Source organism: Propionibacterium ruminifibrarum, from assembly GCF_900289195.1.
In the GTDB taxonomy this organism is placed as follows: Bacteria; Actinomycetota; Actinomycetes; order Propionibacteriales; family Propionibacteriaceae; genus Propionibacterium; species Propionibacterium ruminifibrarum.
Map to the genome: position 1 here is coordinate 56,304 of NZ_OMOH01000008.1, position 54,580 is coordinate 110,883.

Genomic DNA, 54,580 nt, shown 5'->3' on the forward strand with positions numbered 1-54,580 from the left:
CTCTCGAGTTCCATGGAGTCGGCCTGCGAGACGTTGGTGTAGGTGAACTGCGGAATGGCCACGGCGTCCCCGCTGCTCCCGGTGACGTCCTTGGCGAAGGTGACCGTGCGCACCTGCTCAAGCGAACCGTAGAGGCAGCCGTAGGTGTCGGTGTTCTCCTGGGTGATGAAGGTGTCCTCCAGCCTGGACTCGACCGATGAGGCATCGGTCGAGCACACCGTGTTACGGCCGTTGTTCACGAAACCGCGCAGCACGAGCTTGTACGCGATGCCGGTCGAGGGGTCGGTCCACGTCGTCGTGGAACTGTGCGAGGTCATCGACAGGACGTCGTCCTCACACGAGCGCCCGTCACGGCCGTAGAGGGCGCCCTCGTTCGAGCCATCGGCCGAGGTGTCCCCCGGGGGGAAGGACCTGAGGGTATCGTTGCGGTCGAACGCGTAGTGGTAGTCAGAGCTCCACCCCCACCCGGACCAGGTGGCGCGCAGGCCGATGTCACCGTACCGGTTGAACGCGTACGCCCCACTGCCCGTGGCGTCATAGTTGCCCTGCGCGTCGAATGTGGACCGGCACGTGTTGACGGTCTCGTTGAGTTCGAAGGGGAACGACGCCTGGAGGGTCGAGGCGAGGTCGATGTCCATGGTCCCGTTCATGCGAGTGCCGCCACCACCGGTCCCGGTTCCGATTCCCGTGTAGATGGGGGAGTTGTGGTGTCGCATCGTCCCGACGAGGAAGACCTCACCGACATTGACCGCGCTGGTGTCGCCAGGCATGAACCCGACCGAGCTCTGGGTGGTGTAGCTGAAGCCACTCGGGCAGGAGTACGGGGATTCCGAGCCGTAGGAGAACAGCGCGTAGCTTCCCGAGGCCACCGTTGTCGTCGTCGTCGCGTTCGCCGTGGACCCACCGGGCGAGGGGTTGTAGCGCACGCAGTAATAGGTGTTGGCGTACCACGTGTCACCGGGAGCCCGTTCGGCGGTGACGTCATGGATCCTGGTCGAGGTCGAACCGAATTCAACCCAGATGTCCGAGTCGGCTGTGGCCGAGGGCGCGTTGACCACGCCCGCAAGGCACGACAGAAGCAATGCGAACGCACCGACCAGGGCCGATGCGCCATGGCGTCCATGGTGCGGATGCTTGTCGAAAAATGTCTCACAACGCATGAAAAACCACCCGGGGTGGGCATGAGCCCTTAGGGAACTGACTCATCCTCAGGGGGGGTGAAAGTGCGTGACTACCTGAGCGGACCCCTGTTTACCACACGAACTTGTGCTTCGTTAAAACTTGCACCATTGGTTGACACTGGAGCGGGTTCGACACCGGGTCAGATCATGCCCAGGGCCTGGCCCATGAGCACGGCCGAAGCCCGGTCGTGCACGCCGAGGCGCTTGTACATCTGCTTTGCAGTGGAACGGACAGTCTCCTTGCCAAGGCCGAGATCGACGGCGATCCTGCCCAGTGTCTTGCCCTCGACCAGACCCTGGAGCACGTCGATCTGGCGCGGCGTGAGACGGACCGAACCGGCCGGGACCCCATCGACCGTCTCGCGGATCCGGAGCCCGGCGAGTTCGCTGAAGGGCGAACCCACATGGTCGAGGATTGGTTTGCGTGCCGGGTCGGGCAGGAGGGCCAGCGCACCGGGGGCATCGGCCCAGTCGTACAGGTGGAGCACCATGCCGGCCACGTCCTCGGGATCGGGTCCGCCGGCCACCGCACCGAGTTTGAGGCCGTAGGCGATCATGCGCCAGCGGGTGGTCGTCGTCGGTGTGGCCAGGACCCGGTCGACGAGGGTCTCGACGGTCTCCTGGTGCCCCTCGACCAGTTTCGCCGCGGCCCGGATGACCAGTGCCATCTCGGAGGGGATCGACCCGTCCTCGAGCCGGCGCTGCGATTCGTGCAGACGGCCCTCGCGCACGTCGATCATGGCGAGTGTGGCGTGCAGGGGCCACCACTCGAACGCCATCAGGTTGCTCCAGCGGGAACGCCCGAGAAAGGCCTGCAGCCACTGGTAGGCCGGCAGGGTTCCCCGGTTGACGAGCAGCGCCCACCCCTCGGCCTCGACCTGCAGGGGCGCGAACGGGGTGTTCAGCGAGATGTCGGCGCTCGAGGGCCCGGTCATGGTCAGGTTGCTGTCGTACCGGATGGCGATGCGGATGAGCTGCTCGGGCAGCTCGTCACGGGCCCCGCTGGAGGTGACGAGACGTTCGTACTCCGTGATGTAGGAACGGGCCTGGGCGTACAGGGCCGTCTTGCCCGAGAGCATGGCACTGCGCGCGGTCAGACCGAGCACGAGCGCCGGGTGACTGGCGACGTCGATGCCGGACCTGGTGCAGACGGTGGCGGCCAGGGCCAGGCAGGCCTGGGCGTCGGACAGCAGCGCCGTGGCGATCATGCCGTCGGCCAGCCCGACCAGGCACAGCGCCAGGGTCGCGGCGTCATCAATGAACTGCACGCTTCGTCGCGACCTCGGGGTGTGCCTCTCCAGCTGTTCGGAGGTGAGATCGGTGAGCACCTGTTCGGCTGTCCTGGCGAACTCGCGCATGTCCTCGGCGGAGTCGGGTCGCAGCCGGCTCATGGCGACGAGAAGCCGCTGGTGCAGCTCCTTCAACTGCGGGTAGCTGGGTTCGGGCTCCTCGCCGGTGACGAGGTAGGCGAGCTCGCGCCAGGGCAGGGGCAGGGCCGGCGGGCCGTAACCCCAGGTGCCCTGCAGGAATTTGCGGGCGTAGGCGATGTGTGCCCATTCCGGGGGAACCTGATCGGCCCAGGCCTCGGCCAGGCCCTGCCGCTCGTTGGCGGCAAACGTCGCGAGGATGTGCATCGAGGAGGCCAGGAGGGCATCGAGGGAGGGCCAGTCCCGGATCATCGTGAGCATGCAGATGCGCACGGCGTCGGGGATGGGCAGGGCGCGATCGATCATGGCCGATCTCGTGCGGCGCCGCCAGAGCCGAGCCGGGCTCGCCGGGTCGGTCATCATCCGGTCGACGGTTTGCGCCGCGAGCAGGACCGGGAAGCCCGGTTCGCTGGCGCCGGGTCGGGTGATGACGCCGTTGAGGCGGGCCTGCCGCACCTCGGACACCGAGACCCGGCGGTCCAGGATGTACGAGGCGATGCCTGCCATCATCGGCTCGGGGATGAAATGGGTCCAGGCGTGCAGGAGCACGAGGGGATCGGTGGCCCAGGCCGGGTAGGCACGCTCGACCCAGGCGGCCGTCACGTCCGCCGAGCGTCCCGGGCTGGGTCGGGAGTCAAGACGGACCCACTGCCTGGTGAGATCCTCGCCGCCCGCGGCGTCGAGATCCTCGGCGAAGGCCTCCCAGAGCGCGGGGACGCCGCCGGTCACCCGCAACGTGCGGAAGCACCAGGCGGCATCGGCCGCCTGCTCGGGGCCGAGTTCCCTGAGCACCTGCGCGTCCAGGACGAGGGAACCCGAACCGAGTTCGGTGTCGAACAGGTCGCCGAGGCCGACGTCGGGCCTGCGGTCGATGGCTGCCGCGACGACGACCGAGCGCTGCAGGAGGGGGATGTCCTCACCGCGATCCCGGATGGTCCGGAGCAGCTCCTCAAACTGCTGGTCGAGACCGTGCCAGGCCACGAACAGCGGCCGCGACTGGTGCCGGATCTCCTGCCGGAGGCGGTCGATGTCGTCGCCGTCCCGCACGTCGATCACCGTCCGGGACCCGTGGCCCTCGATCTGCTCAAGGGCGTGGCGCACGGCCTCGATGGGGTAGAACTCCTGGGGTGCGTGGACGATCGCACGATCCACCATGGCGAGGGACATCGTGAGTCGAGGCGCCAGGGCCTTGATGATGTCGCCGTGATCCATGTCTCGCCCAGACCTTCCTGCGGACTGGCGCCGCTGTTGGGAACCTCGATGATGAATACCGCGCCGGGTGGTACGGCAACCGGGGCGCCGAAGGCCCCGGCCCCGAGGTGATGGGGTGCTCGGGTTCTGGCGAACCGATGTCCGCGAACTCTTCTTCTGTCACCCGGTCCTCGCGCGATGTCCCAGGGCAGAACAGCATCGCTTCGAACCACCGGGCGTCGTGTCAACCGATCGCAGGGGGTTGTGCGTTGGCTGTTACTCTAGCCTGACCTGAAGCGGATTGCCTTGCCCGACGCGGAATGCGGGCAATCCATGCGAAATGTTGAATCGTGAAGGGTGCGTGGGAACCGCACCTCGGCGGATGAATCCTCCACCCATGGTTCACCCCTCCGCGGCACGTCCGCCTCCTCGGGGCGCATGGCGCGAAGCGTGCCGAGCCGGGACGCCGTCGCCGATTTGAGCAGGACGCGCGTCGTGCTGTACAGTGCAACCTCGGTGCGACTCATCGCCGCGCCGGAGGGCCTATAGCTCAGTCGGTTAGAGCGCGTCCCTGATAAGGACGAGGTCACTGGTTCAAGTCCAGTTAGGCCCACCTACCGAGCCACATGGTTCCGTTAGTCAGGGCAAGTGCCTGAAGTTGGAATCCGCACCAGTGACCACTGGTACCCACCCCGGTCCGTTGATCAATAGCCACCCGACGCCTCAAAACTGAGTATGACTCAACCATGGGATTGCTCGTCCGTCGCGTGACACCGAGAGCGGCCTGCGATTGGCATTGTCACTCGTGCACGGCACGCTCGTCATTCAGCAGGATCACGGGGATGACACTTCGGGACGGTGATGGCGAACACGGCTAGCCGGAAGCTCTCAAAGTCATTGCCAGGTGCGCTGAGCCGTATTCAGGTACGGCACCGGGTTGGCGCGTCGGCACCCTTGGTCGCACAGAACGGCGTGTCCCGGCATAGTCTCAGTATGTACAAATGCACATACTGAGACTATGCTGTGACCCGTTGAGTTGAACAGGAGATCGGACGTGGACAGGGAACAACTTCAGGAGTATGCGACAGCGAGTGCAGAGGACCTGCCCGGCTCCGAGCTCACGTATCCCTTCGGCGACAACTGTGACGTGTGGAAGGTTCGCGGGAAGATCTTCATGTTGCAGACCCAGATCGCCGGGGAGCCGATCGTCGTCCTCAAGGCGACCCCGTGCGACGCCATGGCCCTTCGGCAGGAACACGCCGACATCAGTGCGGGATACCACATGAACAAGAAGCACTGGATCACCATCCACCCGGACGGCGATGTGGACGCCGACCTGCTCGACGAACTGGTCACCGACTCATATCTGCTCGTCGTCGAGCGCCTTCCCTCTGCACAGCAGGAAACACTGGCGCACGTTCCCAGGCGATCGCTGACGAAACACCAGCCCGTACGGGGACAGGAGGGATGCCGTGCGCAAGGGAATCCCCAATGATCCGGGGCGCCGCGACCGTTTGCGGGCTGTGGCCCTCGAATTCATCGCCGAGCGGGGGCTTCGGCGCTTCACCGTCCGCGGTGTGGCCGAACGGGCCGGCGTCTCGCCGGGGTCAATCACCTACTACTTCACCGACACCGACGAGCTCATCATGTCTGCCTTCGAGCTGCTGACCGAGCATGCAGAACCGAACTTCAACGTACGCCTGCGGGCAGCAGGCACCCGAGACGAGGCGATCGAGGTGCTCATCGACTACGTCATCGACCCCGATGACGCCAGCCAGCAGGAGGTCCGCGCCGTGCGCGAGCTGTACTCCCTCGGCAGCCGTGACCCGAAGGCCGCAGCGCTGGTACGTGACCGGCTCGAGGCCAATGCCCGGACCGCCCTCATGCTGCACTTCACCGAGCCCTGCGCCCATGCCCTCGATGCGCTGATCGAGGGTCTGTGGACCCAGCGCTCGTGGAACGACGAACCCCTCGACCCGGGCATGGTCCGCACTGCCATTCACGGCCTCGTCACCGCCTTCGACTCCCTGGAAGGAACATCCGCATGACCACCATGAAAGCCATTCGCCTGACCGGACCCACTGCTGCCGAAGACCTGCATCCGGTTGACGTCCCAGTTCCCGAACCACGCCCAGGCTGGGTGCGTGTCGCCGTCAAGGCATTCGGGGTCAACGAGTCCGAGGTGACCAGCCGACGCGGTCAGTCCTCGCCCGATTTCAGCTTCCCGCGGATCCTCGGCATCGAGTGCGTGGGTGTCGTGGACGCGGTCGATGTGTCCAGCACCCTGACCGTGGGTCAGCAGGTCGCCACCATGATGGGCGGCATGGGCCGTGGCTGGGATGGCAGCTATGCCGAGTACGTTCTCGTGCCCGAAGACCAGCTCATCACCTTTACCAGCGACCTGCCCTGGGAGGTGCTTGGCGCCCTGCCGGAGATGCTGCAGACGGCCCACGGCTCCCTTCACCGCGCCCTTCGCCTGGATCCCGGCCAGACACTGCTGGTGCACGGCGGCACTTCGACCGTCGGTCTCACCGCCACCTCTCTCGCCCATAACATGGGCGCCACAGTGCTGGCCACTAGCCGAAAATCGGAGAACCGCTTGCTGCTGGAGCACGTGGGGGCCGATCATGTGGTCATCGATGACGACACCCTTGCCGAGCAGGTATCCGTGATCTGTCCCAACGGACTCGACGCCGTCCTTGAGCTCGTTGGAGCCGATGCACTGCCCGCTACCCTGGCTCTGTTGAAGCCCGGCGGCATCGGCTGTTTCACCGGGGCCCTCAACGGCCACTGGACGCTTGGCGACGTCTCCCCCTTCGAGCTCGTTCCGGTCGGCGTCCGACTCACCACCTATGCCGGTGAGGCCAGCGATCTTGACGAAGCCAGCTTCGACGGCTATCTCAAGGCCATCGCCGCGGGCAGCATCACACCGGTCACGTCCGCGGTGTACCGGGGCCTGGCCCGGGTTGGCCAGGCCCACCATGACCTGGAGCATGACCGGCGTCCTGGCAAGTGCGTCGTCGTACTCTGACCAGACATACCCACCTTGCCACCAGCAGGAGAACCACATGATCGAGACCATCCACCCTGTACGCGCCTGGCTGGGGGTTCCTTATGCCACTGCCAAACGTTTCCACAGCCCCCAGCGTGCCGCATTCGATCCCGATCGGCCCTACGACCAGTACGGCCCCGCGCCCCTCCAAGCCGGTGACACCAGCTGGCTGGAGGCCACCAACGGCTTCAGTGAGGACTGCCTCAACCTAAACATCTGGGCTCCCACCGACACCGGCGACAGACCGCTCCCCGTCATCGTCTACCTCTTCGGGGGCGGATGGATGATGGGTTCCAACACCCAGACCACATCCAATGCCTCCGGGCTGGCCGCAACCGGCCGCGTCATCGGAGTCTCGATCAACTACCGACTCGGCGCCTTCGGCGCGCTGAGTCTGTCCCAGTACGGCGGTGCTCTGTCCGAGGCCACCAATCTGACTCTGCAGGACCTCATTTGCGCCCTGCAATGGGTACGCGAAAACATCGGCCGTTTCGGTGGCGACCCCGCCGACGTCACTGTCACCGGCCAGAGCGCCGGAGGCTTCACCGCACTCGGCCTGCTCGGCGTGCCCGCAGCCGACGGGCTCTACCATCACATCGCCGCGTTCTCCGGCATGCCGTCGCGCCTCGTCCCCGCCTGGGGAGCGGAGGAACGCGCTCGCACCCTCCTGGCCGACCTGGGCCTGCAGGACGACCCGCAGCAGCTCATCGACGTCGATGCGATGGACCTCGTCAATGCCATGGCGCGCACCGTTTCGCCCGATCCCGGGAGCGCCCATGGTGTCGATAATGACGTCATCGCCCTTGTTGACGACCGCGAGCAGCCCCACGGTGTCCTCGCCCACCACCCCATGCGCGCCCTGGAGACCGGACGCCGCCCCGAGGTTGACATCCTGTTCAGCAACACCACTCACGAGACCGACTGGTGGGTGCTGCACCGCACCGCCGACTTCGACCCCGGTAGCTTTGAGAATCTTGTCGACGAGTTCGCCACCCGCAACCGCATCGCCCGCAGCCGCGCAGAGAAGATCGTCGCCGTCTACGCCGAGGGTCGTACCCCCGTAGAGGCCCGCGGTGCTCTGCTCACCGACTACTCCTTCACCCTGCCCCAGACCCGCGGTGCCCTCGCCCACGCCGCCGCGGGAGGCACCGCATACCGGCTCGTCATCGGCTCGGCTGAGGGTGCGCATGCCGTCCACGGCACCGAGCTGTACGGCATCGTCGGCCAGGAGGCACCTGGGCGCAGCGAGGAACAGGCCGTCCGTGACACGGCAGTCCGCGACGCCCTACTCGCGTTGGCCACGGGTCAGACCGACCAGCTGTGGGAACCCGTCACCACCGTGCCGACGGCCAAGGGTCTGGGCACAATGCCCTACGACGCCACACAGCACTGCCAAGAGGTGTTGGAAAACTTCCGCGGCATCGCACGCCCCTGATCCCCATACCGGTGGCTCCGGAGCAGCTCCTGACAGCCGGGAGTGTCAATTATCGGTGTTGGGCGACCAGGACTGACCCGTCTTGATCAAGCAATCAGGCGCTCTTCTCGGCGTCCAGCCGGTCGAGGATCCACGAACGTACGAGGGTGGACGCCGGCAGGTGGCGGGCCCGGGCCACGGCCTCCACACGTGCCTGCTCCTCGGCACTCAGGCGGACGGAATACACCTTTGTCCGGCGGTTGGGACGGGTGACCCTGGTGTCGTTAGGGTAGGCGTCGTTCCGGGTGGTCTCGGATTCGGCGCGCAATCGCGCGGCCAGGTCACGATCCATCGTCTTGGCCATCGGTGATCTCCTCTCGATAAATCCTCAGGTCGGCGCCCGTGGCAGGCCATGCATTGATCAAGTGAAGGTCGCCGTCCTCGTCACGAAAGGCGATGACGGTCACCACTCGTCCGGCGCCGGGAGAGTATCCGATGAACCGCGAGGCGCCCATGCGTGACTTGGGATCAGGCTCCAATGCGGCCACGTCACGGTCCTGAAGTGCTTCTTGGGCCCACTCGGGCTCGAGGCTCTGCCCACCCTGGTAACGATCGCCCCTGGATCGGACATAGGCGGCGGCCTCGTCGTCCCAATGAAGCACCTCGCCCATGGTCAAGTGTACTACGAAGTAAGACGAAGATGACCGCCCATCATTCGGCCAGGCCCCGGCCGAGGGCTCAGTCCTCTGCGAGAGTGACCTCAAGGCCCCCGATGACATTGGCCGCCAGGTTGTACAGGAAGCTGAGCAACGTGCAGATCGCGGTGATGAACACGACGTTCAGCACGGCCACGATGGCGGTGAAGCCGAGCACCCGCCACTGGCTGATGTAGTTCGACAGCTCCAGACCCGAGCCCGAGGAGCTGCCGACGAGGGCGGTCAGGGCCTCCTGGGCCTGGTCGAGGGCGCCGGAGAGGGCGAAGATGCCCCAGACGATCCACACCGCGACGAACAGGATGACGCCGGCCGCGATGGAGAAGAGGAACGAGGTCTTCATCACCGACCACGGGTCGAATCGTGCGATGCGCAGCCGGGCCTTGCGGGTGGGGCGGCGGGTGCCCTTGTCGGCCCCGGCCAACGTCATACCGACACCGCCCGCGGATGCCTCCACGGGCTGGCGGCGCTGGGTGACGCGCGTCCTGTCCGGGTCGTTGACGGCTTTCGCCATGAGTCCTCCTGCGTGCCTGTTCATGCCCGGTCACCGGGCACCTGCTGCCAGCCAGCCTCTCACATCCCGGGGGGCTCCTGCGGGTCAGTCCTGGCCGGCGGCCACATCCCCCTGATCGTCCGGAGTCGGGTCCGGGGCCGGTACGGCGGCCGTGCCCCCGCCGGCGGGCTCGTCGGCGTCCTCATCCGCTGGTTCCGCGGCCTGGCCGTGCTCCGGGTTGAGGGCGATCGCGATGACCTCGTCATTGCCGCGCACACCGACGAACCTGACACCCATCGTGTCACGGCCGGTCGGGTGCACCTCGGCCACGGCCGAGCGGGTCACCTGCCCGGAGGCCTTGATGGCGATGACCTCGTCGGTCTCCCGGACGACCAGGCCGCCCACGAGGCGGCCCCGGTCGTCGTCCACGCGCATGGCCTTGATACCCAGCCCGCCCCGGTTCTGGACGCGGTAGTCCCCCACCGGGGTGCGCTTGGCGTAGCCGCCGTCGGTGACGGTGAAGACGAACAGCTCGTCGCCGGGGGTGCCCGAGGCCACGACGCCCATGAGCAGCAGTTCGTCCCCGTCGCGGAACCGCATGCCGGTCACGCCCGAGGTGGTGCGCCCCATCGGACGCAGCTGCTCATCGGTGGCGTGGAAGCGCAGGGCCTGGGCCCGGCGGGAGACGAGCACGATGTCGTCGTCCGCATTGACCAGCTCGGCGCCGATCAGCTCGTCGTCCTCGTCGCGGAAGTTCACGGCGATGAGGCCGGCCTGGCGCGGCGAGTCGTAGGCGCTCAGCGCCGTCTTCTTGATGAGGCCCTTGCGGGTGGCCAGGACGAGGTAGTCGGCATCGGCGTAGCTGCGCAGCGCCAGCACCTGGGCGATCCGCTCACCGGGCAGGAAGCTGAGCAGGCCGGCGATGTGGCCGCCCTTGGCGTCCCGGCCGCCCTCGGGCAGCTGCCAGGTCTTGATGCGGTAGACGCGGCCCATGTTCGTGAAGAACAGGATCCACTGGTGGTTCGTCGTGGCGAACAGGTGCTGCACCTCGTCGTCGCTGCGCAGGCTCGCGCCGCGCACCCCGCGCCCACCACGGCGCTGCGGGCGGTACTGATCGGTGCGGGTGCGTTTGGCGTAGCCGCCGCGGGTGATCGTGACGACCATGTCGTCGTCGGGGACGAAGTCCTCCTCACTGAAGTCGCCCTCGGCGGCGATGATCTGGGTGCGGCGCTCGTCACCGTACTTGTCGACGATCTCGCCCAGCTCGGTGGAGATGATCTCGCGCTGGCGGTCCTTGCTGGCCAGGATGGCCTTCAGGTCGGCGATGAGGGCCTCGAGCTCGGCGAGCTTGTCGAGGATCTTCTGGCGTTCCAGGGCGGCCAGGCGGCGCAGCTGCATGTTGAGGATGGCGGAGGCCTGGACCTCGTCGATCCCGAGCAGTTCCTGCAGGCCCTGGTTCGCGACCTCGGAGTTCGGCGAGCGGCGGATCAGCGCGATGACCTCGTCGAGCATGTCGAGGGCCTTCGCCAGGCCGCGGTAGATGTGCGCCTCCTTCTCGGCCTGGTTGAGCTGGTACTGGGTGCGGCGCTCGATGACCTGCAGCTGGTGGTCGACCCAGTAGCGGATGAACTGGTCGAGTCGCAGGGTGCGCGGCACGTTGTCGACGAGGGCGAGCATGTTGCACCCGAAGGTGTCCTGCAGCTGCGTGTGCTTGTACAGGTTGTTCATCACCACGCGCGGCTGGGCGTCGCGCTTGAGGATGATGACGAGGCGCTGACCGGTGCGGGTGGATGTGTCGTCGCGGATGTCGGCGATGCCGTTGATGCGTCCGGAGTTCACCAGGTCGGCGATCTTCTGGGCGAGGTTGTCCGGATTGCACATGTACGGCAGCTCGGTGATGACCAGCTGCGTGCGGCCCTTGGCGTCCTCCTCGATGGAGATGACGGCGCGCATGATGACCGAACCGCGACCGGTGCGGTAGGCGTCCTCGATGCCCTTGCGCCCCACGATGAGGGCGCCGCCCGGGAAGTCGGGGCCCTTGATGCGGGCCATCGAGGCCTCGAGCAGCTCCTCGTCCGTGGCCCCGGGGTTGGCGAGAAACCACTGCACGGCCTCGTTGACCTCGCGCAGATTGTGCGTCGGGATGTTCGTGGCCATGCCGACGGCGATGCCGGTGGAGCCGTTGACGAGCAGGTTCGGGAAGCGGGACGGCAGGACGGTGGGTTCGGTGTCGCGGTTGTCGTAGTTGGGCTGGAAGTCGACCGTGTCCTGGTCGATGTCGCGCACCATCTCCATGGCCAGCGGGGCCATCCGGCACTCGGTGTAGCGCATGGCGGCGGCGCCGTCGTTGCCGGGTGAACCGAAGTTGCCCTGGCCGTTGACGAGCGTGTACCGCATGGCCCACGGCTGGGCCAGGCGGACGAGGGTGTCGTAGATGGCCGAGTCGCCGTGCGGGTGGTACTTGCCCATGACGTCGCCGACGACGCGGGAGCACTTGTTCCAGCCGCGGTCGGGACGGTAGCCGCCGTCGTACATCGTGTAGATGACGCGGCGGTGCACGGGTTTGAGGCCGTCGCGCACGTCGGGCAGGGCGCGTTCGACGATGACGCTCATGGCGTAGTCGAGGAAGGCGTTCTGGATCTCACCCTTGAGCTCGACGCTCTCGATCGTGCCCTTCCCGGGCCCGACCAGCTCGTCCTTTCCTGCGTCGTTGGCGTTGTTCGGGGTCTCGCTCATCGTTCTTCCTTGCTTGCGGGGGTCGTGCGCGTCCGATGCCTACCGGCGGTCACGCATCGATGAAACGGACGTCCTTGGCGTTGCGCTGGATGAAGCGCCGGCGCTGTTCGACGTCCTCCCCCATGAGGATCTGGAACATCTGGTCGGCCTGGGCGGCGTCCTCGATGCTCACCTGGAGCAGGATGCGGTTGTCCGGGTCCATGGTGGTGGACCACAGGTCCTGGGCGTCCATCTCGCCGAGGCCCTTGTACCGCTGGATCGGGTTGACGTTGGGCAGTTTCTTGCCGGCCGCCAGGCCCGCGTCGCGCAGGGCGTCGCGCTCGGCGTCGGAGTAGGCGAGCTCGTGGGGCGAGTTCGTCCAGCGCAGGCGGAACAGCGGCGGCTGGGCCAGGTAGACGTAGCCGCCCTCGATGAGTGCCGGCATGAACCGGAACAGCAGGGTGAGCAGCAGGGTGCGGATGTGCGCGCCGTCGACGTCGGCGTCGGCCATGAGGATGATCTTGTGGTACCGCAGCTTGTTCAGGTCGAACTCCTCGTGCACGCCGGTGCCGAGGGCGTTGATGATCGCCTCGATGGTGTCCGACTGCAGGGCGCGGTCGATGCGGGCCTTCTCGACGTTGAGGATCTTGCCGCGCAACGGCAGGATCGCCTGGGTGCGCGGGTTGCGTCCGCCCTTGGCGGAGCCGCCGGCCGAGTCGCCCTCGACGATGAAGATCTCGCACTCGCTGGGCTCGTTGCTCGAGCAGTCGGCGAGCTTGCCGGGCAGTGAGCTGGAGCCGAGCAGGCCCTTGCGGTTGCGGGCCAGGTCGCGGGCCTTGCGGGCGGCGATCCGGGCGCTGGCGGCGGCCTGGGCCTTGCGGACGATCTCCTTGCCCTCGGCCGGGTTGCACTCCATCCAGTCGCCGAGGCGCTCGTTGACGGCCCGCTGGACGAAGCCGCGGGCCTCCGTGTTGCCGAGCTTGGTCTTCGTCTGGCCCTCGAACTGCGGTTCGACGAGCTTGATCGAGACGATGGCCGTCAGGCCCTCGCGGATGTCGTCGTTGGAGACGCGGTCCTCGCGTTTCTTGATGAGACCCCAGGCCTCGCCCCACTTGTTGACCGTGGTGGTCAGCGCGGTGCGGAAGCCCTCCTCGTGCGTGCCGCCCTCCTGCGTGTTGATGGCGTTGGCGAAGGTGTGCAGGCTCGTGGTGTACCCGGTGTTCCACTGCATGGCGACCTCGACGCCCATGCCGAGGTCGGCAGAGTGGGCCTCGACGTCGATGACCGGCGAGAGGGCCTCGCGGCTGCCGTTGAGGTAGTTGACGTAGTCGACCAGGCCGCGGTCGAACTGGAAGGCCTCGTGCAGCGGGGAGCCGTCCTCGTCGACGTGGCCGTCGCGCAGGTCGGTGATCTCAATGCGCAGCCCCTTGTTGAGGAAGGCCATCTCGCGGAACCGGGTGGCCAGGGTCTCGAAACTGAAGTTGGTGGTCTCGAAGATCTCGGCGCTCGGGTAGAAGGTGATCGTCGTGCCCGTGATGTCGGAGTCCTCGAGCTGGCGGACGGGGCCGGTGGGCACGCCCAGTTCGTAGCTCTGCGCCCAGTGGGAGCCCTCGCGGTGGACGTCGGCGCGCAGGCGGCCGGACAGGGCGTTGACGACCGAGGAGCCGACGCCGTGCAGGCCGCCGGAGACCTTGTAGCCGCCGCCGCCGAACTTGCCGCCGGCGTGCAGGACGGTGAGGACCAGGGTCAGTGAGCTGATGTGTTCGACCGGGTGCTCGGCCACCGGGATGCCACGGCCGTCGTCGGTGACGCGGCAGCCGCCGCCCTCCAGCAGCTCGACCTTGATGGTCGAGCAGTAGCCGGCCAGGGCCTCGTCCACCGCGTTGTCGACGATCTCGTACACGAGATGGTGCAGACCGCGCTCCCCGGTGGAACCGATGTACATGCCCGGCCGCTTGCGGACGGCCTCGAGCCCCTCGAGGACCTGGATGTCGGAAGCGCCGTACTCGCCGTCGACGAGATCATTGGTGCTCCCGGTCGCGGTGATGTCGATGTTCGCGATGTCGGCGGTATCGGCAGCCTGGAGATCGACTTCTTCGTTCAGCTTCTCGCTCACCGGATGGTGCTCCTGTCATCATGGGGTGAACGGGCGCCACCCAACGTTCGATTCTACCAGTGAGCACGGCTCTCTTCGAGAATTCACCACCGCGCGCCGACCACGGCTTCCCGCTGGAGGCCCTGGAACGGCCTTCTGCGGCGATCGACCCCGCCGCGCGTGGAGGGGTACCGAACCCGGGCGGGCCGCCCGCGATCGGCTGACGGGACGGAGCCGTTCGGCGGCTCGGGCACCAGCCCGGCGGGCGGGTCCTCACCCGTACGTGTCGCGGGGCCCTCGGCCCGGGACGGTGCGGGGGCCGTGGCGCCAGCTGGGGGCGTTCGGGCCCCGCACGTCGACGCGGGTGACGGCGCCGTCCCCGAGCCGGCGGTTGAGCCGTCCGACGAGCTGCGGGGCGATCGTGCGCAGGGCGCTGGCCCAGGTGCTCGACTCGGCGCGCACGACGAGGACGCCGTCGCGGTAGCTCTCGGGGCGCGAGTGCTGTGCGTTGGTCTGGCCCACGAGCTCGTCCCAGCGCTGGATGATCAGACGCAACCCGATCTGCCGGCGCCAGCCGCGCGCCACGATGAGGTCATCGACGGCCGAACCGAGCGGCTGCGGGTCGCGGGCATCGGGGTGGGCGCCGGACCGCTGCTCGCCCACCGTGCGGCGGCGGCGACGGTTCCTGTTCTCCGGACCCAGCCTCGCCGGTGGCAGCAGGCCGGACAGGTTGTGGGCGACCCGGCTGGCCACGTCGAAGCCCTCGGGGTCGTGTTCCTCGACCGGGTCGGCGCCGGGCGGTGGTGTGCCGTCGTCGTGGCCGGGTTCTGGTGCTGCGCTGAACTCGCCGGCGCCGAAACCCTCCGGGCGGGCCGAGCCCTGTTCCGGCTCCGGTCCGTCGTGGCTCTGACCGCGCGGATTCATCGGACGTCCTCCGAGCCCCGGCCGGGTTCCGCGTGCTCGTGGGGCGAGTCGCCGGCCCCGTCATCGCCGGTTCCGTCATCGAGGTCGACGACGCCCTCGCCAGTGATCCGCGAGACACGGCCGGTGTCGCCGTCCGGGTTCGGTTCATCGTGCATGTGCACCCTGAGGCGGCGGCCGGTGAGCTGGTCGGGCACGTCCTGGTCGACCGCTGCGGTGACGAGCACCTGTTCGGCGTCCCGGACCGCCTCGGCGAGCCGGTCCCTGCGCGTGGTGTCGAGTTCGGCGAAGACGTCGTCGAGCACCAGGACCGGCTCGATGCCCTCGGCGCGCAGCATCGTCAGGCTGCCCAGTCGCAGGGCCAGTGCCAGCGACCAGCTCTCGCCGTGACTCGCGTAACCCTTGGCGGGCAGGGCGCCGATGTGCAGGTCGATGTCGTCGCGGTGGGGGCCCACCAGCGAGACACCCCGGATGCACTCGTCATGGCGACGGACGGCCATGTGCTGGCGCAGCAGCCCGCTCAGAACGCTCGGGTCGGGCGTGCCGGGGTATTCGTCGCCCTCGGGCGCGAGCAGTTCGGCCAGGTGGGGCAGGGCCGACTTGTACCGGGCGCTCGCCACGTTGTTGACGGGGGCTATCGCGGCATAGGCGGCGCGGGTGGGGGCCGCCACGTCGGCGAGTGTGGTGATCCGCGCGGCGAGCAGTTCGGCCCCCAGGTCGGCAAGCCGCTCGTCCCAGACGTCGAGGGTGACCGCGGTCGCGTCGTCCAGGTGCCCACCGCGCTTGGCGACCTGCTTGAGCAGCGCGTTGCGCTGGCGCAGGGCACGGTCGTAGTCGGCCTTGACGGCAGCCATGCGCGGCCAGCGGGTGACCAGGAGTGCGTCGAGGAAGCCGCGGCGGTCCGCCGGGTCGCCCTTGACGATCGCCAGGTCCTCGGGGCTGAAGACGACGGCGCGCAGTGCACCGACGAGGTCACGGACGCGCCGCTGCGGGACGCGGTTGATCCGTGCCCGGTTGGCACGGCCGGCATTCAGCTCGATCTCGAGCAGCAGCTTGCGCGGATCGTCCCGGCCCGCGACGACGGCGGCGCGGATGATCGCCTGGCTGGTCCCCGCACGCAGCAGCGGGGCGTCCGAGGCGACCCGGTGCGAACTCAGCGTCGCGAGGTACTCGATGGCCTCGACGAGGTTGGTCTTGCCGTGCCCGTTGGGCCCCATGAGGACATTGACGCCCGGGCCGAGCGCCAACGAGGCGGCTCGGTAGCTTCGGAAATCAACCAGTTCCAGATGGTCGACGAACACGTTCTTCGATCAGTTGGGCAGCCTCATGAGCATGATGACGTGCCGGTAGTCGACATCGGGCTCGCCGTCGAGCTCGGCCAGTCCCTGCACCAGGCAGGGCTTGCCGGGGGCCGTGAAGGAGAATTGGACATAGGGCGTGTCGAGCGCCCCGAGGGCGTCGGACAGGTAGTGCGGGTTGAACCCGACGGCGCTGATCTCGACGTCACCGCCGTCCCGGGTGACGACGGCCTCCACCGCCTCGGTGGCCTGGGCCTGGTCGCCGGTGGCCGCGTCGAGGGCGATGCGGTCGTCGTCGATGGCCATCCGCAGTGAGGTGTTGCGCTCGGCCACGAGCGAGACGCGCTTGACCGAGTCGATGAGTTCGGCCGTGTTGCACCGCACGATGACACTGCCCTTGATGTCCATGAGGTGACGGACCTTGGGGAATTCACCGTCGAGAAGCCGAGTGGTGAGCTGGCGCGTGCCGCTCGTGCCGTCGCCCTCGAAGCCGATGAGCCCTTCGCTGGTGGTGTCCCCGGCGAGGGCGAGCTGGACGGACTCGCCGCTGCTCATCGACCGGGCGGCCTCGTTCAGCACCCGGGCGGGGACGAGGGCCGCTCCCTCGGCGCCGGGCGTCGTGAGATTCCAGGTGAGTTCCTTGAGAGCCATGCGGTAACGGTCGGTCGCCAGCAGGGACAGTCGGTCGCCGTTGATCTCCATGCGCACACCGGTGAAGACGGGCAGCAGCTCGTCGCGGCCGGCAGCGACGACGACCTGACTGACCGACCTGGCGAAGACATCGGAGTCGACCGAGCCGGTGACGGCCGGCATCTCGGGAAGGTTCGGGTACTCCTCGACGGGCAGCAGCTGCAGCGTGAAACGTGCCGACCCGCACACGAGTTCGACGCTGGAGTCACCGGCGGTGAGCCGGACGGGACGGTCGGGCAGCGACTTGGCGATGTCTGCCAGCAGCTTCCCGGAGACGAGCACCTCACCCGGCTCGTCGACCTGGGTGTTGATGGTGATCCTGGCGCTGGTCTCGTAGTCGAAGCTCGACATGACGACCTTGTCGTTCTCGGCACGCATGAGCAGCCCGGCGAGGATCGGGACGCTGGGGCGGCTGGGCAGGCTACGGGCCACCCACGCAACCGCTTCAGCCATGACACCGCGATCGACTGTGATCTTCACTGTGCTCCTCGTCCCCTGAGAACTGTTTCGGTGGGCCGCTTGGGCGTGCACGCAGCCGGCACCGCGTGCTTGTTGCATCATACCGGCTGCGCGCACTCGCCGCAGGCCTGCCGGTGCCTCGTGAACGAGGCACTCACCGCGGGGTCGGACTCAGCGCAGCTCGTCCTCGGTGGCGCGGTGCGACCACTGGGCGAAGGTCTCGCCGTCACTGCGGCCGGCCAGGTAGCGACGCACGATGCGTTCGACGTAGTCGGCCGCCTCGTCGGCGGTGATCTTCAGGCCCCGCACCGTGCGGCCGAAACCCGCTTCCGCACGGCCCATCGTGGACAGCCCGCCGCCCAGGTGCACCTGGTAGGCGAACTCGGAGCCCTCGGCGGTCTTGGCCAGCTGGCCCTTCAGACCGATGTCGGCCAACTGGATTCGGACGCAGGAATTGGGGCAGCCGTTGATGGACAGGCTGATCGGCGTGCCGATCTCGACCCCCTCGAACCGGCGGTCGAGTTCGGCCGTGAGTGCCGCGGCGGCCGCCTTGGTCTCGACGAAGGCGAACTTGCAGAACTCGATACCGGTGCAGGCCATCGTCGAGCGACGGAATGGACCGGGACGGGCGGTGAGCCCGAGCGGGGCGACCTCGGCCAGGAAGTCCTCCACGGCGTCGGGGTCGACGTCCAGGACGACGAGTTTCTGGTGGGGAGTCAGCCGCACGCGGGCGCTGCCCGCGCCCTCCATGGCATCGGCGAGCCGGATCAGCACGTCACCGGACAGGCGCCCCACCTGGGGAACCAGGCCGATGTACGCCCGACCGTCCTTCTGTTCGTGCACGCCGACGTGATCGGGGTTGCCCACCGAGCGGGCGGGAGCCGGTCCATCGGGCAGTTCGTAGCCGAGGTATTCGTCCTGGAGCACCTGCCGGAACTTCTCGACCCCCCAGTCGGCGAGCAGGAACTTCAGCCGTGCCCGGTTGCGCAGACGGCGATAGCCGTAGTCGCGGAACAGTCGGATCATCGCGTACCACACGTCGGGGCCCTGCTCGGCAGTGCAGAAGGCCCCGAGACGCTCACCCAGGCGAGGTGACGTCGACAGACCGCCGGCCACCCACAGGTCGAAGCCCGGGCCGAGCTCGGGATGGCGGACGCCGACGAAGGAGATGTCGTTGATCTCGTGCGCGATGTCGAGGCTGGGGTGGCCGGTCGCCGCGGTCTTGAACTTGCGGGGCAGGTTCGCGATCTCGGGCCGCCCCAGGTAGCGGCGGCCGATCGTCTCCAGCATCGGGGACGGATCGATGATCTCGTCGGCGTCGACGCCGGCGACGGGCGAGAGCAGGAACCCGCGCGGGGTGTCGCCGCAGGCCTCGATCGTCTGCAGGCCGGCCGACTCCAGTCGCCGCCAGATCTCGGGGACGCTCTCGATCTCGATCCAGTGGTACTGCAGGTTCTGCCGATCGGTCAGGTCGGCCGTCCCGCGGGCGAAGTCGTTCGAGATGCCGCCGAGCACGCGCAGCTGGTCCGGGCTCACGGACTTCCCGTCCAGGCGCACGCGCATCATGAAGTGCCGCCCGCTCAGCTCGTCGGGGCCGAGGGTTCCGGTGCGGTGGCCGTCGATGCCCTCGGCACGCTGGGTGTACAGACCCCACCAGCGCATGCGCCCGTGCAGGTCGTCGGAGGGGATGGAATCGAAGCCCTGCCTGGCGTAGATCGTCTCGATGCGTTCCCGCACGTCCAGCGGACTGGTGCCGGTCTGCTTGAACTCCTCGTTCGGGTTGAGTGGGGCACGGCCGTCGATGATCCACTGGCCGTTGCTGCGCCTGGGTCTTCCTGTCGTCGTGGCGGCAGATGTCTTCGTCATGATGTGTCTCCTTCGCAGGGCATGTGAACCGTTCCTGCGGTGGTCCGTGGGGCCGGGCTGTCGGGCTTGCGGTGTCGGGTTCAACCGGCGGGTGCGATCACGTGGGGCGGGTCTGCACCGTGAGAACGGCATGAGGACGGCCGGACAGCCGGTAGCGATGAAGGGTGGGTGGCGGGTGAACCCGGACCACCGTCGTGGGCTCCTGGGGTTCAGGAGCACTGGTCGGTCAACGACACAGGGCGCCGGCGACGACACACAGGTCGACGTGCTTGCGCTGCACCAAGGTGTGACCACGAACCATGGCCATGACTTTAGGGACCGAAACGGTCCGTGTCATCCGCACATCCATATCGTGGACGAGGTGTCGCCAACCGGGCCGCACCCGGTGCGAGGCGTGGTCACTCGCTGGCGATGGCCCTGAGCATGTTGAGTCGCGCCGCCTTGTGCGAGGGCCACAGGGCCGCCACGACACCGACGACGACAGCAGCCACGAGGAAGGCACCGATCCGCGGCCAGGAGATGGCGAGCACCGTCAGACCCTGGTCGATGAGGACGTGCTGCAGACCGACCCCGAAGCCCACGCCCATCATGGCGCCGAGGACGGCACCGAGCAGGGCGATGGTGACCGATTCGAGTGTGATCATCGTGCGGATCTGCTGGCGTTTCATGCCGACCGCGCGCAGCAGGCCGATCTCACGGGTGCGTTCGATGATCGACAGTGCCAGGGTGTTCACGATCCCCAGGACAGCGATGACGATGGCCAGTGCCAGCAGGGCGTAGACCATCGTGATGACCTGGTCGATCATCGCGGTGCGCTCGGCCGCGTAATCGTCCATGGACTGCACGACGGCGAGCGGATCGTCGTTGGTGACCGACTCGATCTGGGTGCGCAGCGCACCGGCGGAGACGCCATCGGCGGCATCAACGGTCATGAAGGCATCCGCGTCGCCCCCGGTGAACTGCTCGACGGTGGTCAGGTTCGTGACGATGCTCGCACCGGAGACGCCGTCGGCGACGTCGAAGATGCCGGTGATGGTCAACACGATCGGCAATGGCGCCGAGGGGTCGAGTGTGGTGATGGTGTCGCCGATGGACAGGCCATTGGCCTCGGCGAGATCACTCAGGACGATCGCCGTGTTGGGCTCGTCGTTCATCTCGCCCGAGACCATCGTCTCGGAGACGATCCGGTCGAAGTCCTTCGCTGCGAAGGCCTCGATGAACAGCGGCTGCTGGCTGGTGGTCATCGCGATCACCTGGCGTTCGACGTGCACGTCCTCGACGCCGTCGAGTGCGGCGATCCGGTCCGCCATGCCGTCGGGCAGGGGGCTCCGGTTGACCGGCTGGACGATGAAGTCGCCGCGCAGGTCTTCCTGGACGGACTTGTGGATCGACGCAGAGGCCGAGGAACTCATGATCGACAGCATGGTGACGAGTGTCAGACCGATCATGAGTGCCGAGGCGGTCGCCGCGGTGCGTCGCGGTTGACGGATCGAGTTGAGTTCGGCGAGTTTGCCGGGTTCGCGGAACAGCAGCCGCCACACCCGCCCGAGCAGCCAGATGAGGGGTCTGCCGATGACCGGGTTGAACAGGGCGACTCCGATGAGGACGGCGAAGGCGCCCGCCCCGAAGACCCACAGGTGGTGGTCGAAGTCACCGACGGCGCCGGCGACGACGCCGGCCGCGCCGAGGACGGTGAGGACGGCGCCGACGATCGTCCGCCGGCCCAGATGCTCGGCCCCGGTGGAGAACTCGCCGCTCATGGCGGCCACCGGCGGCACCTTGGAGGCGCGCCGGGCCGGCCCCCAGGCGGCCGCGACGGTGACCAGGACGGCGACGGCCAGCGAACCGATGACGTTGGCCGGGCTGGGCATCGGCACGGAACTGCCGAGGTTCATGCCCAGGGCAGCGACGACCCTGCTGATCCCCCAGGCCAGGACGGCCCCCAGCGCGATACCGACGACGCCACCGAACAGGCCCGTCACGACGGCCTCGAGAACCACCGAATTGCGCACCTGGCCGCGGGAGGCGCCCAACGCGCGGTAGAGGGCGAGTTCGCGGCTGCGCTGGGCGACGAGGATGGAGAAGGTGTTGATGATGATGAAACCGGCGACGACGAGCGCGATCGCTGCGAAGACCGCCAGGAAGACCGTGACGAAACTCATGGCCTGGTGGACGATGTCGGAGATCTGGTCGGCCGTCGTCTCACCGGTCGTTGCCTCGAGCGCATCGGGCAGGACCTCGTTGATGGCGTCGTTGACGGCATTCACGTCGGCGCCGTCGTCGACGGTGACTCCGATCGTGGTGTAGCCGTCGGCGCCGCCGAGAAGCAGCCGGGACGCGGCGGCCTCGTCGAAGAAGAGGTAGCTGGCGCCGGCCGTGGCGCCGTGGGCGTAGCTGACGGTGCCGACGACGGTCATCGGCTGCCGCGACCCGTCGGAGGTCAGAACGGTCACCTCATCGCCGATCGCATGACCGGAATCGGCAAGGGTGGCCGGATCGACGGCCACCTCGTCATCGGCGGTCGGCGGCCGACCCTCGTCGACCTGGAGGCCGGTCTTGTGACCCATGGCCGGCTCCGTGTGGTAGTTCATCGCCATGCTGGTCGTGGAGGCCCCTGCGATCCTGCCGTCCGTGTCGAGCAGATAGGCCGTGTTCGAGCCAGTGATGATGCCCGAGGCGCTCTCGACGCCGGTCACCCCCCTGATCGCCTCGAGTTCCCCGGCCATGACGGTGGACGCTCCCGCGTTGAGATCAGCGGTGACGCTGCCCAGAGCGGTGTCACCTGATTTCACGCTGACCGAGATGTCCGTGAGTGTGCCCTGGCTGATGGCGTCGAAACTGTCGGACAGCATCGCCGTGTAGGTCAGGGTGCCGGACATGAACGCGATGCCGAGGACGACCGACAGGGTGGACAGCACAAGCCTCAGCTTGTGGCCCATGAGCGATTTCCAGGCGGCCTTCCACATGTCAGGCCCGCCTCGTGGGCTGGTAGCGGGCCGGCCCGTCGTCGGGAAGGGAACGGGCGGGATGGGCCGGAGCGGGCGAGTCGTAGGCACGCTCCCCGGTGTCCGTGGCGGCCGCCCTGGGCATCAGAGGGGCGAGGAGCGGGTCATGAGCACCTGGTACGGGCCTGTTGAGGACATTGACGTCCAGGGCGTTCATGTCGAGGGCCCGTCGGGTCGCCGTCTGGGGGGACGAGGGGGCCGGGTCGTCTGCCGGGCGGGCATGCTCCACCGCGACGGCGGGCGGGTTGGCCAGTGACTGGGACAGTGCGGCCGCGCGGCGCTGCTGGGTCGGTGTGGTTGCCGGCTCGACGGCCGCGAGAGGAGGAACGGGCCGCGGGGGCTCCTCCGTCACGGGTCGCGGGGGTTTCGTCGTCGCCGGAGGCCGCTGCGGCGGGACAGGGGCGGGCGCCTTGGACGGTGTCACGGTCGGCGTCGAAGCCGATCGCGGGCTGGAGAAGGTGATGCGGGTACCCGAACCGATGACCGGTTCGATCACTGCGGGTGTCGGCGTGGGTACCGGCACGGACTGCCGAGTCGGCTCCTTCGACTCAGGAGGCCGCTTCTGCGGGCTCGACTCGGATGCCTCGGCCGTCCGCGGGCTGGAGAAGGTGATGCGGGTGCGGGCACCGAGGAGCGGTGCCGGTGTGATGGGCGCAAGGGAAGCCGGTGCCGGGGAGGGTTTCTTCGTGGTCGGCACCGACGAGGAGGGAGCGGCTTCTGCGTCTCCTGACGTCGTGGGTCTGTTCGTGGGCTGGACCAGCGGGGCATTCTGCTCCGGGGGTTCGGGTCGAGGAGTCCGCGGTGGGAACGGCATGAGCTGGGGGGTGCTCTGCTGCGGGGCGGCCGGTTGGGGTTCGGATGCCTGCACGGGCGCCGAGCCGCCGACGCCGGGCCGCGGCATCGGACCCGGCCTGGAGCCAGTGGTGCGCTGCTCGGTGGCGGCGGGGCCGATCGCCGCCGGGTCGCCCGTCGTGACCGGACGGGGCGTCTGTGCGGGCCGGCGGACCGGCGGGGGATCGGCTGGGCGGCTCGCTGCTGCTTGGCTCGGAACAGGTGTCGGCCGGCTCTGGGGCGTCGGGTTCACGCTGGGGCGAGGGGCCGCGGGCGCGGCCGGCACCGAACCCGTGTTCCGCACCGGGGACGCCGGCCGGGTGGCGGGCTCTGACGTGGGGCTCGCGGGACGCGGTGGCTGCGCCGGGCTCGGGGCGGGGGTCCGGCTCACGACCGGGGCGGGTCGTGGCGGTGCGGCGGGCTGCTCGGGAGCAGGAGCCGGCGCGGGGGAAACCGCCGGGATGTGAACCGTGGTGGCCTGGGAGGCGTGGGACGTGCCCTCGATGTCCTGCGCCGGGCGGACGTACACGGCGGGACGGGCGGCTGTCGGGGCCGGTGGCTCACCACTCAGCCGTACGATCGGCAGTTTCGTCGTGGGGCTGTCGGCGAGGTCGTCGATGGTGCCGAGTCGGGCCATGTGGTCCAGGACGCTCTCACGGGTGGGGGCGGCCAGATCATCGACGATGCGCCCGTCGGCGAGGAAGAGCGCCCGGTCGGCATGAGCCGCAGCCGTGGGGTCATGGGTGACCATGACAATGGTCTGGCCCATCTCGGTGACCGAACGGGCCAGGAACGCGAGCACCTCGGCCGAACTGTGTGAGTCCAGGTTGCCGGTGGGCTCGTCGGCGAAGATGATGTCCGGCTTGCTCACCAGGGCGCGGGCACAGGCGACGCGCTGCTGCTGACCCCCGGACAGCTGCGACGGCTTGTGGGTGAGACGGTCACCGAGTCCGACGGTCTCGATCACCTGGTCGAACCAGTCCCTGTCCGGTTTGCGGCCGGCGATGGCCAACGGCAGTTCGATGTTCTCGCGGGCCGTGAGCGTAGGCACCAGGTTGAAGGCCTGGAAGATGAATCCGATGCGGTCGCGGCGCAGAGCGGTCAGCTTGGAGTCGCGCAGCGTGCTGATGGCGGTGTCACCGATGAAGACGTCCCCACTGGTCGGTTTGTCCAGGCCGGCCACGCAGTGCATGAGCGTGGACTTGCCCGATCCGGAGGGCCCCATGACCGCCGTGAAGCGTCCCTTGGAGAAGTCGACGTTGACGTGATCGAGTGCCGTGACCTTGGCGTCACCCTGACCGTAGACCTTGGTCAGGCTGCGCGTGTGGGCAGCGACCCGCGTCAGGGTGCTCGCCGGTGCGGTCATGACGGTCCTCCATTGTCTGTGCCGACCATCACAGCCTATCCGTGATTCCCCTCGATGACCCGGCCCGGTCCACACGAACGCATCCCCGTCGGCCGGCCCCACCCGTCATCGCAGGCTGTTCTCCTCAAGCAGAAGGAAGGAACTCCCCAAGGACATCGAGTTGGGTCTTGAGGTCACCGGCGTCCACATCACATGCGGCGTACATCCTGTTCAACTCGCCGGGGATCGAAGCGGCATCGTCCTGCAGGGCACGCCCCGCGTCGGTGAGAGTGATGACCGCCCTGCGCTCGTCGGCATCGTCCCGGGAGCGCGTGATGTGGCCACTGGCCTCAAGACGCCTCAGCAGAGGTGTCAGGGTGCCACTGTCCAGCCCCAGCCGGGCACCGATCTGTTTCACGCTGAGTCCCTCGTTCTCCTGCCACAGGACGATCATCACGAGGTACTGCGGGTAGGTGAGCCCGAGTCCCTTCAGCAGGGGGCGGTAGGCGCGGATGACCGCTCTGCTCGCCCGATAGAGCGAGAAGCAGAGTTGGTGGTCCAGTCCGAGCTCCGGATGTTGCGACATGCACCAAACCTAGCAAAAAGATTGTTACCAATCTAATTGCTCACAATCTAATTGTGTGCAATGGTGCTCATGCCAGGCGGGAACACCCGCAAGCCGAATGCGAGAGGCACGAATCAACCATGACCGAGCAGAGTGTCGATCAGAACAAGAACGAGGTCATCACCACCCTCAATGAACTCCTGGGCGTCTACTGGGCGGGATCGGCTCAGCACCAGGCCCACGTGAAGCTCCTGGATTCTTGGGGTCTGGCGGGCCTGAGTGCAGACATGAAGGCTCGGACCGATGACGAACCCGAAACCATCTCGGAGCTGACCGATCGGCTGCTCGACCTGGGTGGCACGCCCGACATCACCTTCCCCCAGGTGCACGTCGGCTCCTCGCTCCGTGAGGTCCTGGAGAACGACATGGCGCTGCAGCGCAATGCCAGCGAGTCGCTCAACGAGATCGCCGAGCGGATGGGCCGGGCCCACGACGCCACGACGCGGCGCCTCATCGAAGACATCCTCGCCGACGAGGAACAGCACCTGTACTGGCTCGAGAGCGAGATCGAACTGCTCGACAAGCTCGGCGAACAGCTCTACACGGCGGCTCGTCTCACCCCGGCCACGCACTGACGTCATCGTGGCGACTGATCACTCACCAGGGAAAGGAACATCATGGAGACCCTCTACACGACTGAGGCACTGAGCACCGGTGCGGGCCGCAACGGCCATGTTCGCACCACTGACGGCCGGGTCGATCTGGACCTGGCGGCCCCGAAGGAACTCGGTGGCAGCGGCGACGGGGCCAACCCGGAACAGCTCTTCGCCTCCGGCTACTCGGCGTGCTTCCACTCGGCCCTGCTCGGCGTCGCGCGGACGAAGAAGGTCGATGTCACCGACTCGAGCGTCGGGGCCCGCGTCTCGATGGGCCGGCAGGGTGACGGATACGGCCTCGAGGTGACCCTTGAGGTCACACTTCCCGGCATCGACCACGAGCTGGCCACCGAACTGGCCGAAGCGGCGCACCAGGTGTGCCCCTACTCGAACGCCACTCGTGGGAACATTCCGGTGAACGTCATCGTCACTGACGACTGACCGGCTCGGGGCCAGAGGCGAGTAATCCACTGCCCCTGTGTTGAAGAGCGTGTCAACGTTGTTAAGTGATTCATCCTCTTAACAGCTGTGGAAACTGTGGGGAAGAGCTGTTCGGGCTTGTCATCTCCTACTCGTCCTGGGGATGACCTGGTGACGGGTCAATGCTGCCGGACCACGGTCCGGTGGATTTCCCGTCCTCATGGGGACGGGCCCGCACATGTCATCCACCGAATCCCCGAGTTGTCCACAGGGCCATCACCAGCGCGGCACGCCCGTTACCAGATTCGCGAGAAGGGTCACCGGGCGTGCCGCGCCGTGCATGGAATCGCGCTGTGCGTTGAATACTGACGGTGGGTGACAGGGACGGCCGAGGACAGCTCGTCCGCGTGACGGGCCGGTCAGCCGCGTGCCGCCGCCTGCTTGATCCTGTTGGTGAGTTCGGACACCTGGTTGAACACGCTGCGCTGCTTGCGCATGAGTTCGCGGATCTTGCGGTCGGCATGCATGACGGTGGTGTGGTCCTTGCCCCCGAACTCCTGGCCGATCTTCGGCAGCGACAGGTCGGTGAGTTCTCGGCACAGGTACATGGCGATCTGTCGGGCCAGGACGAGAGGTTGCGTCCTGCTCGAACTCGACAGCGCATCGACCGAGACGTCGAAGTACTTGGCGGTCTCGCTGATGATGAGCTGGGCACTCACCTCCGCATCCGCCCCATCGGGGATGAGATCGGCGAGCACCCGATCAGCCAGGTCGAGGGTGACCGGTTCCTTGTTGAGCGAGGCGAAGGCGGTGACACGGATGAGCGCGCCCTCGAGCTCGCGAATGTTCGTCTGGATCCGTGAGCCGATGAACTCGAGCACATCCGTCGGCATGAGCAGCTGCTCGGCGGCCGCCTTGCGCTGCAGGATCGCGATGCGCGTCTCCAGGTCCGGGGGCTGGATGTCGGTGATCAGGCCCCACTCGAACCGGCTGCGCAGCCTGGATTCGAGCTGTTCGAGCGCCTTCGGCGGGCGGTCGGAGGTGAGCACGATCTGCTTCTGGGCGTTGTGCAGCGCGTTGAAGGTGTAGAAGAACTCCTCCTGCGTCTGCGTCTTGCCCTCGAGGAACTGGATGTCGTCGATCAGCAGCACGTCGACGTCGTCGCGGTACTTGCGGCGGAACTCGACGGTGCGGTTCTCGCCGACCGCGTTGATGAACTCGTTGGTCATCTCCTCGGTGGAGACGTACTTGACCCGAACGTCCTCGTAGTAGTCGAGGACGTAGTGACCCAGCGCATGCAGCAGGTGCGTCTTCCCCAGGCCGGACTCCCCGTAGATCATCAGCGGGTTGTACGCCTTGCCAGGCGCCTCGGCCACTGCCACCGCGGCGGCGTGCGCGAAGCGATTCGAGTCGCCGATGACGAAGTTGTCGAAGGTGTACCGCGGGTTCAGGCTCTCGTCGGAGCCGTTCTGCTCCTGGGTTGCCGGCGTGCCGGGGGTCTGGCCCCGCAGCAGCGGTTGTGCACCCTTGCGCGGGACGAAGCGGACCGGGGGCTCCTCGGTGTCGTCGGGCTCGTCGTCGTGGTCGGGTGCGCGCAGATCGAGCTCGAGGTCCGGTTCGATCGTGATCGCCAGGTGCATCGAGCGGCGGTAGTAGTCGCTGAGCGCCTCCTCGAGCGCGCCCCTCATCTTCGTCTCGATGCGTTCTCTCGTGAAGTCGTTGGGAACGGCGACCATCATGGTCGACTCGTGGACGGTCAGGGGTTTCGCGTTGCGCAGGAAGGCGCCCCCGCTGGCACCGCACTCGCTGAGGACGTGCGCCCACGCCTGCTTGAAGTCAGGCTCACTGCGGGTCCCGCCAGGCTCGATCGCCACGCCGTCTCCCCTCCGTGCACCTGTCCGCCGCATTCACCGCTGGGGTGTTGCGCGTGCCGAGAGATGCTCGCTTGCACGTCGAATAATCGTTGTACACCTGTCCACAAAATTATCCACAAGCGTGGGAACATGTGGACAACTTGGGTCCACACGCCAGGAGTGGCCCTGCCGTGGTCTGTTGCAGCGACTCCGGCAACGCTAGCTGCCATGCCTTGATCGCGCAACACGTCACTGTGGAATCTACGCCCCGCTCGGCGTGTCGGCTGGACTGGGGTATGAGAATGACATCCGAGTAGTTCACGGACTCGGGTGCTGCTTTTGTGGATGCGCCCGTCGCGGCCTAAACTTGACAGGCCGCTGACGTCAGCGGACGCCGTCGTCGGTTCATCAACTGGTTCCGGGATGCTCGGAACCAGGCGGCGAGCTGATGATGGCGATGCGAAACGCCCTTCACCGACACAGTAGGGAGCCTTCCCGTGAGCAAGCGCACGTACCAGCCCAGCAATCGTCGTCGGGCCCGTACCCACGGGTTCCGTGCCCGCATGCGAACCCGCGCCGGCCGTGCCATCCTGTCGGCCCGTCGTCGCAAGGGCCGTTCCGAGCTGTCCGCATAGTCGTGTTGCCCGCCCCGGCGCGGCTTCGGCAGTCCAAGGACTTCAAGGCAACAGTGCGCCACGGTGTGCGGACCGGCCGGCCGACAGTCGTCGTCCATGCCGACCTCGCCGAACAGCCCGGCGTCCCCAGCGATGGCGTGGTCTCGGCGCGGGTCGGTTTCGTCGTGTCCAGGAAAGTCGGCAACGCCGTCACCCGCAACAGGGTCCGCAGACGGCTTCGGCACTTGGCTGCGGCACAGCTCCGTGATGGGGTCAGGGCCGATCTGCGAGTCGTCGTCCGTGCGCTCCCGGCGGCGGCGACGCAGCCAGACCGTCTCGCCGATGATTTCCGAGCGGCGTGGCGCAAGAGCATTGAGCGACTGGAGGCCAGGGCGTGAAGCATCTGCTCATCGCGTTCGTGAAGGGCTGGCGGGCCCTCATCTCACCGCTGTACGGCGATGTGTGCAAGTACTACCCGACATGCTCGGCGTACGGGCTCGAGGCTCTTCAGATCCATGGCGCCCTCAGGGGCAGCCGGCTCATCATGCGGCGCCTGGTGCGCTGCCACCCATGGTCCATGGGCGGGATCGATCCCGTACCAGGATCCCCGCTCGAAGCTCGGCTCCTCGCCGAGGCAGACAACGACACCCGGGGCACTCGCCCCGACGAGCACTCCTTGGCGAACGATGACGAGTGCATTCCGATGAGGTGAATGAGTTGAACCTTCTCATGACAGTGATGGCCCTGGGTGACATCGGTTCCGCCATCATGCAGCCGCTGTACTGGGCGGTGAGCGGCATCATCGTTGCGGCCCACTGGTTGTTCTCTCAGTTCATGAACCCTGACACGGGTCTGACCTGGCTGCTCTCCATCGTCCTGCTGACCTGCTTCATCCGGCTGCTCATGATGCCGCTGTACGCTAAGCAGCTGAACTCCTCGCGGGCGATGCAGTCGCTCCAGCCGAGGCTGGAGGCACTGCAGAAGAAGTACGGCGCCGACCGCGAACGCCTGGGCCAGGAGACGATGAAGCTGTACCAGGAGGAGGGGGTCAACCCCATGTCCTCCTGTCTCCCCCTGCTCATCCAGCTGCCCATCTTCTGGGCGTTGTTCCGGGTGCTCAACTCCGCTTCGCGGGGCACCGATGTCAAGGGCTACTGGCTGAGCCGTGACGCCGGCCTGGTCGACTCGCTGAGCAACGCCCACATCTTCGGGGCCAAGCTGTCGGGAACCTTCTGGCCCCTCAGCAGTGGTTTCGGTGCCACCCAGGTCTTCGCGATGGTTCTCGTCATCACGATGACCGCGCTCATGTTCTTCCAGCAGCTGCACATGCTCAAGCGGAACATGCCGCCGAGCGCGCAGACCGGCCCGATGGCCCAGCAGCAGAAGATGATGCTGTACATGTTCCCGCTGATGTACCTGTTCAGCGGATTCGCGATCCCGATCGGCGTGCTGCTCTACTGGCTCACGACGAACATCTGGACGATGGCGCAGCAGTACATCATCATCCGCAACTACCCCACTCCTGGCACCCCCGCCTACATCGAGTGGGAGGAGCGGATGCGCGCCAAGGGGCGCGACCCGAAGCAGATCGAGCGCACCCGTGCAGACCGCGCCCGCAAGAAGCCCCGCACCGCAGGACCCACCGAGGCCGTCAAGACCGACGACAGTGGCAGGGCCGTCGTCAATCGACAGGGCACGACGCGTCAGACCACCCGGAAGACGACGACCGGCAACGGTGCCCAGCGACAGGTCGTGCGCCGTCAGCCGGTACGAACGACCAAGTCACAGCGCAAGAAGTAGACGGCGTCCGAGCGGATATGGCGATAGACGATATCCGCCGGGCATCAGACACCGGTTTGGTCCCCAAGGTCTTCGGGGACAACGCATGTACGAGGAGAACCATGAGCGAGAGCACTGGGCACGAGGAAGAGAACCCGTCAGACCAGGTCGTCGATGACAGCGCCGCCGTCGATTCAGAGGCGAAGACCGATGCCCTAGAGGAGCAGCTGGTCGCCGAAGGCGACATCGCCGCTGACTATCTCGAGGAATTGCTCGACATCGCCGACATGGACGGTGACATCGACACCTACACCGAGGGCGACCGCGCCCATGTCTCGGTCGTCACCGACGACGAGACCCTGGTCGGTCCCGGCGGTGAGGTGCTCGAGGCGCTGCAGGAGCTGAGCCGACTGGCCGTCATGACAGAGACGGGTCACCGCAGCCGTCTCATGCTTGACATCGCCGGCCATCGGGCCAAGCGCCGCAAGGAGCTACAGCTCCTGGCCCAGGAGGCCATCAACGACGTCAACCAGTCGGGCGAAGCGGTTCGTCTGGCACCGATGAACCCGTTCGAACGCAAGATCGTTCACGACGCCGTTGCGGCGGCGGGTTTGTACAGCGAGTCCGAGGGGGTCGAACCCCAGCGCTGCGTGGTGATCCAGACGAGCAAACAGGATTGAGCCGGCCACGGCGGGAGTTCTCCCCCACCGCGCAGACTCCGGATTCCGGTTCCATTCCGCTCAGCTGGGGCGCGACCCGGTCCTGGTGGACGCCCTGGGGGGAAGGAGCCATCCCCGGCCCATCCTCTGCTGGTTGTGGTTGTTGACTCTTTCAGTTCGTCGCGCCACGGCCGAGAGGGAACAGCACAGACACATGTATTTTCATGTTCAACTTGTTCTGTGAGAGCGATTTTGAGGCACGTTGAGACGAAGAAGGATATGACGATGACCGCGACGCGATCCTCGTGAGCCGCGCCACCACGTGGCCTGTCGTGGTCCTGACCCATTGCATGATGAAGGAGGCCCCTGGATGGATGACGACACCGCTGCGCTGGCCCGTCAGGAGTATCTGGCACGGTCGCTTGCCGTCGAGGTCTTCCACGGCGATGAAACAATAAATCGTTTTGTCGATAAATTGGTTTCGGACGGAGTGACCCGCGGTTTGCTCGGACCCAAGGAACCAAAGCGCATCTGGTCCCGCCACATCCTCAACTCTGCGGCACTCTGTGAGGTCCTCCCCCAGGGTGCCGAGCTCATTGACGTCGGCAGTGGCGCAGGCCTTCCCGGCATCGTTGTCGCCATTGCGCGGCCCGATCTGCGTGTCACCCTGTTGGAACCGATGCTCCGCCGTTGGACCTTCCTCGGTGAGACCGTCGACCACCTTGGTCTTTCAGAACGAGTCAATGTCGTTCGCGGCCGCGCAGAGGATTGCGCCGATAAATTCGAGATCGTCACGGCCCGTGCCGTGGCCCGTCTGCCCAAGCTTCTCCGCTGGACCATCCCACTGTTCTATCCCGATGGGCGCCTGCTCGCCCTCAAGGGTGATTCCGCGCATGACGAGATCGACGAAGCGCAGGATCTGCTCGGGGCATCCGGATTGACCGCTCAGATCATGCATGTGCGAGCGCATCCCAAGGCTGAGATGACCAATGTCGTGTCCGTGACCGCGAGCTGAGAGACGCTGCGTTCACGATCCCACTGGAACGAGCATCACCACTGTCCAGGACTGATTGGCCCCTTGTTTCCGGTTCGCTCCGGCCAAGCTCATGGCCCACTGATTTCCATTCGACCCGGAGGATCGCCCGCTCGCGTGTGGAGTGCGTTTGCCCTATGAGCCGCGAGGCAGCCCTGAGCATGGATGGCCCGCCCGCGCGTGGGATGCGTTCTCGTGAGCTCAGTGATGTCCCTGATCGAGTCTCAACCTGGGTGCGTGAACCCAGCCAGCTAGGATTGTTCACGTTGTTGTCGTCGTGATGTCTGGCGGTGTTCCGTGACCGATATGCCCCCGGGTTGGCCTCGCACCAAGCGTCGCCTGTGGACTCGTCCCCTTGGTTACCCGAGTAGTTCGACGCTGCTGGAACGGCGCCGCGCGCATGTTTCACGTGAAACGGTACATACCGTGGTGAGCTCTCCCGTGCCGGTGAATGCTGATCGGGGAACCAGCACCGGACCGACCCCACAGGATCTCGAAGTGACCAGGCATGACAGCAGGCAGGATCCGGAAACGCCACCCGATCCCGCGACACAAGTCGCAACGGAGGTCACCACACCGTCTGGTACCGCAACGGACGTGAAGCCGGCGGATGAGCGACAGGAGAATGCCGCTCCCAAACGTGGTCAGTGGACAGAGAACGTCATGAATGTTTCACGTGAAACGCGGCGGCGTTCGACGCGGTTGCCCAAGCCGGTGACAACGCGACGAATCGTCGTGGCGAACCAGAAGGGCGGTGTGGGCAAGACGACCACATCGGTCAACCTGGCCGTGGCACTTGCCCAAGGCGGGCTCAGGGTGCTGGTCGTCGATATTGATCCCCAGGGGAACGCATCAACTGCGCTCGGAATTCCCCATGTGGAAGGAACACCGAGCACCTACGAGGTACTCCTGGACGACATGAAACTTGCCGATGCAGTCGTCGGCTCGCCCGAGGCCGACAACCTGTTCGTCCTGCCAGCGACGATCGATCTCGCGGGGGCTGAACTGGAACTCGTTTCGAGGGTCGCTCGAGAGCAGAAACTGCTCAGGGCCGTCCGTGAGTACCTGACCGACCACGAGTTCGACTACGTCTTCTATGATTGCCCGCCTTCGCTGGGACTCCTGACGGTCAACGCCCTGGTCGCTGCGACGGACATCCTCATCCCGATCCAATGCGAGTACTACGCTCTCGAAGGCGTGACGCAGCTCATGCGCACCATCCAGCTGGTCAGTGGCGAGCTCAACCCTGAACTGAGGTTGTGGGCCGTTCTTCTCACGATGTTCGATGGCAGGACGAAACTCTCGGCCCAGGTCGCCGAAGAGGTGCGTAACCACTTCAGGGATGAGACCCTCGCAACGGTCATACCGAGGTCGGTGCGGGTCAGTGAGGCGCCGAGTTATGGGCAGACGGTCATCACATACGACGATCATTCGGTGGGTGCGGACGCCTATCGAACAGTCGCGGCGGAACTGGCCGCCCGAGCAGCTGAGGAGCAGTCATGAGCGCACGTCAGGGCGGACTTGGACGAGGTCTGGGGGAACTCTTCCAGCGCACAGATCTTCCAGCAGCAGCGCCGTCGGACAACCCCTCCGCCCCCGATTCTGACACCGCCCCGGCCGTCATGCCGGACGGCTCCTACTTCTCGGAGATCCCAGTCGCCTCAATCCGACCGAACCCGCAACAGCCCCGCCAGGTGTTCAGCGAGGAGGAACTCACCGAACTCAGTGAATCGATCAAGGAAGTCGGGTTGCTGCAGCCCATCGTCGTCAGGGCCACTGACGGTGACGGTTACGAACTGGTCATGGGTGAACGGCGACTGAGGGCTCATGAGAAGGCCGGCATCGAGATGATCCCGGCGATCGTGCGCAAGACCGATGATTCGACGATGCTCACCAATGCCCTGCTCGAGAACCTGCACCGTGTGCAGTTGAACCCGTTGGAGGAGGCGGCTGCATACGAGCAGCTCATGCGGGATTTCGACATCACGCAGGAACAACTCTCGGCCCGCATCAAGAAGTCACGACCACACATCTCCAACACGATCCGACTCCTGAAACTGCCGGTCACTGTTCAGCGTCGAGTCGCAGCGGGCATTCTTTCGGCCGGTCATGCTCGGGCGCTCTTGACCCTCGAGGATCCCCTGGCCGTCGAGGAACTCGCGCAGCGCATCGTCGCCGAGGGGCTCTCCGTCAGGGCGACAGAGGAGATCGTCACGCTGGCAGCAGGGCGCACCGAGAAGAAACCCACCCGCGCACGCCGTGCCACGACCCCGCACCCGAGGGCGGAGTCGATCGCTCATGATCTGGCTGATCGATTCGACACGAGGGTCAAGGTGACCATCGGGCGCAACAAGGGCAGTATCACGATCGATTTTGCCGGTGAGGACGATCTTGAGCGCATCCTCGGAATCATCGGGGGATGAGCAGCACCTGGATCCATCACGACTGAGGGGCCCCGGAATGATCCGGAGCCCCTCAGCTATAAAGAGATTTGTCGATAAAACTATTTACCAGCTCGTGACGAGGCGACCACTGTGCCATCGACGAGGGCGTCGACCCGGGTGGGATGTTCAACCGTCCGCCCGACGGTGCAGTCTCGGTCATGGCTCGAGCGGACCAGCTCGGCGACCAGGTCAGCGGCCCGATCACCGGACTCGTCTGCGCAGAACTCCAGGTGGAAGTCCATCGCCAGGTGGTCGAGGGCCGAAGCACCGGCCTCGTCGGGTCCCCACTCGCCGGCGACGCGCACCCGGAAGTCCGTCGGCTCGCTGACGGGCGAGACGCCGGCATCGACGTCGATCGCACTGCAGGCGCCGGCAGCGGCCATGAGCAGTTCGACGGGGTTGAACAGTCCTTCGCCGCGGCCCAGCTCGATGCTGGCGCCGGCCTCGTTGGTCGCCACGTAACGATACGGACCCGTTCTCCGCAGGTGAACGCTGGCGTGTCTGCGCGAACCCATTAGAGGAATTCTTCGATGACCTTGAGCAGGCCGGACCTGTTCTTGGCCCCTTGGAACTGCTTGACGACCTGGCCGTTCTGGTAGATCTGCACGGTGGGCAGGCCGAGAACCCCCTGCTGGGTCGGCACGGCGGTGTTGGCATTGGTGTCGAGCTTGACGAAGTTGATGCGGTCGCCGTACTCCTCGCTGAGCTCATCGAGGATGGGGCTCATGCGCTTGCACGGGGCGCACCAGTCGGCCCAGAAGTCGACGAGGGTGGGCTTGTCGGAACCCAGGACGACATCGTTGAAGGTGGCATCGGTGACATCGGTCACATTGCTCATGGGGAACTACTTCCTCTTGCGTGGTGTGTGCGTGCAGGGTCAATCCTAGGCAGCGCCCGCCGGCGTGGCCGTGAGGCGATCGTCCAGCGCGGCGATGTAGCTCTCGGCGTCCAGGGCGGCACGGCAGCCGGTCCCGGCGGCCGAGATCGCCTGCTGGTACACGCGGTCGACGAGGTCGCCGCAGGCGAAGACACCGGGCAGGTTGGTGCGTGTCGACGAGCCGTCGACGATCACGTACCCCGCGTCATCGGTCCGAACCTGGTCCTTGAACAGGGCGGAGCGGGGCACCGAGCCGATGGCCTCGAACAGTCCCTCGACGGGCAGTTCGCGGGTGGACCCGTCGGTGGTGTCCTGCAGGGTCACCGACTCGATCCTGCCATCGCCGTGAATGTCCTTGACGACGGAGTTCCACGCGAACTCGATCTTGGGGTTCTCCGTGGCCCGGCGGGCCATGATGTCCGAGCCGCGCAGCTGATCGCGGCGGTGGATCAGGGTCACCTTGTCGGCGAAACGGGTCAGGAAGGTGGCCTCCTCGAGTGCGGCGTCCCCGCCGCCGACGACGGCGATGTTCTTGCCGCGGAAGAAGAAGCCATCGCAGGTGGCGCACCAGCTGAGGCCCTTGCCGGCGTAGGTCTGCTCGGCGGGAAGGCCGAGATGACGGTAGCCGGATCCGGTGGCGAGGATGACGGTCCTGCCGCGGTGGACCGTGCCTGCGGCATCCTTGACCGTCTTCACCTCACCGGTCAGATCGACCTCGACCGCATCGTCTGTGACGAACTCGGTGCCGAACCGTTCGGCCTGGTTGCGCATGTTCTCCATGAGCTCGGGGCCTTGAATGCCCTCGGGGAAGCCGGGGAAGTTCTCCACATCGGTCGTCGTCATGAGCGCGCCACCGGCGTCGAGGGAGCCTTCCAGGACGAGCGGGGCCAGGCCGGCGCGCGCGGCATAGATGGCGGCGGTATAGCCGGCGGGGCCGGAACCGATGATGATGACATCACGGAGCTGATCGTTCATGGTTGCCTTTCTGATCGGACTCCGCCTCAGGAGTCGGCTGCACCACCCGAGCCTACGCGGAAGACGGGCGGGGACCAGAGCCGATGATTCCGACCGGTTCCTGGCGGATCCGTGCACGGGCGATGTCCGGGAAACGCGCACCGGGCCCGGTTCATTCCATCCGGGTGCAGGAACCCGACCCGACGAGCTGGGACTCAACCTGCGTTGTTGGAGTCCGTGACGACGCGGGCAAGGTTTCCGATCGCCGCATCCGCCGACTGCTTGCCCTCAAGGGTGAGCCGCAACTGGCCCTCGATGACAGGACGCAGGTCGAGCCAGGCGCCGCTGCCGCCGAGCATGACCTGGGCTTCGTCGATGTTGGCCAGGCCGGCGTTGGCGATGCGGTTGGAGGCGATCTCGCTCGTCACGAGCAGACTCGTGCGGGAGGGAATCGCCGGCACCATGGCCGCGGTCGTCGTCAGCGGCTGGTCCTCGAGCGCGTGGTGCAGGAATTGGAAGGCGACGTCCTGGAACTGGCTCTGGCGCGAGACGCTCAGGACGGTGCCGCTCTTGAGCACCGAGGGGGTGCCGCTGCTCTCGCTGGGAGGCATGGGGAAGAAGGCCATGTGGGCCTCATCGCCGAGACCCTCGCGGTTCAACTCGTCCCAGATGCCGACGCCCATGGGCGCCATGACGGCCTTGCCCTGGGTGATGAGGCGGGGTTCACCGGTGGCGGGAATGGCCGACAGGTCCGCCGTTCCGTCATTGATGAGCTCTGCCATGAAGTTGAGCGCCGCCGCGCCCGTGCCGTCGTTGAAACTCAGGGTGCCGTCCTCGGTGAACAGCGTGCCGCCGTAGGCCCCGACGAGGTTCGCCCAGGTGCGCACCAGGCCCGGGCTGAACGGATCGAAACCGCTGATGCCGTCGCCCGTGAGTTCCTGCGCCATCGAGCGCAGCTCGTCGAGGGTGGCCGGGGGCTCGGTGATACCGGCCTCGGTGAGCAGGTCGACGCGGTAGCCGATGACCTGCAGGTCCATGGTGTAGGGGACGCCGTAGAGCGTGTCATCGATACGGCAGCCGCTCAGGAAGCGTTCATCGACGTTGAGGTCGTCGAGCAGGTCGGTGGGGACGGCCTCGAGCGCATTGTGGCGCTGCAACGAGTGCAGCCACCCGTACTCCGGCATGACGACATCGGCCAGGGTGCCACCGGTGAGGGCGGTGATGATCTTGTCGGGCAGTTTGTCGCTCGTCGTGTAGGTGGTGGCCATCTGGTAGCCGCTGGAGCCGAAGAAACCCGTGAGGACGTTGTTGGCGTAGCGGTCCTGCAGTTCGGTTGTGCCGAGCATGGCCGAGAGCATCGACAGGGTGCCCGATCCCGAATCCTTGGCGTTGCGCCAGTCACTGGTGGGGCTTGCGCAGTCGCTGGGGCTGCTGGTCTCGGCGGGTTCGTCCTCGCCGCTGCTGCACGCACCGAGTGCGGACGCAGCCACGGCGGCCCCGGTGATCAGCAGCAGGTCCCTGCGTTGCAGCCGCACGGCGCCTCCTCGTGTGCTGGGCGAACCTTCAGTCGGGACGCAGTCCCGCCCCGACTCTACCGTTCGAGCGCTATGAATCCTTATTGGTTTCTCTAGTAAATAATCAATATGGCTCGATAGTTACCGAGCGATGCCTGCCATGTCGCACTATCCCTCTTTCTAGTTATCGGACTAGATACACGGATACGGGGTGATCGGGGTGTCAGCGCGAGAGTTCCTCGGGACGCAGATGGTCGAAGCGGTTGATCCAGTGGATCACCGTCTCGCCGGCCCCCTCATAGGGTTCGGGTGCCGGCAGATCGGTTTCGAGATAGGTGGTGGCCGTGTTCATCATGGCGATCCACGGGTCGGGCACGCCGCGTGCACCGGCGGCACTCATCGAGGCACGCAGCAGGTACTGGATGATCCACTCGTGGCAGATGAGGCCGATGACGCGGTCGTCGTCGTAGAAACGGCGTTCGAGGTCGGCGAAGAGCGCGAAGCCGCGTCCCTGGGCCTGGGCAGGAGCCTCGACGTACTCGCCCTTGTCATACCAGCCGTCCTCCCCGATGTCACTTGGCACGATGACGCGGGGATTCACCTCACGCAGCCGAGCGGCACCGGCACCGCGCACCGCCGTCGGCGCGGCCGGCAGGCCCCCGTACAGGCCCCCGACCTCGTAGGCGTCGGTGATCAGCTCGACCGGCACGTCCAACTCCTCGCTGATCGCCACGGAGGTCTGGACGGCCCGCACCATCGGCGAGCACAACAGTACCTGCGGGCGGGGGAGCCGCCGGTCTGCGAAGGCCTCGGCCAGCCGGGCGGCCTGGACCCGGCCCAGATCCGTGAGCGAGGGGTCGGCGGTGCGTCCCTCGAAGGGGTGCCCGGCGGCGGTGAGCACATTGTTGGACGACTGGCCGTGACGGATCAGGAGGAGCTTCACACGCGAAGTTTATTCAGCCCGTGCCGGCCCGGTCAGGGCGAGCGTGCCGATGTGGATCATCGGCCCTCGGCGGCGCCCGGCGCGGGCCGTCCTCACCAGGTCACGTGGTGGCCGTGATCTCGGCGATCCCGCCCTGCCAGCCGCCATCGACCTCCGGCAGGCTCGTGAGGTAGACGAGGACGTAGCGCGTGTCCAGACCGCCGTCGAAGACGATGTCGGCCTGCGTGCCCGCCTCGTAGTCGGCGGCGACCGTCGTCCAGTCGTTGATCGTCTCCCGCGAGGCATTGTCGGGGTCCCTGGGAACCATGACCTGCACGCCGGTGGGTTCACCGACGAATGTGACGCCCAGCGAGGTCAAGCTGGTCGTCTCCCCCAGGTCGAGGAGCAGACCCGTCCCCGGCTTGAGGCCGCTGAACGCCGCTGAACCGGTGTACAGATCGGTGAGCCAGGCGGTACCGGTGTCCGAGTCCGTCACCAGGGCCGCCTCGTCGGCGTGCTCGGCGCCTTCACCGCCGTCTGCCGTCGGGTCGAACGAGGTGGCCGTGAAGGACGCGGTGGCCGGCGCTCCCGGGGCCCGCTCGGCCGACGCGTCGGCGCTCCCGCGCCCCCTGGTGTCGGCGGTCAGGGACGAATGGATCACGCCGGACAGCGCGATGACGAGCATGACCGTGACGAACAACGGCGCCAGCCAGCGCAGCAGGCGGTACAGGCGGGTGCTGGACCAGGAGTTCGCACGTTCCTGCGCCCTCGCCTCAGCAGCGGCCCGGTGCTTCATCTCGTCGCTGATGCGGGCAGCCGTCTCCGCGCGTTCGGCCAGCAGGGCCTCACGCTGCTCGGCCGCCTCACGTGTGATGCGCTGCACCTCGGCCTGTTCGACGAGGGCGTCACTGACGAGCGGTTCCTGCAGGGGTTCGGCCAGGGCGTGGACGCGCGGCGTCATGCCGGTGCCGGTCACCCCTGCACGCCCGGCGAGGGCTCGCATGCGCTGCTCCAGGTCGCCGTCGGGGTCGGCGGCGCCGATGGCGCGATTCATGGCGCGCACGATCTGATCGACACTGCGGATCTGGTTGGTTCCGGCGCGCGGGGTCAGGATCGAGACGCACACGGCGTCGAGGGAGGACGGCACCTTCGCATTGACGGTGGCCGGCGGCACCCAGCGGGGCGTGTTCGAGACCTCGGGCGAGGTCATCGGCGCGGCGACGAGGCCGAACTCCTTGGTCTGGGGGCGCCCTGCCGGCACCGGCCAGCGCTGCGTCAGGCAGGCGTACAGGATCTTTCCGAGAGCGCGGACGTCCTCGGCCTCCTGCAGCGCAGGCTCCCTGGAGGGCCCCTCGTCCTCGCCCGACAGGGCGGCGTCGATGAGGAAGCCCACGACCTTCACATTGCCGTTGGGCGTGATGATGACGCTCTCGGGGGTCAGCCTGCGATGGAAGATGCCGCGGGTGTGCATGGGGGAGAGGGCATCGGCGATCTCGCGGACGATGAACGCCGACTCGACCCCGCTGAGCGGTCCGTAGGAGAGCAGCTCGCGCAGTCGCATGCCGGGGCTGTCCTCGCAGACGATGAAGGGCACGGGCTCGTCCAGGGCGTCGAGGACGCGCAGGAAACGGGAGTCGGTGGCCACGGATGCGCGGCGGGCCGCCGAGAGCACCCCGGGGGTCGTGGCGGCCTCCGGGTCGAGGACGTGAACGATCACCGCGCGGGAGAGCATCTCGTCGAGACCGCGCCACGTCGTGGCGAAGCCGACGGCGTCCAGCCTCTCGTCCAGGCGGTAGCGCTCGGCGAGCACGTCGCCCCTGGCGGGCCTGGGCCCCTGCGCTTGCTCCATGTCATCCCTCGCTGCCCGGTCGGCTGGACAAGGTCAAGTGTGCCCTGTGAGGGGCCGCGACCCCGATCGGCCCGCCGGGGTGGGGGTCAAGTTTCACCGTCCGTGGCGTCCTCGTCCGGTGTGGGCGTCCGTTCGCGGCGCACCTGTCTGACCCGCAGGGCCGTCGCGGCCATCAGGACGATGCCCGAGGCGATGATGATCACCCAGGCGACGCGTCCCGAACTGTTCGCCGAGACGACGAACTCGCTGCGCGGGCCGAGTTCGGTGGACCGTTCACCGGTCGTCATGACGACGGCACTCATCTGCACGTTGCCGTTGCTCGTCGCGGTCGGGTTGATCCGCACGGTGACCGACTCACCGGCGCCGATCTCGAGTTCCTCGGTGTCGGCTATCGAGATGCGTCCAGGGTTCTCGGACTCGAAATGGATACGCACCCTGACGGGCACGCTCATGGTGTTGGTGACGGATACGGGCAGTGAACTGTCGTCGTCGGGGATGACGAGGCGCTCACTGATGTGGACGCTCACCTGCCCGGAGGCAAGCGCGGAGCTGATCGGGGACAGGGCCGTCCGGACGTACTCGTCCGCTGCGGCGTCGCTGCTGAAGGCCGAGCTCCACGCGGCCAGCACCAGTTTCTCGTCGTCGACGCCGGCGCCGTGGCCGGTCAGTTCCTCGTAGACGCCGATGTCGCCGCGGACGGTGTGCTCGACCCCGCCGCGGTTGGCCGACGCGCTCGGCAGGGACTGCCTGGTCTGGGCGGTGACCGCCTGCTGCGAGGCCACGAGTTCCTTGATGGGCAGGCGGGTCCGGCCGCTGGCCGAGGCGAGCTCGGCGCGGGCGGCATCACTGGTGGTCACGACGTCGACCGCCGGTGAGCCCGACTTCGAGTAGACGAGCTGTTCGGCCTGCAGGCGGGCGGCGCGCTGGGCGTCGGAGTTCGAGGCGGCGCCAGGAATACCGGTGGCGATGGACGCGTGAGTGGCGAGCATCGTCAGGTCGTCCACCTGGTAGAGCTCACCGTCGGGGTCGAGGTCCGAGGCGAGAACGATCTGCGGGTCGGCACGTTCAAGCGTCTCGACCATCGCCTGCGAGGTGGAGGAACTGTCCGTGACGATGGCCAGGTCCAGACCCGCCAGGGGGCCATCGGTTGCGGGTTTCGCCGCCGCGGATTCGACGAGCTCGCCGCGGCCGGCCGACACGGCGGCCGTGACGTCGAGACAGCCGTACAGGGTGCGGTAGCTGCGCCCATTGGCGGCGATGCGTTTCAGCCGGTCGAGGAACGAGGCGGCCTCGGACTGACCGGTGCCGGTGGTGGTCGTTTCGGGGTCGCTGCGCACCCGGTACCCGGACGCCATGGCCGTCAGCTCGTCCCACAGGAGCGGGTCGATGAGGCTGGTAACGTCATCGGTTTCGGCCAGGTCCGCGATGAGGTCGAGCCGGCCGCCCTCGGCGATCTCGTCGGCAAGGTGGTCGTCGGTGAACACGGCCCCGTCGGATGCGGTGCCGGTCGTGGCGGGTACGAGGGAGGGGGCGCTGGACAGTTCGGCGACCGTCGTCGCCTGGTAATCGCCGCTGCCCGGGTAGCCGATGACGGCGCTCGTGAAGGTGATGAGGCCACCGTCGTCGTCGACCAGCATCACGCCGAACAGGTAGGCGCTGGAGGTGCTCGTCATGCCGAGCGACTCGGGCCCGTTGAACGGTGCCCGCAACGAGTACGACCTGGACGCCCCGGCGGCCAGGTCGGTGATCTGCGACGAGGCGTCGTCGTCCTGGACGGGCAGGGTGTTCGTCACGTCCTGGTCACCGGCCAGTGCGTTGTAGAAGGCGTCCCCGTTGGTGATGGGTGCGCGCGTGCTCCACAGCCGCAGGGTGGCTCCGGTGATCGGTGAGGAGCCCGTGTTCGTCAGCGTGCCGGTGACCGTCAGCTCGCCCGACTCCGAGACCGCCATCGGGCCGAGGCCGGTGATCGTGATGGTGGCGCTCGTCTCATCGGCCACTGCACCGGGGGCGCCGATCAGGCCCGGGACGAGGGTGAGCAGGGCCACGAGCGCGACCAGCCAGAACGGCCGGGCGCGTCGTGTCTGCGCAGCTGCGTCTCGCGGGTCGTTCACCCGCCCATCGTAGGTGGTGGACTTGTGAGGAGGCTTCGTGCACCACCGGCGCACGTGGGACAACACCCGTCCGGGGCGCCCAGGGGTCAGCGCTGCCCGGGCTTGAGGGCGCCCCGGCCGAGACTGACCCGGTCGAAGACGGCCAGGGCTGTCGAGATCGCGATGAACAGGGCGATCGCCGCGTAGGCGCTCATCAGCGCCGTCGCCCACCCGCGGGAGACCAGCGAGTAGAAGATGGCAGTCGTGATCGCATTGCCGATGGCGGTGGCGATGCGTTCGACGGTGGACTTCACGCCGCCGGCGACGCCGCCCTCGGCCGGCGGGATCTCGACCATCGACAGGGTCTGGTTGCAACCGGTCATGCAGCCGTTGCCGAAGCCGATGAGTGACAGCGGCAGGATGAGCCACCAGAAACTGATGTGGTGGCTGATGACGACGTGGGCGGTGCCGGCGGTGAGGATGACACCGGCGGTCATGCAGGACAGGCCGAGAATGACGATGTTGCGGCCCTTCGCGAGCACGACGCGTCCGGTCAGAATCGACGTGGTCGCCGAGATCACCGCGTTGGGGAAACCCAGCATGCCGGTGGCGAGGGCCGATGCGCCCATACCGTTCTGGATGAACAGGGCGACCAGCACGAACACCGAGGTGCCGCCGAGGAACTGCATTCCGCTGATGGCGGTGGCGTGGGTGAACGAACGATGGCGGAAGATCGACAGGTCGACCATTGGCTGGCGTCCGCGGGCCTTGTAGGAGCGCTCCCAGCGCAGCCACGCGGCGAGCAGGACCGCCGCCAGTGCCAGCAGCCCGAACGCCGGGCCCGTTTTGAGGATGAACGGGAGCATGATGCACAGCACTGCGGCGGCCAGTAGGACGATGGCCACGGGGTCGAGGTCGAGGCGCGTGCCCATGGACCCGCCCTCGTGCCGGGTGCGACGGCGGCGGCGCTCCGTCTCGAACGGGAACCAGCGCAGGGCCAGGGCGACACCGATCAGGCCCAGCGGGAAGTTCCAGATGAACGAGGCGCGCCACCCGGTGTCGGCACCGACCATACGGATGATGAGGCCGGTGAGCAGCGGGCCTGCCGTCACCGACGCCGAGATGACCAGGCCGAAGACGCTGAATGCCTTCGCCCGGGCCTGGCCCCTGAAGTACTGCTGGATCATGCCGATCGTCTGCGGGTTGTAGACGCCGGCGCCGAACCCCTGGACGAGGCGGGCGATGTTGAGCAGCTGCGGGCTCTCCGCCAGGCCGCAGGCGAGCGAACCCAGGCTGAAGATGGTGACGCCGATGATCCACACCGTGCCGCGGCCGAGCAGGTCACCGATGCGTCCCGCGGCGACGAGAACCATGCCGAAGACGAGGGCGTAACCCGAGAGCATCCACTGCATCGAGGCGTCCGAGGCGCCGATCGCGCTCTCGATCGTCGGCAGGGCGACATTGATCGAGGAGATCGCCATGAGCGCCATGGCGAGCGGGATCATCAAGGTGAGCAGGATCTTGACGCGGTTGAAGACCCTGGGGGACTCCTTGATGCGGATCAGATTGTTCTCAGAGCTGAGACGACTCACGTGTTCCTTCGTTCAGATGATCGGGCAGACGGCTGGTGCTGCTGGGCCCGGGCCCAGACGGCAGTGTAAGTGCCTGCACCGCGATCACGGCGCAGGCACTGCGTGATGCCATCAGTGCGGTCGGGAGTCCCACCACGCCCGGAGCTCGGCGGTGGCCCGCTCTGCGCCCAGCGGCCCCTCGTCCATGCGCAGGGCGAGTAGGTGCTTGTAGGCCATGCCCACCTCCGGGCCCGGGCCGATGCCGAGGATCTCCATGATCTGGTTGCCGTCCAGGTCGGGGCGCATCGCCTCGAGCTCCTCCTGGGCGCTCAGCTCGTCGATGCGGGCCTCCAGCTCGTCATAGGCGCGGCGCAGCGCCTCGGCCTTGCGCCGGTTCCGCGTGGTGCAGTCGCTGCGGGTGAGGATGTGCAGGTGCTCGAGCTGGTCGCCGGCATCGCGCACATAGCGGCGCACCGCCGAGTCGGTCCAGGACTGCTCCCCGTAGCCGTGGAAGCGCAGGTGCAGCTCGACGAGCCGGCTGACCGCCTCGATGACGTTCTTCGGGTAGTGCAGGGCACGCAGCCGTTTGCGCGCCAGCTTGGCGCCGACGACGTCGTGGTGGTGGAAGGTGACCTTGCCACCGTCCAGGCCGCGCGTGGCGGGCTTGCCGATGTCGTGCAGCAGCGCGGCGAGCCGGATGACCAGATCGGGCTCGTGGTCGGGATTGGGCCTGCCGTTCCTGTAGTCGCGCGCCTTCTCCAGGGCGATCGCCTGGTCGAGCACGGTCAGGGAGTGCTCGTAGACGTCCTTGTGGCGGAAGTGTTCATCACGCTCCAGCCGCATCGCGGGCAGTTCGGGCAGGATGACCTCGGCGAGCCCGGAGCTGACGAGCAGGTTCAGGCCGGGCCGGGGCGTGTCGGACAGCAGCAGCTTGCTCAGCTCGTCGCGTACGCGCTCTGCCGAGACGATCGAGATGCGTTCGTGCATGTCGGTCATCGCGTTGAAGGTGGCCGGCTCGACGCTGAAACCGAGCTGGGCGGCGAAGCGGGCGGCGCGCATCATGCGCAGCGGATCGTCGCTGAAGCTGACCTGTGGTGGGCTCGGTGTGCGAAGCACCTTGCCGGCGAGGTCCTTCAGCCCGCCGTGCGGGTCGACGAACGTCCTGCCCGCGACGTCGATCGCCATCGCGTTGACGGTGAAGTCGCGGCGCACCAGGTCGTCGGTGATGTTGTCGCCGAAGGCCACGACGGGTTTGCGGGACTCGGGCGCGTAGGCATCGGCGCGGAACGTGGTGACCTCGACGGTCCACTCGCGTCCCTGCGAGGTCATGGTGGCCCCGATGGTGCCGAACTGCTTGCCGACGGTCCAGACGGACCGGCTGACGGTGCGTAGCAGCTCCTCGCTGCGGTCGGGACCGGCCGATGTCGTGAAGTCGAGATCATGGCCCAGGCGACCGAGCAGGGCGTCGCGGACAGACCCGCCGACCAGGTAGAGCCTCTCGCCCGCCTCGTCGAAGAGTCGCCCCAACTCGCCGATCAGCGGTGTGGCGTGCAGCAGCTCGGTGACGGCGCTGGCCTGGGCCTGCGACAGGGCGGCAGTGGGATCGGACACGTCTGCTCAGTCTAGCCCGGCTCCACGATGTCGCGCGTCGAGCCGGTACCACCCGGCCGGAGGCGCGGCCCCGCTACCGGTGTCAGTCGACCTTCGGCAATTGGTGTGTCGTGTCGGCCGAGAGGACCTGGGCCGAGGAAGCGCCCTGCGCGGACGCATCCTCGGTGGCGTCAGAAGGCGCCTGGGCATCCGTGCCTGCTGCGCCGGGACGGCGGAACCGGCGACGGCGGCCACTGGGCTTCTTGGCGATGGCGGTGGAGTCCATGGCGATCGTCTCCTCCGCGGCCATGTTGTGGCCGGTGTCACTGGCCGACACCCACCGCACATTGCGTCCGGCCGAGTCCTCGAGCCACTCGCGGGCCGTGATCTGCTGGCCCGGCGCCGGAGTCTCCTCGGAGAGGGCCGGGGCCTTGTCGGCCGCTGCCGCCGCAGTGAGGTCGCCGGTGCTCCCCGGCTCGGCGTCCTGCCCCGTGCGGTGGTCACGGGCGGCCTTGCTGAGCGGGCGGCGTTTCTGGGCGAGCGCCGACGTGGGCTCCTCGGGCTTCCTGGACGGCACCGCGACGACGGCACGGCGCGGTGTGTGCATACCGGCACGACGCAGGGCGGTCAGGACGCGGCTGCGGATCTCGCGTTCGACACTCCACTGCCGGTCGGCCGGGCAGCTGATGAGGATCTGATAGATCGCCGCACTCTCGTCCAGCGAGCTCAGGCCGAGTACGTTCGGGGCCTCGAGCATCTGGTTGTGCCAGTCGGGCTCGGCGTCCATGCGTGCGCACGTGCGGCGCAGCAGCTTGATGACGGCCCCCGGGTTCTCCTCGACACTGACGGGGATGTCGATGATCGACTTCGAGAAGCCCTGCGAGATGTTGCCGACCGTCGTGATCTCCCCGTTGCGCAGGTACCAGACCTGCCCGTTGATGTCCTGCACCTCGGTGATGCGGAAGCCCACGGCCCGCACCGTGCCCTTGATGTCGTCGATCTTGACGATGTCGCCGACGCCGTACTGGTCCTCCATGATCATGCAGATGCCGTTGAAGAAGTCCTTGACCAGGCTCTGCGCGCCGAAGGCGACCGCGATGCCGACGACACCCGCCGAGGCGATGGCTGGCATCACATTGATGTTGATCGAATTGAGCACCATCAGCACGACGACGACGATGAGGATCACGTCAGTGATCGACTTCAGTACCGTGCCGAGCGTCTTGGCGCGCTGCGTGGCACGGTTCGTATTGATGCCGTCGGTCGTGATGTCGTGCCCGGCGCGCTCGGCCTGGCGCTGCCCGGCGTGCTTGATGAACTGGTTGATGAGACGGCGTACCACGAAACGCGTCACAACCGCGACAGCGATGGTGACGATGATCTCGATGAGAGTGTTCGGCCAGGCGAACTCGATGTCCATTGGCAGCACGCATGTCCTCCTGGACTTACTCGGTGGTGCAGAGGGGGCGCTCGGCCCGCTGCCATCCATTGTGACGCGCTCTGCCGCGAACCGGCTGTGGGGCCGGCAGGACGGGGGATGGCCCCGGGGTCGTCTGCGCCTCTGGCCAGTGGCCGGTGTCGTACCGGTGAGCACAGTCATCACCGGATCGCAGCGTTCAGGGGGGCGGTGACGAATCACCGGCGTGCCCCGGCCGGTCCGCTCAGGCGACGCAGCCGCCCGCGCGTGCGCCGTTCGCCTCGATCTGGCTGAGCTCGGCATCGTCGAAGTCGAGGTGATCGAGCGCGGCCAGGTTCTCCTCGAGCTGATCGATGGTGTGGATACCCATGACGGCGGTCGACACGCGTTCGTCGTAGAGCGCCCAGGCGAGGGACATCTGGGCCACCGTCTGCCCCCGTCGGCGAGCCAGTTCCTCAAGGCTGATGATGCGCAGCATGTTCTGGTGGGTCAGCCGGGCCCGTGGGAAGCTCTCGTTGGCGGCCGCCCTGGAGCCCTCGGGGATGGCACCCGTGCGGTAGGTGTGCGTGAGCAGCCCCTGGAAGAGCGGACTGCCAGCGGCGAAACCCATCTCGTGGTCCTCGCACTCGTCGATGACCGAGGCCTTGAACTCGCCGGACCGCGCGCCGCCCTCGGCGCGCCGGTCGAACAACGAGTACTCGTATTGCGCGATGGTCAGTGGGGTGCCTGCGGCCCGCGCCGCCTGGGCGATCCGTCTGGTCCGTTCCGCGGTGGCGCCCACGATGCCGGCATACCGCGCCCTGCCGGCCCGCACCGCAGTGTCGAGTGCCGCCGCCACCTGGGCCGGTGGTGTGTCACCGGGGCAGTGGGCGTAGAGGATGTCCACGTACGTGGTGCCGAGGCGCCCGAGCGAGGCGTCCAGGCCGGCGGCGAACGCGTTCCCGATGCCGCGCACCGTGGTGGCAATGGTCAGTTCGTCACGACGCCCGGCGAACTCGGCGGCCAGCAACGAGCCGACGAACGCCTCGGCAGCCCCTGCCGGGGGACCGTACTCGGGTGCCAGGTCGATGTGGGTGACGCCTGCCTCGAAGGCCGTCATGACGATCTCGCGACGCTCGTCGCGTTGCGTGGTGTCACCGAAGTTCTGCCACATGCCCAGCGCCAGGACGGGCAGCCTGGGGCCGCTCCTCCCGGCGGTGCGGTACTGCATTCGTGGGCGAGCGCCGTCAGCCATGGATGTCATTGTGGCACTGCGCCCAGTGGGCGCCGTCGGTCGCCCTGTCCACGAGAATCAACAAGTATCAATAATTATTGGAATCTAGCTAGACATATCTAGAATCTGGTAGGGCGAGTGTCCGGAAACTGCCGGACCGCCGCCGGCCGCACAGGCCCGGCCGGCCCGACCCAGGACCCGCCCCCAGTGAACAGGTGGTCATTTTCGACCGCGCGAAGCCTGCTGGCTGGAGGGCTTTCTCACGTAGAGTTGTACTCATCGACGCCACGTATGACGTCGGCTCCAACGGCGGAGCCAGATCAACCGGCATGGAGGTCGACAATGAACACGCAGCAACAAGAACGCATGGGCAAGGGCAAGGGCTTCATCGCGGCACTCGACCAGTCTGGTGGTTCCACCCCCAGGGCACTGCGGCTCTACGGCATCGACGAGGACGCCTGGAGCACCGAGGAGGAGATGTTCGACCTTGTCCACCAGATGCGTACGCGCATCATGACGAGCCCCTCGTTCACCAGTGAGCACATCCTCGCCGCGATCCTGTTCGAGCGCACCATGGAGAACTCCGTCGAGTCACTGCCGACAGCCCAGTACCTGTGGGAGCGCAAGGGCATCGTGCCGATCCTCAAGGTGGACAAGGGGTTGCTCGAGGAGGCCGACGGCGTACGGCTCATGAAGCCGATGCCGGACCTCGACGACCTGCTCGATCGGGCGGTGGCCAACGGCATCTTCGGTACGAAGATGCGCTCGGTGATCGCCGGTTGCAACGAGGCCGGCATCAAGGCCATCGTCGCCCAGCAGTACGAGATCGCCCAGCAGATCCTGGCCAAGGGGCTGGTGCCCATCATCGAACCCGAGACAGACATCCACGCAGAGGACCGCGAGGCGGCCGAGGAGATCCTGCACGCGGAGTTGAAGGTCCACCTCGATGATCTGGCCGAGGGCCAGCAGGTGATGTTCAAGCTGACCATCCCCGTCAAGGACAACCTCTACGCCGACCTCATCGCCGACCCGCGCGTCCTGCGCGTCGTGGCCCTGTCGGGTGGGTTCACCCGGCAGGAGGCCTGTGAGCGCCTGGCACGCAACACCGGGATGAGTGCCAGCTTCTCAAGGGCGCTGACCGAGGGCCTTTCGGTGAATGACACGCCGGAGGAGTTCGACGCGAAGCTCAAGGCGTCCATCGAGGAGATCGCCGCCGCCTCGGCGACGTGACCCTGGGGCACGACCGAATGGTCAAACGCATGGCGGTGAGGGGGCCGGATCAGCCCCCTCACCGCCGTTCTCCTGCCCGGGATGGTCTTTCCCCGGTACCTGGTTGCCTTGGTGCGGCAGGGTCGCCCTCGACTTCCCACGCGCCGGGGGCCATGTTCGAAGCCGGTCACTGGGACGGGGCGACGGGCCTCCTGCCTGCCATTCGATCTGTTGAGGAGCTGCCTGTGGACAACTGACGAGCAGGAGCCGTCCCGGCCACACTTCCCGGTGTGCACGGGCGGTTGGAGCAGATCCTCGCCGGCCACGGCGTGGTCGAGCATTGCGCCTGGCCCGGGCTGCGCGGGGCGATCGGCGGCGCATTGGGTCGCGGCGAGCTTGAACGTGTACTCCCCGGCTGCTATGAGGAGGCAGGCGCCTCGGCCGACTGGCGACGACGGGCCTGGTGGCCTGCGCGCACTTCGATGACGCAGTCATCAGCGGTGCGGCCGCTGCCGCTTTCCACGACCTCGGCCCGCGGCCCGGGGGACCGCTGTTCGCAGGGCGCTGCTCACCGACTCCCGAGATGAACCCTGGAGAGAGGGCGAACGGCTGCTGCACAGGTTGCTGCGGTCCGCCGGCCTCACCGGCTGGCGAACCAATGTGGCGGTGTGCGGTTTCCACCTCGACGTCGCCTGGGTCCGGTTCAGGGTCGCCGTCGAGGTGGACGGTTACGAGTTCCACTCCGGCAGTGCGACCTTCGAGTCCGACAGGCTGCGTGACCAGCAGTTGCAGGCGCAGGGCTGGGCCGTTGTGCGGGTCACCTGGTGTCAACTCGACGAGAATCCCGAGAAGGTGATCACCACGGTGCGTCGCATCCTGAGGCGCCATGGCTGGGCATGCCAAAACTGACGCAATATGGCTGATTCAGCCCATTTCGGGTCGAGAACCGCCACATCGTGTTGAGAAAGGCATGCCCGTGCCGTAGTCCTCGGGCATGCTGCCCAGCGTGCGCAGGCCCGGGTCAGGCCACCGCGCTCTGCTTCTGCCAGCTCTGCCAGTCGAAGGTCCAACAGCCGATGCCGTCGCCGGGTTCGAAGGCCAGCTGCGTACCACCGGCAGTGGTCCCGTTGTAGACGACAGGGTCGCCGATGTGGGTGACCGTCATGAGCCATGCGGCGTCATCGGGGCTGAGGTTGGTGCAGCCGTGGCTGGTGGCCGTGACGCCCTGGGAGCCGACGGACCAGCTTGCCGAGTGCAGGAACTCGCCGCTCCAGGTGATGCGCTGGCAGTTGGGAACCTCGAGTTTGTAGCCATCGGCCGACTCGGCCGGCACGCCATAGGTGGACGAGTCCATGGTGAAGGTGTCGTACTTCTGCATGATCACCTTGGTGCCGGTGTAGGTCTCGTGTCCGATCTTTCCGGTGCTCACCGGGCAGGTGCGCAGCAGCGAGCCGTCCTGGTAGACCTCCATCTGCTGGGTCTGGAGGTCACAGACCAGTTCGACCTTGGAGCCGGCGATGCTGATCGAGTAGTCGGTGTCGTCGGCGAGGTACTGCCAGTCGCTGACCTTGACACCGGCGAAGGCCAGGTGGACGTCGACGGTGGTGCCCGGGGTCCAGTACTCCTTCGGCCGCCACATGAGGATGCGGTTCTCGACCCAGCCCCATGAGCCGGGCTGCTCCGGGGTGACGGTGACACGGGCCTGCTTCTCGATGGCCGCTCGGTGCTCGGCCTCGTCGATCGTGTCCGAGAACTGGATGTAGACGGGCATCGCCACGCCGAGGTCGTCGTAGGCGTAGACGGGCTCATAGACGAGTGTGTCCACGTACGCGGTGGTGATCTGCTGGGTGAGGGTCGTCTCCTGGTTCTGCAGGTTCATGACCTGCACGGAGACCGTGTACTCGGTCTCGGGCCAGAAGGTGCGATCGGGGGTCCAGGTGTCGCCGTCCAGCGAGCCGGTGTAGGCGTCGCCGTCCGGGCCGGTGGCCTTGACCGAGATGGCGGTGCCATTGGTGACGGTGACGGTGAGCGTGTCGTCGGGCAGGACCGCATCGGTGCCGTGGGCGCTGGTGATGGTGACGCTGGGGGACTCGGTGCTCGTCGGTGAGCTGGTGGCCCCCGAACGATCATTGGAGGGGTTGTCGGGGTCGCTGGCGCAGGCCGCCAGGCCGATGGCACCTGCACTGGCAGCCGCCGCGGCGATGACTCCACGACGGGTGAGGCGCGGGTCGATGTGCTCGATGGTGGGCATCCGGACTCCGAATCGGTGACGTTTTCGCGCCCACCCGCACAGTGGTGGGGTGGGCACCATGCGCACAGGAAAGCCCAGGCGCATCGTCAGCGATGATAACCCGCTGATATGTCAAAGAAGTCGTGTCCACGCTTTGCTTATTTAATGTTCATCTACAAGGGGGGATTCACGCGGAGCGGGAAGGCCTTCCTCAGCAAAAAATCAGTACATTTAAAGGATCCGTCGAGCGCCTCAGGTCGCGGAGGGTTTCGCCGGGGCACCGGGGAGGGGACGGGACACCCAGCGTTGCCCCGCTGGTTCGAGGCGCGCCGTTCCCGAGGTGAGCCAGGCGACCCTACGGGTGGTTTCCTCGGCGCCGCCGGCCTCGCAGGCGATGCGCACGACAGGGCTCGACGGATCGGTCCAGATGGTCTCCAGCACGTCCAGGCCGTCTGCGCGCAGCACTGCCTCGAGCCGGCCCGCGTCGGATGGGGGCAGGTGGGCGTCGAGCAGGGTACGTCGCTCGTGCAGGAGCATGGGGGTCCCTCGCAGTGCCTGGGTGACGGTGCCGCCGTAGGCCCGGGTCAGTCCTCCGGCACCCAGCTTGATGCCGCCGAAATAGCGCACGACGACCGCCAGGACGTTCGACAGGTCGGCCCGCCCGGTCGCGGTGACATGGCTGGACAGCGCCTGCATGATCGGCACCCCGGCCGTACCGGCCGGCTCCCCGTCGTCGCTGGAGTGGGCACTGTCGCGCCCGGCCCCGAGAAGATAGGCGCTGCAGCAGTGGCGGGCGTCGTGGAACTCGCGGCGCAGCTCACTCAGATGGGCCCGGGCCTGTGCGTCGTCCTCCACGGGGGCGATGCACGCGATGAACCGCGAACGCTTGATCTCGACCTCGTGACGGCTGGGGCCGACGGGGGAGACGTAGCGGTCGGCAGGCATGGACCCATCCTGCCACCGGCGGGTATCGACTCATGGAGCGGTGCGTGGTTAGCGTGAGGGCATGAACGAAATGACCCCTCTTCTCACCGAGCGATGGAGCCCACGGGGTTTCGATCCGACCCACGTGGTGTCCGCAGAACAGATCGATCGCATGCTCGAGGCGGCCCGGTGGGCGCCGTCGGCCATGAACCGCCAACCCTGGGCCTTCGTCGTGGGGCGCCGGGGAGAACCCGTGTACGAACGTCTCGAGAAACTGGCCCGGGGCGCCTCGGACTGGGCCCTGGGCGCTTCGGCACTCGTCCTGGCCGCCTATCGCAGCGCGGGCAGTGACCCCGACTACGCGCTGTACGACCTGGGCGGGGCGGTGGCCCACATGAGCGTCCAGGCCGAGGCCATGGGGCTGCACGCGCGCCAGTTCGCCAGCTACGACCACGAAGGTGCACGCACCGAATTCGGCATCGGCCAGGAATGGACACCCGTCACCATGCTCGCCGTGGGTATCGCGGCACCGGGACTGCACCCCGACGGACGGGAACGCAAGAGCGTGGCAGAGCTCACGCCCTGGCAGTGACCCGGTACCGTCCGGCCAGGCGGCGCCATGCCGGTGGCGGTTCCTCGCGCGCCCGGTGCGGCACGAGGCCGGCTGGGTTTCTGCGCCCACGACACCATCCGGCGAGGCCGTGGACGACCGGGTGGCGGGCCGGCGCGCACCGGCCCGCCACCGCTGATCCGGAACCTTAGATGTTGTACTGGTACAGCCCGTAGTTCGCCATGATGTTGATCACCTTCTGCGCGTAGTTCGGATCCGTCGCGTAACCGGCCGAGGCGACCTGGCGGATGAACTCGTCCGGGTTACCGGTGTAGTTGAAGGCGTTCCGGTAACGGCTGTTGTGCGTCAGGAAGTAGCCGTGATCCAGGAACGAGTTGGTCGGCGAGCTGTAGGTGCGGAAACTGCTCGACAGGATCTGGTAGCTCGAGTTGACGTACTCGCCGCTGTTCATGTTGACGCAGCCGGCCTGGTAGGGGCTCGAGGTGCTGCACTTGATGCCGAAGTAGTTGTTGTACCGGCTCGACAGGGTGCTCCCTCCCCATCCCGACTCGAGGATCGACTGCCCCAGCGCGACCGAGACGGGTACGCCGTACTGCTGCGACTCGGCGATGGCCGCAGGGAGTGCTGACTGCAGGTAATTCCTCTGGGCCGAGGTCATGCCTGAGTTGTTCACGGTGACCACCTTCGTCGCATTGGTCGATGAGGTCCAATAAATGGCACCGCCCTCGAAGAGCTGATAGACGCCTGTCGCGGTGGCCAGTTCATCACTCGTCGGGTACCCGAGGGGCCCGTTCTCGTAGCCGGTGGCGGCCCAAGCCGAGCGGATGGCGCCGATGCTGATGTGGGCTCCGGTTTTCTGGGTCCAGAGGATGGCTCCGCCCTGGTATTTCTGGTAGCAGCCGCCGTCTTTGATGGTGCAGATCTCGTCGG

Annotated in this window: 45 protein-coding genes, 1 tRNA gene and 1 pseudogene (1 of these 47 running past the window's edge); 18 read left to right on the plus strand and 29 right to left on the minus strand. The window is 67.1% G+C overall.

What is annotated here, in order from left to right; all coding sequences use genetic code 11:
- Positions 1-1,058 carry the 5' portion of a SpaA isopeptide-forming pilin-related protein gene (locus tag PROPJV5_RS09780; RefSeq protein WP_119716175.1) on the minus strand. 1,318 nt of this gene lie to the left of the window's left edge, so 1,058 of the gene's 2,376 nt are visible here — the first part of the coding sequence; the start codon lies at positions 1,056-1,058; its stop codon lies off the left edge, out of view.
- Positions 1,059-1,321: 263 nt separating this feature from the next.
- Positions 1,322-3,820 carry a LuxR C-terminal-related transcriptional regulator gene (locus PROPJV5_RS09785; RefSeq protein WP_119716176.1) on the minus strand — a complete coding sequence of 833 codons (2,499 nt, stop codon included), beginning with the start codon at positions 3,818-3,820 and terminating at the stop codon, positions 1,322-1,324.
- Between the two features lie 518 nt (positions 3,821-4,338).
- Between PROPJV5_RS09785 and PROPJV5_RS09790 the strand changes: the two genes are divergently transcribed.
- From PROPJV5_RS09790 to PROPJV5_RS09810, 5 genes are all read left to right on the plus strand, one after another.
- Positions 4,339-4,412: transfer RNA gene (locus PROPJV5_RS09790), tRNA-Ile, on the plus strand.
- Positions 4,413-4,853: 441 nt separating this feature from the next.
- A complete protein-coding gene (locus tag PROPJV5_RS09795; protein WP_119716177.1) occupies positions 4,854-5,294 on the plus strand; it encodes an MmcQ/YjbR family DNA-binding protein in 441 nt (146 codons plus the stop codon).
- Positions 5,272-5,847 (plus strand): TetR/AcrR family transcriptional regulator, encoded by a 576-nt coding sequence (locus tag PROPJV5_RS09800; RefSeq protein WP_119716178.1) that lies wholly within the window; start codon positions 5,272-5,274, stop codon positions 5,845-5,847. The genes PROPJV5_RS09795 and PROPJV5_RS09800 overlap by 23 nt, the downstream gene beginning before the upstream one ends.
- The gene (locus PROPJV5_RS09805; protein ID WP_220474405.1) at positions 5,844-6,830 is read left to right on the plus strand and encodes a zinc-binding dehydrogenase; all 987 of its coding nucleotides are present in this window, start codon (positions 5,844-5,846) and stop codon (positions 6,828-6,830) included. Before PROPJV5_RS09800 ends, PROPJV5_RS09805 begins: the two co-directional genes overlap by 4 nt.
- A gap of 37 nt (positions 6,831-6,867) precedes the next feature.
- A complete protein-coding gene (locus PROPJV5_RS09810; RefSeq protein ID WP_119716179.1) occupies positions 6,868-8,286 on the plus strand; it encodes a carboxylesterase family protein in 1,419 nt (472 codons plus the stop codon).
- Positions 8,287-8,380: 94 nt separating this feature from the next.
- Here PROPJV5_RS09810 and PROPJV5_RS09815 read toward each other — a convergent pair whose 3' ends face one another.
- The 12 genes and pseudogenes from PROPJV5_RS09815 to PROPJV5_RS09870 all read right to left on the minus strand — a co-directional run bounded on the left by PROPJV5_RS09815 (position 8,381) and on the right by PROPJV5_RS09870 (position 25,282).
- The gene (locus tag PROPJV5_RS09815; RefSeq protein WP_119716180.1) at positions 8,381-8,629 is read right to left on the minus strand and encodes a CopG family transcriptional regulator; all 249 of its coding nucleotides are present in this window, start codon (positions 8,627-8,629) and stop codon (positions 8,381-8,383) included.
- On the minus strand, positions 8,607-8,936 hold the full coding sequence (locus PROPJV5_RS09820; RefSeq protein ID WP_119716218.1) for a hypothetical protein: 330 nt from the start codon (positions 8,934-8,936) through the stop codon (positions 8,607-8,609). The genes PROPJV5_RS09815 and PROPJV5_RS09820 overlap by 23 nt, the downstream gene beginning before the upstream one ends.
- 67 nt (positions 8,937-9,003) lie before the next feature.
- Positions 9,004-9,492, minus strand: coding sequence for a DUF3566 domain-containing protein (locus tag PROPJV5_RS09825; protein WP_239018460.1), 489 nt, complete (start codon positions 9,490-9,492; stop codon positions 9,004-9,006).
- Between the two features lie 84 nt (positions 9,493-9,576).
- Complete coding sequence (gene gyrA, locus PROPJV5_RS09830; protein WP_119716181.1) at positions 9,577-12,207, minus strand: DNA gyrase subunit A; 2,631 nt, start codon at positions 12,205-12,207, stop codon at positions 9,577-9,579.
- Positions 12,208-12,256: 49 nt separating this feature from the next.
- Complete coding sequence (gene gyrB / locus PROPJV5_RS09835) at positions 12,257-14,248, minus strand: DNA topoisomerase (ATP-hydrolyzing) subunit B (protein WP_182858679.1); 1,992 nt, start codon at positions 14,246-14,248, stop codon at positions 12,257-12,259.
- A 306-nt stretch (positions 14,249-14,554) separates the two neighbouring features.
- Positions 14,555-15,205: a DciA family protein gene (locus PROPJV5_RS09840; RefSeq protein ID WP_119716183.1), complete on the minus strand. Its 651-nt coding sequence runs from the start codon at positions 15,203-15,205 to the stop codon at positions 14,555-14,557.
- Complete coding sequence (recF, locus tag PROPJV5_RS09845; protein WP_119716184.1) at positions 15,202-16,503, minus strand: DNA replication/repair protein RecF; 1,302 nt, start codon at positions 16,501-16,503, stop codon at positions 15,202-15,204. The genes PROPJV5_RS09840 and recF overlap by 4 nt, the downstream gene beginning before the upstream one ends.
- A 9-nt stretch (positions 16,504-16,512) precedes the next feature.
- The gene (dnaN, locus tag PROPJV5_RS09850) at positions 16,513-17,670 is read right to left on the minus strand and encodes a DNA polymerase III subunit beta (RefSeq protein WP_119716185.1); all 1,158 of its coding nucleotides are present in this window, start codon (positions 17,668-17,670) and stop codon (positions 16,513-16,515) included.
- 150 nt (positions 17,671-17,820) lie between these two features.
- Positions 17,821-19,515: a nitrite/sulfite reductase gene (locus tag PROPJV5_RS09855; RefSeq protein ID WP_119716186.1), complete on the minus strand. Its 1,695-nt coding sequence runs from the start codon at positions 19,513-19,515 to the stop codon at positions 17,821-17,823.
- A gap of 398 nt (positions 19,516-19,913) precedes the next feature.
- Entirely contained in the window at positions 19,914-22,454 is a 2,541-nt protein-coding gene (locus PROPJV5_RS09860) for an ABC transporter permease (RefSeq protein WP_182858671.1), read from the minus strand.
- Positions 22,455-23,976: 1,522 nt separating this feature from the next.
- Positions 23,977-24,717, minus strand: a pseudogene (locus tag PROPJV5_RS12945) (ABC transporter ATP-binding protein); the annotation flags it as partial.
- A 124-nt stretch (positions 24,718-24,841) separates the two neighbouring features.
- A complete protein-coding gene (locus PROPJV5_RS09870) occupies positions 24,842-25,282 on the minus strand; it encodes a MarR family winged helix-turn-helix transcriptional regulator (protein ID WP_119716188.1) in 441 nt (146 codons plus the stop codon).
- 119 nt (positions 25,283-25,401) lie between these two features.
- Between PROPJV5_RS09870 and PROPJV5_RS09875 the strand changes: the two genes are divergently transcribed.
- Together PROPJV5_RS09875 and PROPJV5_RS09880 are read left to right on the plus strand one after the other, a co-directional pair.
- Positions 25,402-25,896, plus strand: a complete 495-nt coding sequence (locus tag PROPJV5_RS09875) for a ferritin-like domain-containing protein (RefSeq protein WP_119716189.1) — start codon at positions 25,402-25,404, stop codon at positions 25,894-25,896.
- 42 nt (positions 25,897-25,938) lie between these two features.
- Positions 25,939-26,358 (plus strand): organic hydroperoxide resistance protein, encoded by a 420-nt coding sequence (locus PROPJV5_RS09880; RefSeq protein WP_119716190.1) that lies wholly within the window; start codon positions 25,939-25,941, stop codon positions 26,356-26,358.
- A gap of 398 nt (positions 26,359-26,756) precedes the next feature.
- On the opposite strand, the gene dnaA is transcribed toward PROPJV5_RS09880, so the two are convergent.
- Complete coding sequence (dnaA, locus tag PROPJV5_RS09885; protein WP_275403711.1) at positions 26,757-28,211, minus strand: chromosomal replication initiator protein DnaA; 1,455 nt, start codon at positions 28,209-28,211, stop codon at positions 26,757-26,759.
- 476 nt (positions 28,212-28,687) lie between these two features.
- On the opposite strand from dnaA, the gene rpmH reads away from it, so the two are divergent.
- From rpmH to PROPJV5_RS09925, 8 genes are all read left to right on the plus strand, one after another.
- Entirely contained in the window at positions 28,688-28,825 is a 138-nt protein-coding gene (gene rpmH / locus PROPJV5_RS09890) for a 50S ribosomal protein L34 (protein ID WP_119716192.1), read from the plus strand.
- A 2-nt stretch (positions 28,826-28,827) separates the two neighbouring features.
- Positions 28,828-29,202, plus strand: a complete 375-nt coding sequence (gene rnpA / locus PROPJV5_RS09895) for a ribonuclease P protein component (RefSeq protein WP_119716193.1) — start codon at positions 28,828-28,830, stop codon at positions 29,200-29,202.
- Complete coding sequence (yidD, locus tag PROPJV5_RS09900; protein ID WP_119716194.1) at positions 29,199-29,516, plus strand: membrane protein insertion efficiency factor YidD; 318 nt, start codon at positions 29,199-29,201, stop codon at positions 29,514-29,516. The genes rnpA and yidD overlap by 4 nt, the downstream gene beginning before the upstream one ends.
- Positions 29,517-29,533: 17 nt before the next feature.
- Entirely contained in the window at positions 29,534-30,604 is a 1,071-nt protein-coding gene (gene yidC, locus PROPJV5_RS09905) for a membrane protein insertase YidC (RefSeq protein ID WP_420812730.1), read from the plus strand.
- Between the two features lie 101 nt (positions 30,605-30,705).
- Positions 30,706-31,263, plus strand: a complete 558-nt coding sequence (locus tag PROPJV5_RS09910) for a Jag family protein (protein ID WP_119716196.1) — start codon at positions 30,706-30,708, stop codon at positions 31,261-31,263.
- A 349-nt stretch (positions 31,264-31,612) separates the two neighbouring features.
- On the plus strand, positions 31,613-32,257 hold the full coding sequence (gene rsmG, locus PROPJV5_RS09915; protein WP_119716197.1) for a 16S rRNA (guanine(527)-N(7))-methyltransferase RsmG: 645 nt from the start codon (positions 31,613-31,615) through the stop codon (positions 32,255-32,257).
- 681 nt (positions 32,258-32,938) lie between these two features.
- On the plus strand, positions 32,939-33,778 hold the full coding sequence (locus PROPJV5_RS09920) for a ParA family protein (RefSeq protein ID WP_119716198.1): 840 nt from the start codon (positions 32,939-32,941) through the stop codon (positions 33,776-33,778).
- Positions 33,775-34,698 carry a ParB/RepB/Spo0J family partition protein gene (locus PROPJV5_RS09925; RefSeq protein WP_119716199.1) on the plus strand — a complete coding sequence of 308 codons (924 nt, stop codon included), beginning with the start codon at positions 33,775-33,777 and terminating at the stop codon, positions 34,696-34,698. The genes PROPJV5_RS09920 and PROPJV5_RS09925 overlap by 4 nt, the downstream gene beginning before the upstream one ends.
- Before the next feature lie 80 nt (positions 34,699-34,778).
- On the opposite strand, the gene PROPJV5_RS09930 is transcribed toward PROPJV5_RS09925, so the two are convergent.
- The 11 genes from PROPJV5_RS09930 to PROPJV5_RS09980 all read right to left on the minus strand — a co-directional run bounded on the left by PROPJV5_RS09930 (position 34,779) and on the right by PROPJV5_RS09980 (position 48,737).
- Entirely contained in the window at positions 34,779-35,177 is a 399-nt protein-coding gene (locus tag PROPJV5_RS09930; RefSeq protein ID WP_220474406.1) for an OsmC family protein, read from the minus strand.
- 56 nt (positions 35,178-35,233) lie between these two features.
- Entirely contained in the window at positions 35,234-35,557 is a 324-nt protein-coding gene (trxA, locus tag PROPJV5_RS09935; protein WP_119716201.1) for a thioredoxin, read from the minus strand.
- A 45-nt stretch (positions 35,558-35,602) separates the two neighbouring features.
- Positions 35,603-36,571 carry a thioredoxin-disulfide reductase gene (gene trxB / locus PROPJV5_RS09940; RefSeq protein ID WP_119716202.1) on the minus strand — a complete coding sequence of 323 codons (969 nt, stop codon included), beginning with the start codon at positions 36,569-36,571 and terminating at the stop codon, positions 35,603-35,605.
- A gap of 194 nt (positions 36,572-36,765) precedes the next feature.
- On the minus strand, positions 36,766-38,085 hold the full coding sequence (locus tag PROPJV5_RS09945; RefSeq protein ID WP_119716203.1) for an ABC transporter substrate-binding protein: 1,320 nt from the start codon (positions 38,083-38,085) through the stop codon (positions 36,766-36,768).
- Between the two features lie 202 nt (positions 38,086-38,287).
- Positions 38,288-39,007, minus strand: a complete 720-nt coding sequence (locus PROPJV5_RS09950) for a histidine phosphatase family protein (RefSeq protein ID WP_119716204.1) — start codon at positions 39,005-39,007, stop codon at positions 38,288-38,290.
- Between the two features lie 100 nt (positions 39,008-39,107).
- The gene (locus PROPJV5_RS09955; RefSeq protein WP_147385425.1) at positions 39,108-40,835 is read right to left on the minus strand and encodes a protein kinase family protein; all 1,728 of its coding nucleotides are present in this window, start codon (positions 40,833-40,835) and stop codon (positions 39,108-39,110) included.
- Positions 40,836-40,921: 86 nt separating this feature from the next.
- On the minus strand, positions 40,922-42,946 hold the full coding sequence (locus PROPJV5_RS09960; RefSeq protein ID WP_119716206.1) for a DUF6049 family protein: 2,025 nt from the start codon (positions 42,944-42,946) through the stop codon (positions 40,922-40,924).
- 86 nt (positions 42,947-43,032) lie between these two features.
- Positions 43,033-44,517, minus strand: a complete 1,485-nt coding sequence (locus PROPJV5_RS09965) for an MFS transporter (protein WP_239018461.1) — start codon at positions 44,515-44,517, stop codon at positions 43,033-43,035.
- A 111-nt stretch (positions 44,518-44,628) separates the two neighbouring features.
- Positions 44,629-46,107: a CCA tRNA nucleotidyltransferase gene (locus PROPJV5_RS09970; RefSeq protein WP_119716207.1), complete on the minus strand. Its 1,479-nt coding sequence runs from the start codon at positions 46,105-46,107 to the stop codon at positions 44,629-44,631.
- An 82-nt stretch (positions 46,108-46,189) separates the two neighbouring features.
- Entirely contained in the window at positions 46,190-47,506 is a 1,317-nt protein-coding gene (locus PROPJV5_RS09975; protein WP_239018467.1) for a mechanosensitive ion channel family protein, read from the minus strand.
- 241 nt (positions 47,507-47,747) lie between these two features.
- Complete coding sequence (locus tag PROPJV5_RS09980) at positions 47,748-48,737, minus strand: aldo/keto reductase (protein WP_182858674.1); 990 nt, start codon at positions 48,735-48,737, stop codon at positions 47,748-47,750.
- A gap of 321 nt (positions 48,738-49,058) precedes the next feature.
- On the opposite strand from PROPJV5_RS09980, the gene PROPJV5_RS09985 reads away from it, so the two are divergent.
- On the plus strand, positions 49,059-49,946 hold the full coding sequence (locus PROPJV5_RS09985; RefSeq protein ID WP_119716210.1) for a fructose bisphosphate aldolase: 888 nt from the start codon (positions 49,059-49,061) through the stop codon (positions 49,944-49,946).
- A 588-nt stretch (positions 49,947-50,534) separates the two neighbouring features.
- Entirely contained in the window at positions 50,535-50,834 is a 300-nt protein-coding gene (locus PROPJV5_RS09990; RefSeq protein WP_275403712.1) for an endonuclease domain-containing protein, read from the plus strand.
- A 112-nt stretch (positions 50,835-50,946) separates the two neighbouring features.
- On the opposite strand, the gene PROPJV5_RS09995 is transcribed toward PROPJV5_RS09990, so the two are convergent.
- Positions 50,947-52,176, minus strand: coding sequence for a L,D-transpeptidase (locus tag PROPJV5_RS09995; RefSeq protein WP_182858676.1), 1,230 nt, complete (start codon positions 52,174-52,176; stop codon positions 50,947-50,949).
- 231 nt (positions 52,177-52,407) lie between these two features.
- Positions 52,408-53,100, minus strand: coding sequence for an IMPACT family protein (locus tag PROPJV5_RS10000; RefSeq protein WP_119716213.1), 693 nt, complete (start codon positions 53,098-53,100; stop codon positions 52,408-52,410).
- A 61-nt stretch (positions 53,101-53,161) separates the two neighbouring features.
- Here PROPJV5_RS10000 and PROPJV5_RS10005 point away from each other — a divergent pair, with 61 nt between their 5' ends.
- A complete protein-coding gene (locus tag PROPJV5_RS10005) occupies positions 53,162-53,671 on the plus strand; it encodes a nitroreductase family protein (RefSeq protein ID WP_119716214.1) in 510 nt (169 codons plus the stop codon).
- A gap of 166 nt (positions 53,672-53,837) precedes the next feature.
- Here the strand turns inward: PROPJV5_RS10005 and PROPJV5_RS10010 are convergent.
- On the minus strand, positions 53,838-54,580 hold a 743-nt coding region (locus PROPJV5_RS10010; protein ID WP_182858677.1), incomplete at its 5' end, for a glucosaminidase domain-containing protein.

Excerpts from the sequence above, each read along its gene's own strand:
- PROPJV5_RS09785 (WP_119716176.1), bottom strand. The coding sequence starts at position 3,820 with ATGGATCACGGCGACATCATCAAGGCCCTGGCGCCTCGACTCACGATG.
- PROPJV5_RS09805 (WP_220474405.1), top strand. The coding sequence starts at position 5,844 with ATGACCACCATGAAAGCCATTCGCCTGACCGGACCCACTGCTGCCGAA.
- PROPJV5_RS09810 (WP_119716179.1), top strand. The coding sequence starts at position 6,868 with ATGATCGAGACCATCCACCCTGTACGCGCCTGGCTGGGGGTTCCTTAT.
- PROPJV5_RS09815 (WP_119716180.1), bottom strand. The coding sequence starts at position 8,629 with ATGGCCAAGACGATGGATCGTGACCTGGCCGCGCGATTGCGCGCCGAA.
- PROPJV5_RS09820 (WP_119716218.1), bottom strand. The coding sequence starts at position 8,936 with ATGGGCGAGGTGCTTCATTGGGACGACGAGGCCGCCGCCTATGTCCGA.
- PROPJV5_RS09825 (WP_239018460.1), bottom strand. The coding sequence starts at position 9,492 with ATGGCGAAAGCCGTCAACGACCCGGACAGGACGCGCGTCACCCAGCGC.
- gyrA (WP_119716181.1), bottom strand. The coding sequence starts at position 12,207 with ATGAGCGAGACCCCGAACAACGCCAACGACGCAGGAAAGGACGAGCTG.
- PROPJV5_RS09840 (WP_119716183.1), bottom strand. The coding sequence starts at position 15,205 with ATGAATCCGCGCGGTCAGAGCCACGACGGACCGGAGCCGGAACAGGGC.
- PROPJV5_RS09855 (WP_119716186.1), bottom strand. The coding sequence starts at position 19,515 with ATGACGAAGACATCTGCCGCCACGACGACAGGAAGACCCAGGCGCAGC.
- PROPJV5_RS09860 (WP_182858671.1), bottom strand. The coding sequence starts at position 22,454 with ATGGGCCACAAGCTGAGGCTTGTGCTGTCCACCCTGTCGGTCGTCCTC.
- PROPJV5_RS09870 (WP_119716188.1), bottom strand. The coding sequence starts at position 25,282 with ATGTCGCAACATCCGGAGCTCGGACTGGACCACCAACTCTGCTTCTCG.
- PROPJV5_RS09875 (WP_119716189.1), top strand. The coding sequence starts at position 25,402 with ATGACCGAGCAGAGTGTCGATCAGAACAAGAACGAGGTCATCACCACC.
- PROPJV5_RS09880 (WP_119716190.1), top strand. The coding sequence starts at position 25,939 with ATGGAGACCCTCTACACGACTGAGGCACTGAGCACCGGTGCGGGCCGC.
- yidC (WP_420812730.1), top strand. The coding sequence starts at position 29,534 with ATGACAGTGATGGCCCTGGGTGACATCGGTTCCGCCATCATGCAGCCG.
- PROPJV5_RS09910 (WP_119716196.1), top strand. The coding sequence starts at position 30,706 with ATGAGCGAGAGCACTGGGCACGAGGAAGAGAACCCGTCAGACCAGGTC.
- rsmG (WP_119716197.1), top strand. The coding sequence starts at position 31,613 with ATGGATGACGACACCGCTGCGCTGGCCCGTCAGGAGTATCTGGCACGG.
- PROPJV5_RS09920 (WP_119716198.1), top strand. The coding sequence starts at position 32,939 with ATGAATGTTTCACGTGAAACGCGGCGGCGTTCGACGCGGTTGCCCAAG.
- PROPJV5_RS09925 (WP_119716199.1), top strand. The coding sequence starts at position 33,775 with ATGAGCGCACGTCAGGGCGGACTTGGACGAGGTCTGGGGGAACTCTTC.
- trxA (WP_119716201.1), bottom strand. The coding sequence starts at position 35,557 with ATGAGCAATGTGACCGATGTCACCGATGCCACCTTCAACGATGTCGTC.
- trxB (WP_119716202.1), bottom strand. The coding sequence starts at position 36,571 with ATGAACGATCAGCTCCGTGATGTCATCATCATCGGTTCCGGCCCCGCC.
- PROPJV5_RS09955 (WP_147385425.1), bottom strand. The coding sequence starts at position 40,835 with ATGGAGCAAGCGCAGGGGCCCAGGCCCGCCAGGGGCGACGTGCTCGCC.
- PROPJV5_RS09975 (WP_239018467.1), bottom strand. The coding sequence starts at position 47,506 with ATGGACATCGAGTTCGCCTGGCCGAACACTCTCATCGAGATCATCGTC.
- PROPJV5_RS09980 (WP_182858674.1), bottom strand. The coding sequence starts at position 48,737 with ATGGCTGACGGCGCTCGCCCACGAATGCAGTACCGCACCGCCGGGAGG.
- PROPJV5_RS09985 (WP_119716210.1), top strand. The coding sequence starts at position 49,059 with ATGAACACGCAGCAACAAGAACGCATGGGCAAGGGCAAGGGCTTCATC.
- PROPJV5_RS09995 (WP_182858676.1), bottom strand. The coding sequence starts at position 52,176 with ATGCCCACCATCGAGCACATCGACCCGCGCCTCACCCGTCGTGGAGTC.
- PROPJV5_RS10000 (WP_119716213.1), bottom strand. The coding sequence starts at position 53,100 with ATGCCTGCCGACCGCTACGTCTCCCCCGTCGGCCCCAGCCGTCACGAG.
- PROPJV5_RS10005 (WP_119716214.1), top strand. The coding sequence starts at position 53,162 with ATGAACGAAATGACCCCTCTTCTCACCGAGCGATGGAGCCCACGGGGT.